The sequence below is a fragment of the Priestia sp. AB genome, from assembly GCF_028369225.1.
In the GTDB taxonomy this organism is placed as follows: domain Bacteria; phylum Bacillota; class Bacilli; order Bacillales; family Bacillaceae_H; genus Priestia; species Priestia megaterium.
This window is the reverse complement of sequence record NZ_JAQMYN010000001.1, coordinates 1-57,671: the sequence shown is the minus strand read 5'-3', so window position 1 is coordinate 57,671 and position 57,671 is coordinate 1. Positions and strand designations below refer to the sequence as shown.

The following is a 57,671-nucleotide window of genomic DNA, read 5'->3' as shown; positions in this document are numbered from 1 at the left end:
CGCTTCACTTGATGAAATTTCCCTTCAACGATCGTTAATTCAATTTCTGATTCCACACCGCTTGTTAGTATCTTTAACTCTGCTGATTTTGTTACATATCCATCATCAAGAGTGACACCTTGTCTAAATGCTTCAGCATCTTCTTCAGTCACCGGTGCATTAATTTTTGCAAAATATGTTTTAGGAACGTGTTTTTTAGGAGATAGCAGCTGATGTGCAAGCTGACCGTCATTCGTCAGCAGCAAGAGCCCTTCTGTATCTTTATCTAAACGCCCTACCGGAAATGGGTCATACACAGCATCGTCAAGTTCAAGTAAGTCCAAAACTGTTTCATGAAGAGAATCTTCTGTTGCTGATATGACGCCTTGAGGCTTATGAAGCATAAAGTAAACAAATTCTCGGTAAGAAACGGCTTCGCCATGCACAGTGATTTCTTGTTCATCTGGATTAACGTGGACCTTAGCATCTTTAACTGCTGAACCGTCTACCTTAACAGCTCCAGTCTTTAAAAGACCTTTAACTTCTTTTCGGCTTCCGTACCCAATGGTAGAAAGCAATTTATCCAAACGCATGTAATATCCTCCTCTTTTTTGAAAAGAAGATGACTCTAACGAGTCATCTTCTTACTTAGGCACTGCGCTGTTTATTTCGGCGCAGTATCTTTCTTTCAATTGCACCAGTTACCCTCGCTCCCATTACTTTTTCAAGCAGGCTTGAACGATAAGTAATAATAAAGTAAATAAGGCCGCCTACTGCTGCTCCTATAATTGTAATAACAGTGGCAGAGAATCGTCCTGGCGTTGTAAACAGACCAATCACTGCTGCGACAAATTTTACGCTGATTCCCATAATCGCAACAAAGATGAGAATAAGCACAGAGCGTTTTATAAACTCACTGTAGTTATATTTTGCGTGTTTTTGAATAAGCGCAAACATATAAACAAGAGATACGATATAGCCTAGTGCAGTCGCTAAAACTGAACCAATCTCGTGGAACATAAGAATAAATGGAACGTTCACGACAATTTTCACAATCAATCCAAATAATAGACTTAAAACAGCATATTTTTGTTTGTTGATGCCTTGTAAAATAGCTCCATTCACCGTAAAAAATGAGAACAATAAAGCTACCGGTGCATAGTAAAGCAAGACATTTCCACCCGCATCCGATGCATCTGTTCCAAAGAAAAACGTATAGGCTGGGCCAGCTAAAGCCATTAATCCTACAGATGCTGGCAGCACAAGAAACATAATCGTTTGATATGTTTGGTCAATTTGCTTTTGCAGTACGTTATAATCTTTATTCACAAAGGAACGTGTAATCGTTGGTACAAGAGTCAAACCGAACGCAGTAGCTAATGAAACGGGAATCATCACAAGCTTTGGAACATAAGACTGAACAATTCCGTTCATTGACTCTGCTATTTCTTTTTGTCCAGCCGCTACCATTGCACGGTTAAATGTGAATTGGTCCACATACTGATAAAGCGGAATAGCCAAGCTGACAAAGACATATGGCAATGAATACGTAAGCAGCTCTTTAAAAATGGATACGGTAGAAATACGCGTAGGCGTTACCGTCTGCTCGTTCACCATTTTATCGAGATAAGGCTTTCGTTTTTTCCAGTACCAAATTAATACAGCCAGTCCAGCAAGAGCTCCTACAAAAGCCCCCATCGTAGCAAATCCAACGGCTAATGCAAGACTTCCATGGACAACTTTGATGACGATATAGGTAGATGCCAATAAAAAGACAACCCGCACAAGCTGTTCAACTACTTGTGAAACAGCTGTTGGTCCCATAGACTGGTGACCTTGGAAAAATCCTCGCATTAAACTCATCATCGGTACTACAATTAACGCAACACTAACCATTCGCATAACCATTACTACATCTTCTAAGGAGTTATTTAAATCAGAACCTCCCAGTGTAATTCTAGACATAACAGGAGCTAACGAATATAAAAGTAAAAATGCAAGTATTCCTGTGACAAGCATTAATTTCATGCCGGCCCGGTACATTCTTCTACTCGTATAGTAATCACCGAGTGCATTATATTTTGATACAAATTTCGATACGGCCATTGGCATACCGGCTGTAGCAATACTTAAATAAATAGCATATTGGTTATATCCGTAACCAAACAGTGCTCCCCCTACGGTTCCAACAAGGATCGCAAATGGAAATAAATAAATCATTCCCAAGATTCGGGATACATAAGTGCCAAGCGTTAGCACAAAGGTCCCTCTTAACAATTTTGAATCAGACATACGTTTGCCTCCGATACTTAATGTTACATACTGATAATAATGATAGAATTGAAAAGAAGCAAGTGACAGTATACACTAAGAAAGGTCTTATACTCACTCGCACTCGTCAACAAACTAAAAAAACAAAGACTATAGCCCATTTTATCCAATGTTGAGAGATTTGTCAGTGAACAAACTAAAATTTTTTAAGAATAGACAGGTTGGTGAAAGTATGATATATGATGTAGTCGTAATCGGAGGAGGACCTTCTGGTTTGATGGCATCGATTGCAGCTGGTGAGTCAGGTGCAAACGTATTATTAATTGATAAAGGCAATAAACTTGGACGAAAGCTTGCCATTTCTGGAGGCGGACGCTGTAATGTGACAAACCGTCTTCCCATTGATGAACTTATTAAACACATTCCAGGAAACGGACGCTTTTTATACAGTGCGTTTTCTGTTTTTAATAACGAAGATATCATCTCTTATTTTGAAGGCCTTGGAATTAAATTAAAAGAAGAAGATCACGGCCGTATGTTTCCGGTCAGCAATAAAGCGCAATCTGTTGTTGACGCATTAATTAGCGAACTTCACCGTCTTCGTGTGACAATTCGCACAAACACAGCCGTTAAACGCGTACACTATGAGAACAACACCGTGAAAGAAGTTGTGCTTCAAAACGGGGAAGCAATCCAAACGAAAAGCGTTGTGATTGCAGTAGGTGGAAAATCAGTACCTCATACAGGTTCCACAGGAGACGGTTATCAATGGGCAAAAGATGCGGGGCATAAAATTACTGAACTTTACCCAACAGAAGTTCCTATTACATCTAGCGAACACTTTATTAAAACCAAAACGCTTCAAGGTCTATCGCTTCGCAATGTAGGACTAAGCGTGCTTAATAAAAAAGGGAAGCCTGTCATTACTCATCAAATGGATATGATTTTCACTCACTTTGGCATCTCTGGCCCTGCCGCTCTTCGCTGCAGCCAATATGTTGTTAAAGAGTTAAAGAAACAAAAAAGCAATACTGTTCAAATGTCTCTTGATTTATTTCCTAGCCAAAACGACGAAGATATTTTCCAAAAATTAGTTAAAACAACAAAAGAAGAGCCGAAAAAAGCAATTAAAAATGTCTTAAAAGGTTTTGTATCTGAACGCTATCTATTGTTTTTACTCGAGCAAGCAAGCATTGATAGCCAAGCGCTAACAGGACAGCTTCAGCATGAGAAACTGAGAGAATTTGCAAGACTGTGCAAACGATTTGAATTTGCTGTAAACGGCACGCTTTCTTTAGAAAAAGCATTCGTCACAGGAGGCGGCGTATCTGTTAAAGAAATTCACCCAAAAGAAATGTCTTCGAAATTTATGCAAGGCCTTTACTTCTGCGGGGAAATTCTTGATATCCATGGATACACTGGAGGATACAATATCACTTCTGCTCTTGTAACAGGCCGTTTGGCTGGAAGTAATGCAGGAGAATTTGCAACAAGCCTAGCATAATATGCTAGGCTTTATACATAACCATGGCTGAAAAACAGTACACCTGCTCATCACGATCAACATCCACTGTCACTTGGTATTTAATATCAACGACGTCTTCATCCTCTAGTTTCCGTAAAAATCGGTTCACCGCAAATTCTAAATCTTTTTCATGCTCTTTATCAAACATTTTTACTTGTATCACAGCTTCTACCACCTTGTCCTATCAAATTTGTTTCAATCAGAATGGACTGTTTCTCTTGATGATGGTTTTTGTACTGATTTTCAATCTCTTACTACCTCTATTTTTATGAGGGCTTTTATAGATTTAGTCATCATTTGTTTTCCTGCTATCATTTTAGTCGGATGGCAGAAGTGTCATTCAAAAAAGAGGTTGAGACATAACGAAATGAACTCAATCTAAAGACGAACAAATGGGATACATGAGCTGAACCGCTTGTAACACGGCAGTCGATTTCCTTGCAAGACTTCGCTTTCCGCGGGCGGCCGGTGAGCCTCCTCCTCGCTTGCGCTCCTGGGGGGTCTCACCTGTTCCGCTTTTCTCGCAGGAGTCTTCGCCTTGCCTTCCAATCAGCTGCTAGAAGAAACGAAACAAATAAAACCTATGTTCTCCCTAACAAAAAAAATGAACCACTAATCAAACATGTTGATCAATGGTTCATTTTTCAATTCAGCTAAGATACTTTTGTCCCAGCCTCTTTTTTATTTATTAACCGTTTTCCCTTCCCACTCTAACATACCGCCAACCATATTTGTTACTTTATATCCTTGTTCTTGAAGGTAGTAACATACGTTTTCACTGCGGCGGCCCGAACGGCAAATGAAAATATATTCTTTGTCTTTATCGAAATAATCCACATTACCTGGAATATCATTCATACGAATGTGTTTAGCAGTTGGAATCATTCCTTCTGCTACTTCTTCATCTTCGCGCACATCAACTAAATGAAGTTCTTCTCCATTTTCAACGCGTTTTTGAAGTTCTTCAGGCGTAATTACTTTTACTTCTTCCATCTTCGTCATTCCTCTCTATTCTTTCATTCAGCTTGCTATCGCTATTGTAGCAAATTCAAATACCTTTATGCCACTAAATAAGAAAAGCTTAAGCAGCAGCCTGCCTAAGCTTTTCCAATCGTAGTTAAAGGTTTGACTAAGCGCCTGATGTCAACCCGAAAGGCGGACATCAGGCACTTAGGTCTAGAACAGAACCCCTGACTAAAGAGCTGTCAGGGGTTCTGTTCTACATCAATACTTAATTAGCTACGATGTTTACTAATTTACCAGGCACAGCAATCACTTTGCGCACTGTCTTACCTTCAATGAACTCTTGAACATCTTCATTAGCCATTGCAATATCTTGAAGCTCTTCACGAGACGCCTCAGCAGGTACGTTTACTTTCGCACGTACTTTACCGTTAATTTGAACGACAATTTCCACTTCATCATCTACAAGTTTTGCTTCGTCAAACGCAGGCCAAGCCTCATACGAAATTGTATCTTCGTGACCTAGTTTGCTCCATAATTCCTCAGTCGTATGAGGACAAATTGGTGCTAATAGCTTCACAAATCCTTCTACGTATTGCTTTGGCAGCACGTCAACTTTGTATGCATCATTGATGAATACCATAAGCTGAGAGATACCTGTATTAAAACGGAGGCCTTCATAATCTTCCGTTACTTTTTTCACCGTTTGGTGATACACGCGTTCAAGCGTAGTGTCATTGCTTTCTTGAACCTTGCTGCTTAATTCACCGTTATCGTCAACAAGTAAGCGCCATACACGATCTAAGAAACGGCGTGCACCATCAAGCCCTTTTGTTGACCAGGCGATTGACGCATCTAAAGGCCCCATGAACATTTCATAAAGGCGAAGCGTATCTGCTCCGTGGCTTTCTACGATCTCGTCTGGGTTTACAACGTTACCTTTTGACTTACTCATTTTTTCGTTGTTTTCTCCAAGAATCATACCTTGGTTAAACAGTTTTTGGAACGGCTCTTTTGTTGGAACTACGCCGATATCATATAAAAACTTATGCCAGAAACGAGCATATAATAAGTGAAGAACAGCGTGTTCAGCTCCACCGATATAAATATCAACCGGCAACCATTCTTTTAATTTATCTGCATCTGCTAACGCTTCACTGTTTGTTGGATCAATGTAGCGTAAGTAATACCAGCAGCTGCCTGCCCATTGAGGCATTGTATTTGTTTCGCGGCGCCCTTTTTTGCCTGTTTCCGGATCTACAACGTTCACCCAGTCATCAATGTTTGCTAACGGAGATTCACCTGTGCCTGACGGTTTGATTTCAGTCGTTTTTGGTAACACAAGCGGAAGCTGATCTTCAGGAACTGCAGTCGTTGTGCCATCTTCCCAGTGAATAACAGGAATTGGTTCACCCCAGTAGCGCTGACGACTGAATAACCAGTCACGCAGACGGTATGTTACTTGTTTTTCACCTTTTTCATTTGCTTGAAGCCACTGAATCATATTTGAAATGGCTTCTTCTTTATCTAAACCATTTAAGAAGTCTGAATTAACGTGCTCGCCGTCGCCTGTATAAGCTTCTTTTGAAACGTCTCCGCCCGCTACTACTTCTTTAATCGGCAGTTCAAATTTAACAGCAAATTCATAATCACGCTCATCATGAGCCGGAACAGCCATAATTGCACCTGTGCCATAGCTCATTAGAACATAGTCAGCAATCCAAATTGGCATTCTCTCGCCGTTTACAGGGTTAATTGCATAAGCACCAGTGAATACGCCAGTTTTGTCTTTAGCTAAGTCTGTACGTTCTAAATCGCTTTTGCTTTTAATTTGATCTAAATAAGCTTCTACCGCTTCTTTTTGTTCGGCTGTTGTAATTTTTTCTACAAACGGATGTTCAGGTGCTAAAACGGCATACGTTGCCCCAAATAGCGTGTCAGGACGCGTTGTGAACACAGTAAATGTGTCCTCGTATCCATCGATTGTGAAGTGCACGTGAGCTCCTTCAGAGCGGCCAATCCAGTTGCGCTGCATTTCTTTAATACTTTCTGGCCAATCAAGCTCATCTAAATCTTCTAGTAAACGATCTGCATAAGCTGTGATTTTAAGCATCCACTGCTTCATTGGACGACGCTCAACCGGATGTCCCCCACGCTCACTTTTGCCGTCAATAACTTCTTCGTTCGCAAGTACTGTTCCTAGAGCAGGACACCAGTTAACAGCTACTTCATCCACATAAGCTAAGCCGTTTTTATATAGCTGTAAGAAAATCCACTGTGTCCATTTGTAGTAGTTTGGATCAGTTGTATTAATTTCTCGCTCCCAATCGTAAGAGAAACCTAACGATTTGATTTGACGACGGAAATTATTAATGTTAAGTTCAGTGAATTCAGCCGGGTCGTTTCCTGTATCTAATGCATACTGTTCAGCAGGTAGTCCGAATGCATCCCATCCCATCGGATGAAGTACATTGTATCCTTGCATACGCTTCATACGAGATAAAATATCCGTTGCTGTATAACCTTCTGGATGCCCGACGTGTAAACCAGCCCCAGATGGATAAGGGAACATATCTAATGCGTAAAATTTACGCTTTCCTTCATCTTCTGTTGTTCTAAATGTTTTATTTTCTTCCCAAACTTTTTGCCATTTTTGTTCGATCTTTTCATGATTAAAAGCCATACATAATCCTCCTTGTACGCTCCAGCTGTATTTAATTAAACTAAAAAACCCCTCATCCCTCAAACAAAGGGACGAGAGGTTGAATAAACTTCCCGCGGTACCACCCAAATTAGCACAATTATGTACTCACTCATTTTCCTTAACGCGGATAGACGGCAAATGTTACTTTACTTCACATTTACAACTCCAAGGTGAGTTCATGAACGCTCGTTTGCTGACTCGCACCACCCGTCAGCTCTCTTAGCTCGCTTCGTTCACTACTATTCCTTATCATAGTTTTTACATCATACTACCTTGTATTGTAAATAATATGTTCGTAAACTGCAAGTTGTTCAAGGGATTTTGTAAAAGTTTCTGCAATGCAGCACTGCTTTGTTGCTAAATCCTCTCTTTCATTCTTATATATAAACAACTTCTCCCAAAAACATACATCCACGGCCAAACAAAAAAGGATTGAGACATAATTAAATCAATCCAATTTAAAGACGAACAAATGGGATAAATGCGCTAGTATGAATTTCTTGGTTACACCGCTGTTGATTTCCGTGCAAGACTTCTCTTTCCGCTGGCGGCCGATGAGCCTCCTCGTTTCTTACACTCATGCGAAGTCTCACCTACTTCAGGAGTCTTTACCTTGCCCTCCACTCCGCAGCTAGAAGCACCTAAATAAATGAAACCTACGTTCACCATAAACATGAAAAGATCCGAACGATTCATCGTTCGGATCTTCCTTCAACTAAAATACTTTTATCCCAGTCCCTATTTTCTTTAGCTGCTATTATTAAATGCCAAATCCAAAAGAAAACAGGATGATCGCAAGTACAAGACCAACAAGCGGCACAATCACCGTCATTGCTGCAACTGATCCATACGCATCTTTATGAGTTTCTCCGCAAATAGAATTAATTGTTGTTACGACATAACCATTATGAGGCAAGGAATCTAATACTCCAGAGGAAATAGCTACTACGCGATGGAGAGCTTCTGGATTTACACCAGCATCTAGATAGTGAGGTGCTAAAATTGGCAAAGCAATCGCCTGACCTCCTGAAGCCGAACCTGTCATCCCCGCGATAACACTCACGGCAATAGCTCCTCCAATCAACGGACTTCCTGGAATATGCGTCATGGCATCTACAGCCACTCCAAACGCGGGAACAGCCTTAGCAACTCCTCCAAAACCTACGACAGCGGCTGTATTCCCAATAGCAATTAACGCACCCAGCGTTCCTTCTGAAGCTGCATTCCAAAATCCTTTAAAATGCTTTCGGTTCACAATATAAGTGACAATGATCCCGCTTAAAAGTGCGACAATCAGCGCAGATTGCTGAAGTGGCTTATGAAGTGCAAAAGAAATAATGAGCACGACCACAAGCGGAAGCAAACTTAATAAAGGATTAGGAAGAGACTGATTTTCCGTTACTACTGGATCTTTCTTGCGTGATATAAAACGCTCTCCATTTTTAACTGCTTTTGAAATCAAGCGCTTTAACCACCAGTAGCCGAATACGGCCATCACTACTGCTACAACTAAACTAACTTCCCATCCTGCATACGGACTAGTCTTTAAATATTCAATTGGAATCCAGTTTTGGATTTCAGGCGATCCAGCCGAGGTCATCGTAAACGTAACGGAACCGAATGCTAAAGCAGCAGGGATAAACCGCCTCGGCAAATCGGCCTGTTTGAATAAGCTTAAAGCCATTGGATAGACAGAGAATGCTACTACAAACAGACTGACTCCTCCGTATGTTAAGACCGCACAGGCAAGTACAATCGCCAACACTGCTCTTTTCATTCCTAGTTTACTGACAATCCAGCGAGAAACACTATCAGCAGCCCCGCTGTCTTCCATCACTTTTCCAAAGACGGCGCCCAATAGAAACATTAAATACCAAGAAGCAATAAATCCTGTGAAACCAGACATGTAATTTCCAACAAAATTCGCTTCTCCTTCTTTCACCAGCTGTGGAAATAAAGGCATTCCGCTTGTTAACGCAACAACTAAAGCACTGAGCGGACCTGCTATAAATAAATTCATGCCTCTCATCGTTAATACAATGAGCAGCAATAATCCTCCAATTAATCCAATCATACTAAGCATGTTTAGCCCCCCATGAAGTCATATAATTAGAAAACGCTTACATATTTACAGGTATATACTCCTTTCTTTGCTTGTCACAACCCTTACTATATTATTAAAGGAATACTGAAGACATTCCTACGTTTATTAAACAGTCAAAAATAAAACCATCTCTATTTATTTAGAGATGGTTAATGAACGCTGACGTTTTTCTTTTAATTTATAATCGTATATCCATGTTGTACACATGCTGAATAGCAATAGTCCAATTAATAAATAGCACAGTGTAGACATATTAAACGCATCGAAAATAACGCCTCCAAAGAGAGGACCAATCATTTTACCTGCAGTAGCCATGCTGTTAACTACACCTTGATAAAATCCTTCTTTTCCAGATGGAGCCAACTGACTTGCAACAGCCGGAATGGCTGGCCAAACGAACATTTCTCCAATTGTTAACACAACCATTGCTGTTAAGAACTGCGGAAATGTTGTAGCATTCACCACGATAACAAAAGAAGCCACAAAAATAACCGTTCCAATTAGGACCTGTACTTTTAATGTTTTTGCTACTTTTTGAATGATGGGTACAATCAAAGGCTGACCGACTACAATTAAAATCCCGTTAATTGTCCAAAGCAAACTGTAGCTAGAAAGAGGTATATTCAGCTCACGCGTATGCGTAGCAATCGTTGTTTGCCACTGAACATACGCCACCCAGCATAAGACATACCCCGTACATAAAATAAGAAGAGCAGTCAGCTTCGTTTTATGCCCAATGCTCCCTGCTTCATTAAGGACATTCGTTTGTCCAACGGTAACCGAAATATGACGATATGAAAAAATAGCAATAAGCAGAAAAATAACGTATAAAATTGTATTAGCTAAGAAAATATACGTAAATGAATAAGACGCTACAATGCCCCCTACCGCGGCGCCAATAGCTACTCCTGCATTTTGAGCAACGTACATCGCATTAAATGCTTTTCTTCCGCCTTGTGGCCAAACGGACCCTGCCATTGCATACATAGATGGAAACACAATACCAGATCCAAACCCTACAACAACCAAGAGAACAACGTATGTAGGCCAACCATGGAAAAACACGAGTCCCACTAATGCAATAAGAGTAATAATAATTCCTGATAAAATGGATTTATATCCTCCGATTTTGTCAAAAAGCGTTCCTCCAAGCAAATTTCCTACTACGCTTGCCGCAGAATTCAGCATAAGAACCACTCCTGCGACAGATAACGACTTTCCTAAATGTTCATTTATATAAATTGTATTGAGAGGCCATAAAAACGAAGCTCCCGTTACGTTTACAAGCATACCAATAATCAAAAACCAAAGTGATTTGGGCATTGATCTCCCCCCTATCTATTCGAATGCCAACGTACATTCTAGTCTTTTCTTAAAGGGTTCGCAATGCTTTTACATATAGACAATTTATTTGAAATTCGCTGACTATTTAAAAAGGTGATTCCACATGACAATATCATGCAAAATCACCTTTTTATCGCTTATTTTTGCTTCGAACGAACCGGCTGTGCACGCTTGCTGTTTCGTGCTTTTAATTCTTTTACCGGATCAAAATCTTTTCCTAGCTCAATGTCATTGCTGTTGATCCCGTTTTTTGTTTTTTGTTCCGGATTATTTTGATTTGAACGCGTTGCCATAAAATCCTCTCCTTAATGCTGAGTTGTGATCAATTTATTTTGCAGCTGCTGAACTTGCAGGCGCATGCGATATAGCTGCTCTCTTTGCTGTGCATTTGCACTGTGAGAAAACTCTTCAATTTCTTTATAAGCATTTTCTAATTTTTCCTGTGCTTTTGTATATTCAGTGTCGTTATAATGTTCTTGCTTCATGCCTTCCTGCAACTGACCTTGTCCAAAGCGAATAGCATCTTCACACTGTTGCATAAGTTGATCCACTGCTTGACGAGTTGTCATTCTCTATTCCTCCTATTCGTTCATTTCTGTCTTATTTTGCGCAACTTTACTTCCCTTTACGACAAGAAGAACCTGTTAAATATAAGCATCCTTAAATTTGTTTGGCACTTTTTCACGTTTTTGATACAATTTGTTGATGTATATTGCATGTAAAAAGGAGGTTGCTGATTTGAGTCAGACAAACCCATTTCCGTATAAATCTGAAAACAAACGTTATCACACCTGGAATTACCACTTACGTAACCACTTTGGCCATAAGGTATTTAAAGTAGCCTTAGATGGAGGATTTGATTGTCCAAACAGAGACGGCACGGTAGCTCACGGCGGCTGTACGTTTTGCAGTGCTGCCGGCTCAGGGGATTTTGCCGGAAACAGAGCGGATGACCTCGTGACACAATTTAATGAAATCAGTGAAAAAATGCATCATAAATGGAAAGACGGAAAATACGTTGCTTATTTTCAAGCATTTACTAATACTCATGCTCCTGTCGAGGAGCTTCGTGAAAAATATGAAGCCGTCTTAAAGCTTCCCGGAGTTGTTGGGCTTTCTATCGCCACGCGCCCTGACTGTCTCCCCGACGATGTGGTGGAATACTTGGCTGAATTAAATGAACGAACTTATCTATGGGTAGAACTTGGACTGCAAACTGTTCATGAACGAACTTCACTGCTTATTAACCGGGCACACGATCATCAATGCTATGTAGATGGGGTAGCAAAGCTTCGAAAACACGGTATTCGCGTATGTTCTCACATCATTAATGGCTTGCCTTTAGAAACACCTGATATGATGATGGAAACCGTACGTGAAGTAGCAAAATTAGACGTTCAAGGAATTAAGATTCATCTGCTTCATTTACTAAAAGGAACTCCTATGGTCAAACAGTATGAAAAGGGCCTTGTTGAATTTCTTTCATTTGAAGAATACGTAAAGCTTGTATGCGATCAGCTCGAAGTAATCCCTCCTGAGATGATTGTTCATCGTATTACAGGCGATGGACCGATAGACCTCATGGTTGGACCGATGTGGAGCGTAAATAAGTGGAGCGTATTAAATGCCATTGATCAAGAGCTCCAACGTCGTCAAAGCTATCAAGGAAAATATTACGAAAAAGAGTTGATGGAAAGATGAAAATAGAACGTATCCTGCCTTTTGCCCGCACATTGCTCACTAATGCTGTGGCCCAAGGAGATGTCGCGATTGATGCCACAGCAGGAAATGGACATGATACATTGTTCTTAGCTAACTTAGTCGGAGATACAGGTCATGTATATGGATTTGATATTCAACCTCAAGCCATTCAAGCAACTCAACAGCGATTGACAGAACACCATGTAGAAAACAGAGTAACACTTATCCAAGAAAGCCACAGCAATATAAACATGCTTCCTCGTTCTATTAAAGGACGAGTCACAGGCGCTGTCTTTAATTTAGGTTATTTACCAGGTGGAGATAAAGACATTGTCACCACTTCTGAAACAACAATCTCTGCAATTGAGCAGTTACTTGATTTGCTAGCACCTGAAGGAGTGATTGTGCTCGTTATTTATCATGGACACGAACAAGGGAAACAAGAAAGAGACGATTTACTAATGTATGTCCAAAATCTTGATCAAAAAGACGTTCACGTTTTACAATATCGTTTCATGAATCAGCAAAACAACCCTCCCTTCATCATTGCTATTGAAAAAAGATAAGCCGCATATGGCTTATCTTTTTAACATTCGGTACAAGCGTCCGTTGATATAGAAAAAGTAGCTGAGGGCTCCCCCCGCTTTTATTAACCTACGTGCATTCACATGAACATGTTTTTGTGCCCGCACTTTTTGATCCGACAAATAAACGCCCAAGAGTCCTTTATAGATAAAGCAGTGAAAGTGATAATCCGGCAGTTTTTTAGCATATTCGTCTGCTTTTACGACAAAATGCAAAAAGCGATCCATCATTTGCTGATAATGAGGATAATAAAAACAAAAGTTCAAATCTCCTCCTGCTTTATCTTCTTCTTGGTCAATTAAATAATCGAGTAAAATATGTAAGCCTTGAATATAAGGAAAATATCCTGCTTTTATTTTCTGCGTCATTTCTTCCGTCATCTCTTCTTGAAAGCTATAAGCAACTAAACAAAAAATTCCTAACGTTGAACCAGAGCACGCTGAAAATTCATACCACTCCATTTCAGGAACACTGTGCCGGTGAGCATCGAACCACTTCTCTAATCGTGGAACTCTTTCCTTGATTTCAACATGCTTATGTATTTGCAAATCACAATAATAATTAGCTAGTTCTAATAAATGTGAAGAGACTATATGGTAATTACAAGCTTTTCGCAAGGACTGCTGACAAGTCTGGACAAGTCCGGCTAAGTATCCTCCGTCGTCTTTATCCTCTCGAAAACGATAGTAATCCCCAAGAGGTGCATGAGGAGTCAACGCATCTGGCATCGATTCATGTAAGGCGGCAAAATCTTTAGGGTCTAGCGAATTGCTGCGGTCACATAAGTTATCTAAGTAATCGCTGATTGTTTGGTAGGCAACAATAAATTTCACGCATTCAATCATGTTTTCTTTCGCTAAAATCGATAGGATACCGCCTCCTTCACAATGAAAAGTTTTTGTATCGATACTTGCCAATGCTTGAGTACGCAATTCTTTATTAGGAATCTCTTTTGCTCGTTCGCGCCAATGATTAAGCTCATGATGAACGACAGGAAACACTTCTCGATAAATTTTTCTCATTAATGAAATAGGATGAGACGGAATCTTCATTTATTTTCACCTCAATTTCTTACCGCACTTATTAAATGTGAAGATCGACAAAACTTTTCGCATATGTAAAAACGTATTCTCTTTCAGGCTCATTAAAGATTTCGTGATACAGCTGAGACCATTCTTTGTAGATTTTTTCACTTAGCTCTATTTCATCAAACCACTGCCTAACAATCAGCTTTTCAATAATTTTATCTTCTCCTGCCTGCATCACAAGAAGCGGGACATCAGGCAAACGATCGATATCTTTAAAAGCTAAGTTGACAGCTTGGATCAATTCCCGGTACCATCTTACAGAAACTTTTGTAACATACAGTGAGTCATTTTCATCTTCATCTCGAACTTCTTGGTTTCTTGTTGCTTTTTCAACAGTGAGACCTAAATCGAAAAGTTTGTTCGGCATGACTTTATTTAACCCTTTAGATAGCATATCTAAATAAGCCGGTACTTGCTCTTTTAATCCTAGACAAGGAGAGGAAAGAATCGCACCCCATATAGGAAGGTTTTTTGTCTGGAGCGTACGAATAACCGCCAGTCCTCCCATACTGTGGCCTAACAGGAAAATAGGCAAATCATATTTTTGCGCTTCACGTACCCATTCTTCCACTTCATACACATATTCATCAAAGGATAGGATATGTCCTCTTCTTCTTGTTGTTAAGCCTTGGCCAGGAAGGTCTCCCATAATTACGTGCATTCCAACCGAACGCCACATCTCAATCAGCCAGCGATAGCGTCCGTGATGCTCCGCTGCTCCATGGACCATGACAATAACGCCTTTTGGATTTACTGCTTCCCATTTATGCATTTGAGTTACTCCTTCTTCCTTTTTTTGTTTACCTGCTTAAAAAACCTTTGTACACTTACATTAGAAGATTTACTACTTTTTTTCAACTAATAAAGGGAGATGATTTGATGATTTATCCGTATAAAGAAAAAATGCCTACCATTGCACCCAGCTGCTTCATCGCAGACTATGTCACGATTACTGGAGATGTCACCATTGGTGAAGAAAGCAGCATTTGGTTTAACACTGTTATTAGAGGAGATGTTTCACCTACGATTATTGGTAAACGAGTAAATATACAAGATCAATCAACACTCCATCAAAGCCCAAATGCTCCTTTGCTTATTGAGGATGATGTAACAGTAGGACATCAAGTTATTTTACATAGCTCCATCATCCGCAAACGCGCGCTCATTGGCATGGGTTCTATTATTTTAGACGGTGCGGAAATTGGTGAAGGTGCTTTTATCGGTGCTGGAAGCTTAGTGCCTCCCGGTAAAAAAATACCCCCTAATACTCTCGCACTCGGCCGACCTGCTAAAGTGATCCGCACTCTGACAGAAGAGGATTTAAAAGATATGCAGCGCATTCGTACAGAATATGTAGAAAAAGGGCAGTATTATAAATCTATTAAGAAATCTGATTCTTCATTATAAAGGAAACGTTCCCTCAGAAAGTCATACTGAGGGAATTTTTTTATTATCTCCACAAACTCTCCAATCATGCTCTATTCTCTCCACAATTGTAAAGAAATTTCCATATTAATTTACATCGTTTTAGTACTGCCTACACAATTAAAGATTAAACTGAATAATAAAGACGTATTTATTGAAAAGGGAGCGACTCTATGAAAGCCAAGTTAATTCAGTATGTATATGATGCCGAATGCCGATTATTCAAAAGCGTAAACCAACATTTTGATCGAAAGCACTTAAATAGATTTTTACGTTTACTAACTCACGCTGGCGGAGCCACGTTTACCATTGTGATAGCGTGCTTGCTGCTATTTCTGCATCCTTCATCCGTCGCTTACGCTTGTGCGTTTTCTCTAGCCGTTAGTCATATTCCTGTCGCCATTGCTAAAAAACTATATCCGAGAAAACGACCTTATATTCAATTAAAATATACAAAAGTATTAGAAAATCCATTAAAAGATCATTCATTTCCATCTGGGCATACAACAGCTATTTTTTCGTTGGTTACCCCTCTTATGATTGTTTATCCAGCCTTCACTACCGTTCTTTTGCCTCTTGCAGTAACGGTAGGAATTTCAAGAATTTATCTCGGTCTGCACTATCCGACGGATGTCATGGTAGGCCTGATACTGGGCATCTTTTCAGGTGCTGTGTCACTGAACATATTTTTAACTTAATTGATAGGAGGAGTACTAATGAGAATTGCTTTATTTACGGATACATTTGCTCCAGAAGTTAACGGAGCTGCTAAAACACTTTATCAGTTTACCCAGTATGTCAAATCAAAGCAAATTCCCATCCAGGTATTTGCTCCTGAATTTGCTCATGATCAGTCATTTTCAACGTATGTTCACCGTTCGCCCAGCATGCCGTTTTTCCTTTATCCAAACAGCCGCTTTTCATTGCCAAACGTTCTAAAAATTAAAAAACAGCTGCAGGAATTCAATCCTTCTATTATTCATTTGGCCACTCCTTTTACAATGGGGCTTTGCGGCTCCTATTATGGGAAAAGATTAGGTGTTCCTCTTGTCGGCTCTTATCATATCAATTTTGATGATTATTTATCTCACTATGAACTTGAAAAAATGCGTGTACCACTGCAAAAATATATGAAATGGTTTTATAAACCTGTACAAAAAATATTCGCTCCCTCTGAAGTGACCAAACAGCAGATAGAAGAACAAGGGTTTCACAACGTATCTATTTGGTCGCGAGGAGTAAATCATAAATTATTTCATCCCCACTATGACCGCTTTGATATTCGTATTAAATATAATATTAAAAAGCCCTACATTTTAACATATGTAGGAAGATTAGCTAAAGAAAAGAACGCTGATTTTTTAATAAAAATTGCACGATCTCTACCTGATCATATCCGCCATCAAATTCACTGGGTTATTGTGGGAGACGGCCCTTTAAAAGAACAAATGCAACAGCAAGCATCTGAGCATATGACATTTACAGGCTTCCTTGAAGGTAAGCAACTTGCTCATATCTATTCATCATCTGATTTGTTTGTTTTTCCTTCAGAAACAGAAACCTTCGGAAATGTTGTACTGGAGTCTCTTGCTTCTGGAACTCCTGTAGTGGCAGCAAATGCAGGAGGAGTTAAACAGATGGTTCAGCACGGGCGAAACGGCTACCTTTGCAAACCTCACTCCTTAGAAGAATTCAGTTCGGCTATTACAGGTTTACTCGATGATTTGCACCAGCGGCTTCACTTTGGCCATGCAGCGAGACACTATGCTCTTACTCAATCATGGGACGCCATTTTTCAGCATTTGCTTTCAGAATATGAAGGCGTCGTAGAAAAATCTGCTGCAGGTATTCAATGGGCATAAAAAAAATCTCCGTTTTCACGGAGATTTTTTTATTATTTAGCTAAAGCTTGAGTTTTTAATGCTTCCGCTTTGTCTGTGAACTCCCAAGGAAGCTCCACATCCGTACGACCAAAGTGGCCGTAAGCTGCTGTTTGCTTATAAATTGGGCGACGTAAATCAAGCATTTTAATGATGCCTGCTGGACGTAGGTCAAAGTTTTTGCGTACTACGTCTACTAGTACTTCTTCAGAAACTTTTCCTGTACCGAATGTATCAATTGAAATAGATACTGGTTGTGCAACACCAATCGCATATGCTAGTTGTACTTCACATTTATCAGCAAGATCAGCTGCTACAATGTTTTTCGCAACATAACGAGCTGCATAAGCTGCTGAACGGTCTACTTTTGTTGCGTCCTTACCAGAGAATGCACCGCCGCCATGACGAGCATATCCGCCGTAAGTATCAACGATAATTTTACGACCAGTTAAACCAGCATCTCCTTGAGGACCTCCGATTACGAAACGTCCTGTTGGGTTAATGAAATACTTTGTATTTTCATCAATTAACTCGTTTGGAACAACTGGATTAATAACATATTCTTTTAAGTTACGTTGAATTTGCTCTAACGTTACTTCTGGATGATGCTGAGTTGAAATAACAATTGTATCGATGCGAACAGGTTTGTTGTTTTCATCATATTCAACTGTTACTTGTGTTTTACCATCCGGGCGAAGGTAAGGAAGAATTTCTTCTTTACGTACTTCTGTTAGACGGCGAGCAAGTTTATGAGCTAATGAAATTGGAAGAGGCATTAATTCTTTTGTTTCGTTACATGCATAACCAAACATTAAGCCTTGGTCCCCAGCTCCGATTGCTTCGATTTCTTCATCTGACATTTGACCTTCACGTGCTTCTAACGCTTGGTCTACACCAGCAGCGATATCAGCTGACTGCTCGTCGATAGATGTTAATACTGCACAAGTTTCAGCATCAAATCCGTATTTTGCACGAGTATAGCCAATTCCTTTAATTGTTTCACGAACTGTTTTAGGAATATCCACGTAAGTAGAAGTTGTAATTTCACCACTTACTAAAACTAAACCAGTTGTTACGCTTGTTTCACAAGCAACACGAGCATTTGGATCCTTTGCTAGGATAGCATCAAGAATTGAGTCAGAAATTTGGTCACAAATTTTATCGGGATGTCCCTCTGTAACAGATTCTGACGTGAACAGACGACGTTGTGTTGACATCAGTTTTCCTCCTTATAAATACGATACATTGTGATACGGTACTCATTCCCTTATTTTCATTACACGTTAAAAAATATAAAAAAACCTTTCCTTGTATCGAGGAAAGGTATCAAATTCTACATAAGCCTTTCACTCTTATCGATCAAGGTTGTGCCCTTGCATCAGGTTAGCACCTTATCGTCTACACAAAAAAATGACGATGGTTGCTGGGTTTCATAGGGCCTGTCCCTCCACCAGCTCGGGATAAGAGAGTATCCGTTCAAGGACATATAATACATGAAAAAGCGCTTCACTGTCAACAACATTCAAATGGAAATCATCTCTTTATGTTTGAATCTGTTTTAATGTAACATACTCAAATTCCGAAATAGTACACCTTATTAAGAATCATCACTAAGTTTAGTTAATAAGACAGATCAAAATGAGGCTTTCACTTAAAATAGCTTCACTTTTTTCGCTCCTAGCACATATACAGGTGTCCAAAATAGGTATAACGTACATTTTTTTATAATACACAAACATTTTTAGTTAAATAGTATAGAATAATTAAATAAATGTGTTATACTAATTATAAATTTCAAACATTAATGAATAAATAATAGCTAAAAAAGGAAGGTAGTGCACATGAGTACTGTTGATATGTCTATCGAATTAAATGGTTTGCTTCAATTAAAAACAACAAAACACCAATTATCTGTTCCACAACTTGTTGAAAAAATTCTAGCTCGACGCGAAGGAACGTTGACTTCTACAGGTGCTGTGTCAGTCGAAACCGGAAAATATACAGGTCGCTCTCCTTTAGATAAATTTATTGTAAGCGATGCTGTGTCTTCAAAAACGGTTGAATGGGGACCTGTCAATCAGCCAATTTCTGCTCAGCGATTCGATGCGCTATACAAAAAAGTTTTAAACCACTTAAAGAAGCAGGATGAACTTTTTGTTTTTAATGGATATGCTGGAGCTGATAAAAAGTATCAGTTACCAATTCAAGTAGTTAATGAATTTGCATGGCACAACCTATTCGCTCAGCAGTTATTCATTCGCCCTTCAGCCGAACAAAAAACAAATGATGATGTGAAGCCGTTTACAATTGTAGCAGCTCCAACGTTCAAAGCTGATCCTGAAACAGACGGGACGAATTCTGAAACCTTCATTATTCTTTCGTTAGAGCGACGCATTGTGCTAATTGGAGGAACTGAATACGCTGGTGAAATGAAAAAATCTATTTTCTCAGTGATGAACTTCTTGCTTCCTCAAAACAATATTCTATCCATGCACTGTTCTGCCAACGTAGGAGAAGAAGGTGACGTTGCATTATTCTTTGGTTTATCTGGAACGGGTAAAACAACGCTTTCTGCTGATGCAAACCGTCGTTTAATCGGAGATGACGAGCACGGTTGGTCAAGCTCTGGTGTATTTAATATTGAAGGAGGATGCTACGCGAAGTGCATTCAGCTTTCCGAAGAAAAAGAACCGCAAATTTTCAATGCAATTCGCTTCGGCGCCGTACTGGAAAATGTAGTGTTAAATCAAAATACGAAAGTAGCAGATTACAATGATAATAGTTTAACAGAGAATACTCGTGCTGCTTATTCAATTGACTCTATTGATAATACGGTATTGCCAAGCGTTGCTGGGCACCCTACAGCTATTGTCTTTTTAACTGCTGATGCTTTCGGCGTCTTGCCTCCAATCAGCAAGCTTACAAAAGAACAAGCGATGTACCATTTTCTGAGCGGATACACTAGTAAGTTAGCTGGAACAGAGCGTGGCGTAACATCGCCACAGGCTACTTTCTCTACATGCTTTGGTGAGCCTTTCTTACCTCTTGCTCCAACAACTTATGCAGAAATGCTAGGAAAGAAAATCGATGAACATAATGTAAATGTCTACCTTGTAAATACTGGATGGACCGGTGGTGAATACGGCGTCGGCGAACGAATGAAGTTAAGTTACACTCGAGCTATGGTTCAAGCAGCCCTTGAAGGAGAACTAGCTAATACCGAAACAGTAACAGACGCTATTTTTGGTTTATCGATTCCAACTCATGTTCCGGGAGTTCCTGATGAAGTGCTTCAGCCTTCTAAAGCATGGAACGATGCAACAGCTTATAATCAAAAAGCAACTGAGCTTGCTGCTAAATTCAAAGCTAATTTCAAGCGTTTTAATGATGTGGCATCTGATATTTCAACATTAGGCGGACCTAGGGTCTAATAAAAAACCGATCGTCTTAGAGACGATCGGTTTTTTAGTTAGTCGAATGTAATTTTGTCAGTTCATATGTGACAATGGTTTTTTCCTGTTCCATTTCTACCTTACGCACAACAGCAGTTCCAATACATTCTCCAGTTTTCGTTTTGTGAATGTTTAATGGAATATCTAACGGATACAAGCGATATCCTTTTTTCTCAATTTGAAAAATGTTATCCGTTACACGTTTTTCGTTGCCTTTTGTCACAATCATTGTATTTAATTCTAGCGGCATCCCCATTTTTTCTCACTCCTCACTGTTATTCTACTTGTTTTCTCTATCGTAGCATATCTTTTATTGCGCTTTCATCCACTTCGTTAACTTCTTCACCGTTTCTCGGTTTTCTTTTGGTGGAAAAGCATGTGGAAAGTTTTCGAAGTACCAGCTGGTAACTTTTTTATTGGACTTCTTTAATTTAGATTCGAGCTGATAGGAATGATCAATCGATACGTTTTTATCTTCTAAACCATGAATAAGCAAGACCGGCGGCTCGACGAGATGAGCACGATGCAAAGGTGTCCTCCATTCATATCTTTCAGGATATTTAGAAGGAGTTCCTCCAATCACTCGCTTCATCATTCTTCTTAAATCTTCTCTTTCTTCATATGTCAGCACCATATCCGTGACACCTCCCCATAACACAAGAGAGCGGCTGTCGTTTTTTTCAATGGCTGTGAGTAAAGCCATCACTCCCCCTCTTGAAAACCCAAAAATATGAATGCGGTCACGGTGGACGTTAGGGAGCTGTTTCAATAAATCGTAAGCAGCAAAAGCATCGTAACGATCATCTCCTGCAAAATCTTCGTTTCCTTCGCCTCCTTGATTTCCCCTATAGAACGGAGCCATCACAATAAAACCTTGAGAAGCAAATTGAATGAGCCGAGCAGGACGAACCGTTCCTACGTTCTTAATACCTCCTCTTAAGTATAAAAAGCCGTCATACATTCCTTTTTCTTTTGGCTCTGCGAGCATTCCTTTAATCTTAAGCCCTTGACATGCATATGTAATCACCCACAGCGCCACGCGAGGGTTTGATGATGGGAAACGCTGTTTATGAAGAATTGTTCCATCTTTCATTTTTTTCCTCCATTCTTTATATGACTGGTATATTTTTTCCCGCCACGGTGGACTTTCAATCGTTGGCTAATACTTCTTTGATTTTCCACATAGTTATGTAGGCACTCACCTTCTTCTACTTTCTTACATACATTATCATAAAATATTTTATTCTTTTAAGGAGGTTTGCTTTATGAAACCAATCAAATGGCTCTTTTCTTTGCTTGCTATTATGATTTTACTCATCCCAATAATTAGCTGCGGCAAAACAACATCTGTACAGACGGTTCGTGTCGGCGAAGTAACTCGCTCTATCTTTTATGCTCCCCAGTACGTTGCTATTTCAAAAGGCTTTTTTGAAGAAGAAGGACTAAAGGTAGATTTAAAAACAACGTGGGGCGGAGATAAGACAATGACGTCACTTTTATCTGACGGCATCGACGTCGCCTTAGTCGGCTCGGAAACTTCAATCTACGTATATGCACAGGGGTCTAGTGATCCCGTCATCAACTTTGCACAACTAACCCAAACCGACGGAACATTTCTAGTATCGCGTAAAAAGGTCGATCAATTCTCATGGGATCAGCTTAAAGGCAAAACGTTTCTTGGTCAACGTAAAGGCGGCATGCCGCAAATGGTAGGGGAATATGTGTTGAAACAGCATAATATTGATCCTAAAAAAGATGTAAAACTCGTTCAAAACATTGATTTTGCTAACGTTGCGAATGCTTTTGCTTCTGGTACTGGAGATTATGTTCAATTATTTGAGCCAACGGCTAGTATTTTAGAGCAACAAGGAAAAGGACATATCGTTGCTTCCTTCGGAAAAGAATCAGGAACAGTTCCTTATACAACATTTATGGCCAAAGAAAGCTATTTAAAAGATAACCCTGAAGCAGCGGCTAAATTTACTCGAGCTATTTACAAAGCACAAAAATGGGTGAATACACATAGCACAGATGAAATTGCCGAAGTGGTTGCACCGTATTTCGAAGATACTCCTAAAGAAACGCTGAAAACTGTTATTGACCGCTATAAATCTCAAAAATCCTTTGCAACTAACCCTTTATTAGATCAAAAAGAGTGGGATCATTTACAAAAAATCATGGACGAATCTGGAGAACTTCCAAGACACATCGATCACAACAAGCTAGTCAACACAAAATTCGCAAAAGATGCAATGAGTGAGTAAGATGACAAAACTTCACATTCAAGATGTTCAGCATATGTATCTTACGACAAAGTCTGCTACCACTGCACTTGAACATATTAATTTGTCTATTGAAGAAGGAGAATTTGTTTCCTTTCTCGGCCCAAGCGGATGTGGAAAAACGACGCTTCTATCGATTATTGCAGGCTTGATTGAACCAACGTCCGGCTTTGTCACAATAGACGGTGAAAATATCGGAACATCAGTCCCAAACATCGGTTATATGCTTCAACAAGATTATTTGTTTCCGTGGAAAACCATTAAAGAAAATATTTTACTTGGGCTTGAAATTCGCGGACAGCTAACAGATAAAACAGAGAGTAAAGCACTGTTACTCCTAAAAGAAATTGGTTTACAGGGCGTAGGTGACCTATATCCGCATCAGTTATCCGGAGGCATGAGACAGCGTGTCGCTTTAGTCCGAACACTTGCCATTGACCCCGCTATTTTACTCTTAGATGAACCTTTTTCAGCACTTGATTTTCAAACAAAACTTAAGCTTGAAGAACTTGTCTCCAAAACGCTGATGACTTATCAAAAAACGGCCGTTTTGGTCACGCATGATATCGGCGAAGCTATTGCCATGAGCAGCCGAATCTTTTTATTCTCAGCAAAACCGGGAAAAATCGCAAAAACATTTACGGTTCCTTCTATTTTACGAACTCTCTCTCCGTTTGAAGCACGACAGCATCCTGTCTATAACGATTTATTTATGGACATATGGAAGGAGCTTGATCAACTTGAAACCCACTAGCTCCCTAGATACTCTTCACGAAAGCTACCTTCGCAAGGTTCGGGGCGAAAAACGATTAGTACTGAGCGTGCAGCTGGTCATGTTCTTAGCCTTTTTTAGCTTCTGGGAACTGGCTTCTCGTTTAAAGTGGATTGACCCTTTAATTTTCAGTTCCCCTACTAAAGTATGGCATTTATTTTTAATTAAACTTGCCGACGGCTCGCTGGCAGCACATATTGGTTTTACATTATTTGAAACGGTTCTTGGCTTCATTTTAGGCACATTACTAGGTATTTTACTTGCAACGGCCCTTTGGTATTCAACGAGGCTTGCAAACATATTAGACCCTTACCTCGTTATTTTAAACGCCATGCCAAAAGTAGCGCTGGGCCCTATTTTAATTGTAGCGATCGGTCCAGGATTTTTCTCAATCTTAACGATGGGGGCGATTATATCCGTTATTATTACATCCATCGTCGTTTACACAGCATTTAAAGAAGTTGATCCAAACTATATTAAATTACTAAAAAGCTTTGGGGCAACGAAAACCCGCTGTTTTAAAGAAGCCATTTTGCCAGCTTCCATGCCCGCCATTATTTCCACATTTAAAGTAAATGTCGGCTTATCTTGGGTAGGAGTCATCGTAGGAGAATTTTTAGTTTCTTCGAAAGGGCTTGGATATATGATTATTTATGGTTTCCAAGTCTTCAACTTTACTCTTGTTCTTCTCAGCTTATTATTAATTGCCATTTTCGCTACGATTATGTATCAAGGCGTTGCTTATTTAGAAAAGAAATTGATCCGACGCTCATAAAAAATCCCCCCGTACAAACGGGGGGATTTTCATTGATAGGATACTTTTACAAAAGTGTTCGCTTTACATATTTCATTACATATTGTAAAACATTATCTTTCATGATGAAGCTGTATGCATCATCTTGTTGAATGCCCGAAGGTAGTTCATCAATCATTACGGGACCATCCGTTTCCATGTAGTCTTCTTTTTTAATTACATTTCCAATAGTAGCAAAATAAATGTTTTTAATAATGGTCTTTCCTTTACTTACTACTTTATATTGCCCAATATAAGTTAAAGAAGAGACTTCTCCGCCTGTTTCTTCAAATACTTCTCGAACCGCTGCTTCTTCTGGTACTTCATTGCCTTCTAGTTTTCCTCCGGGAAATTCTAAACCTCGTTTTGAGTGATTCGTTAGCAACCATTGATTTTCATACCTGCATACGACCCAAACATGACGTGGAGTTTTCGAGAATGGATTTTTTTCAAATGATAAAAATACTTGATTATGATATGCATCCTTAAATGTGTACATGGTCGACTCAAACTCCATTTGATTTTTCCCTTATTTTATCATACATTACGGCCATACCTGATAAGAAAAGTATGCTCGTACTTTTTTTCTTTGCTTTTTACTCCTTATTCCATTCTATCTGAAGATAAAATATTCATCTGTTTGATATGTGATTTTGTTTCATCGTCTCCTAGCTGATAAAGCATGGCATATATTTCAACTGTCGTTTTATCGTACATATCATTTTGAGAATCATGATGATATTCTAGATACGGAATATGTGATCGCCAAAAGCTTGACCAATCGCTTGAAGCACGCTGATCTAAATACGTTCTCAGCTTCTCCACTTCTTCATCTGTTGCTTCAATCGCATAATTCCAATCTGAAGCAGCATTTGACTGATTGATTTCTCCTGAACTCAGAGATATATAATATTTTTTTGTCATGAAAGATATTCAGCTCCTTCTTTCTAGTGCCAACTTATCTTTCTTATTTGTATCTTATTCTTTTTTTATACACTCTACGATTTAAAGCGGTCTTTTAAAATCGCTATTGCTTTTTTTAGCGGCTCTGGAATTGGAATTCCTACAATTCCTGCATTTTCTGTAATTGAAATCATTTCGTTTAAAATATAGAACAAAGTAGCTCCATCTCGAATAATATGACCGTTTTCCCAGAATACGGAATCGATAAAGTTTGCTACAGCAATCATGGCAAAAATAAAAATCTTTTTGGCAATTCCTTTAAAACCTACTTTGCTAGATAAACGTTTATTTATAAAAGCTGCAATCGTGCCTGTCAAATAATCCATTGTCACTAATGCTACTAAAGCCATTAGTAAATAGTCCCACTCTCCAAATAAAAAAAAAGCCAGTGAACCTAAACTTGAGATTATCAAGACAGAAAGCTTCTGCATATCCACTTTTTTCACCCTTTCAGCAGTCATATCCCTACAGTATATGCCGGTGAAAAAAAAGTGTTCGTCCATCTTACCATAAAAAAACCTGCGATTACTCGCAGGTTAATTACTTGCCTAGGAATGATTTTAACATCCACGTATGCTTTTCTAAGCTTTGATGAATGGCTAACAGCATGTCTCCTGTTGTTTCGTCGCCCGCTTCACCCGCTGCGTCCATTCCTTCTTTTAATTCAGCAGTTAGCGTATCAAAATCGCTTACTAAAGAAGCGACCATATCTTTAGCCGTTTCGCTTCCATCCGCTTCTTTAATAGAAGAAAGTTCTAACGATTCTTTCATTGTTGCCACAGGTTTTCCTTCTAATGCTAAAAGGCGTTCTGCAAGGTCATCAATAATTGTAGCTGTTTCCGTATACAGCTCTTCAAACTTTTCATGAAGAGTGAAGAATTGTTCACCTTTTACGTACCAGTGAAAGTTATGAAGTTTTATGTACATTACACTAAAATTCGCTACTTGTTTATTAACGATTTCATTTACATTTACTGCCATTCTTTTCGCTCCTTTGTGAACTCTTTGTATAATATAGTTGTACCCTTTTTTAGTTGATTAAAACATTTTTTTCATAAAAAGAGACATTTCCCTTTCTTTAGACTTAGAGAAACTTCTTCATCTTTTTTCAAATAAAATAAGCAGCCCAGCGGACTGCTTATTTTTAGCCAAATACTTTTTCTAAATCTTCTTTGTCCTGTTCTAGCCAGAACTTCATCAAGCGTTTTGCTCCTTCTAAATCGTGAAGTTTCGCTTGACCGCACTGCTTTTCGTTTGCTGCTGGAATTTCAGTAATGTTAATTGCATCTTTTAACGTATCGTCTAACAAATCAATAATTTCACGTACAGTCGGCTCACCGCTCACTACTAAGTAGTACCCTGTTTGACATCCCATAGGCGAAATATCAATAATATCAAAGTGATCGTATTTTTCTACATGAGTACGAATATTAAAAGCTAATAAATGCTCTAGCGTATGAATAACGTCCGGCTTCATTGCTTGTTTGTTTGGCTGGCAAAAACGAATATCAAATTTATTTACAACGCCGTCGCTTCCCACTTTGTGAACACCGCAGTGTCTTACGTAAGGTGCTTTAACCGCATTATGATCTAGCTCAAAACTTTCTACTGATGGCATAATACCACTCCTTTTTTCTTCTTTCACCTATCATAACATGCAATTCCGATATATTTCATCCATTTAATAACCTTTATTTCTTTTAGTTGCTTTTTATTCTTTCTATCCCTTATAGTATGAGCAAACACGAAAGAAAGAACGTGATAATAAATGATTGCAAAGCTTTTGCTTTTACTTATAAAAGGATATCAAAAAGGAATTTCACCTTTTCTTCCGGCAAGGTGCCGGTTTTACCCTACTTGCTCCCAGTACGGAGTTGAATCCATTAAACGCTTTGGTGCCGTAAAGGGATCTTATTTGACTGTAAAACGCATTTTAAAATGCCACCCGTTCCATCCGGGTGGCATCGATGAAGTACCTGAGAAAAAATCACACTAAGCTTTAGTTGTTTTCGATTGCTTCATACCCATTTACAACAACATCTAGCTTTCCTGTATTTGGATCAATAACTAGTCCATGTACAGGAGTATCTTTTGAAAATAGAGGATGATTACGGATTGTCTCTACACTATGCTGAACAGTCTCTTCTACTGAATCAAAACCCGTTAACCATTGTTTCAAGTCCATAGAATATTCAATGGTATTAATCACTTCATCTGAGATGCCTTTTGCTCTTACTTTCTCTAAAAAAGGTTCCGCTTGAAGTTTACCTGCTCCACAGTCGTGGTGACCAATTACACATACCTCATCTGCTTGAAGCTCGTACACAGCTACTAAAATGCTTCGCATAATACTTCCAAATGGATGTGAAACAAGCGCTCCTGCGTTTTTAACAATTTTCACGTCTCCGTTGCGCAAATTCAAAGCGTGTGGAAGTAATTCTACCAATCTTGTGTCCATACACGATAAAATAACCATTTTTTTATCAGGGAATTTGCTTGTTTCGTAAAGTTCATACTTCTTTTCTTCTACAAATTTTTGGTTGAATTCTAAAACATCTTGTAATAAGCTCATCTGCTGTCTTCTCCTTCATAAAAAAAATTCTTTCTTGTATTATAATACTTTTTCCTATAAGATGAAAAGCGTTAAATCGTAATAATTATTATTTACAAACAAGAAAGTAGGTTATAACAGTGAAAAAAATTCCCGTTACCGTGTTAAGCGGATACCTTGGTTCAGGTAAAACAACTCTTTTGAACCATATTTTAAAAAATAAACAAGGTTTAAAGGTCGCGGTCATTGTCAATGACATGAGCGAAGTAAATATTGATGCAGACTTAGTTAAACAAGGCGGATTCTCTCGAACGGAAGAAAAACTTGTTAAAATGCAAAATGGCTGTATTTGCTGTACGCTTCGAGACGACCTAATGAAAGAGGTAGAACGCCTAGCAGACAATGGTGATATTGATTATATTGTCATTGAATCTTCCGGAATCAGCGAACCTATCCCTGTTGCTCAAACATTTACTTATATTGATGAAGAGCTTGGCATTGATTTAACTCAGAAATGTTCGTTAGATACGATGGTCACTGTAGTAGATGCCAATCGCTTTTGGGAAGACTTTTCATCCGGCGAAAGCTTATTAGACCGCAAAGAAGGAACAGATGAAAACGATACAAGAGAAGTGATTGATTTATTAATCGATCAAATTGAATTTGCAAACGTCATTTTGTTAAACAAAGTTGATTTGTTAACAAAAGATGATGCAGATGAGCTGCAGGCTGTTCTTCACAAATTAAACTCAGAAGCCACTGTTATCCAAACAATTAATAGTGAAGTAAGCCTTGAAGCCATACTTCATACCGACTTATTCGACTTTGAAAAAGCTAGTCAAGGAGCCGGATGGATTAAAGAATTAAATGAGGAGCACCATACGCCTGAAACGGAAGAGTTCGGTATTTCTTCTTTTGTATACAGAAGGAATCGTCCCCTTCATCCTGAACGCTTTATGAAATGGTTAGAGAACTGGCCGGTTGATATTATACGTGCAAAGGGATTTTTCTGGCTTGCTTCGCGTAATAATATGGCAGGACTTCTTTCTCAAGCCGGTACGTCCATTATGATTCAAGCAGCGGGTGAATGGATAGCAACTTACGAACCGGAAGAAAGAGAACAAACCTTAAAAGAAGAGCCTGAATTACGAGCAAAATGGGATGAACAATTTGGAGATCGTATTAACGAGCTTGTGTTCATTGGTATTGATATGAACAAAGCTGAAATAATTGAAACTTTAGACCGCTGTTTGCTGACAAATGAGGAAATGAATCAAGATTGGGCTACTCTCAAAGATCCCCTTCCTAAATTTACAGTAAGTGCGTAAATTTTTAGTTTTCAAATCGTAATAATTACGATATAATAACATAGGTCATAAATGGTTACGATACAAACGGAAGGAGCAACATAATGAAATTCAAACCACTTTTAATGGTGCTTGCATTAGGAATTGGAACAGCTCTTGCAGGGTGCAGTTCAAGCAGTGCAAATAACTCATCTGATAATAAAAACAAAAAATTAGAAATTTATACAACAATCTACCCTTTACAGGACTTTACTGAAAAAATCGGCGGAAAATATGTAGAAGCTAAAAGCATTTTACCAACCGGTGTAGACGCGCACTCATTTGAGCCTACAACAAAAACAATGGTCAAAATCGCCAACGCGGACGCATTTGTTTACTCAGGAATTGGACTTGAAGGTTTTGCAGATAAAGCACAGTCTACACTTAAAAATGAAGATGTAGCTTTAGTAGAAGCTGCAAAAGGAATTAAATTAGCAAAGAGTTCTGAAGATGAGCATGCCCACGAAGACGAACATGCCCATGAAGAAGAGCATAACCACGGAGATACAGACCCTCACGTTTGGCTTGATCCTGTTTTAGCTATTCAATTAGCAGAAAATATTAAAGACGAACTTATTGAATTAAAACCAGATAAAAAAGCAGAGTTTGAAAAGAACTTCCAATCGTTAAAGACTCAGCTTGAAGATGTGGACCAAGAGTTAAAAACAACGATTGGCGACGCACCTCATAAAGAAATTTTAGTATCACATGCAGCCTATGGCTACTGGGAAAAACGATACGGCTTAAAGCAAATTAGCGTAGCGGGTTTATCTCCTACAAATGAGCCGTCTCAGAAACAATTAGAAAACATCGTAAAACAAGCAAAAAAAGACCATATCAAATACTTTATCTTTGACCAAAATTTAAAGCCTAAAGTGTCTACGCTTGTAAAAAATGAAGTAGGAGCTCAAGCTTTAACACTTCATAACTTAGAGTCATTAACAAAAAACGATGTTAAAAATAAAGAAGACTATTTCTCCATTATGCAACACAACATTGATACGTTGAAAAAAGCATTATATTAATAAAAAAACTAGCCTCCCGGCTAGTTTTTTTATTGTAATTTATATTTTTGCTTAAAGCGTTCTACACGGCCGCCTTTATCAGCAAATTTTTGTTTTCCTGTATAAAATGGATGTGTATCCGAACTGATTTCAACTTTTAAAAGCGGATATGTGTTGCCATCTTCCCATTGAACGGTCTCATTTGATTGTTTTGTAGATCCTGATAAAAATGATGTTCCGCTATTTGTATCCATAAATACAACTTTACGATAGTCTGGATGAATATTTGTTTTCATTAAATATCTCTCCTTTAAAACAATATATACTTATTATAATCGTAATGATTACTATTTTCAAGTTATATGTTTTACCAATTCTGATGCATAAAGCGTGGTAAAAAGTGGACAATAAGGTTTATCAATACTTTACTGGAAAGGTTGAAAAATGAATGGATCATTTAGTTACTGCACGTTCAATGTTTGGTCTGAACATGGGAGTACATATCATTTTTGCCACTCTTGGCGTCGGCATTCCTCTCATGATTTTATTGGCTGAAATTCTTTACTACAAAACAAAAGATAAAGATTATGAACTTATGGCACAGCGTTGGACAAAAGGAGCTGCTGTCCTGCTTGGAGTCGCCATTCCTACGGGAACGATTGCTGGTGTACAACTAGCGTTGCTTTGGCCGGGTTTTATGGAAATTGTAGGAAAAGTAATGGCTCTTCCCTTTCAAATTGAAATTTATGCTTTCTTTATTGAGGCTCTGTTTCTCTCTATTTACGTATACGCAGCGGACCGTATTTCTCGAAAAATGAGGATTATCAGTCTAATTTTAGTAGCAATAGGAGCACTTGCCTCTGCCGTTTTAATTACCAACGTGCATGCATTTGAAGGGACACCTGCTGGCTTTCGAATTTTAAATGGAGACATTGTAAGCGTAGATCCTTGGGCAGCTTTCTTTAATCCGAGCTTCTTTGTAACGTCCGGTCACGTAGCGGTTTCTGCTTATACAACCGGAGGCTTCGTCATTGCTTCAGTCGCTGCCTTTAAAATGCTTCGTGCGCGAAAACATAATCCAAGAGAATATAAGTTTCATCATAAAGCGTTGATGATGGGATTAGTAATCGGCGGGATTTTCTCTTTTGTAACGGCTTTGAATGGACATGAATCTATGCAAAAAGTATACGAATATCAACCCGAAAAACTTGCAGCAGCTGAAGGTCTATTTGAAACGCAAGATCATGCGCCATTAGCTTTAGGCGGATTCACAGATGAAAAAGAACAGCGAGTCAAGTATGGAATTGAGTTCCCATGGATGCTCAGCTTCTTGTCAGGTAATAGCTTTAATACAGTGATTACTGGACTCAATGACTTCCCTAGGGATTATTGGCCGCCGCTTTTTGTGCATACCTTGTTTAACGGTATGGTCATTATCGGATCGATTTTAATTTTAGTGGCGCTAGTGGGCGTTGTTTGGTACAAGTTTTTAAAGAAGAAAAGCTTCCCTAAAATTTTCATATGGGCATTTGTCGCAACGGGCCCTCTCGCGATCATGGGCATTGAATTCGGATGGATTTTCGCATGTACCGGAAGACAGCCCTGGGTCATTTACCGCATCATGCGTACATCAGAAGCAGTTACCACTTCTGCTAATTTGCATATTTTATTTTTTTTATTTTTGCTTGTTTATATCGTACTCGTGGCCGCAGTCGCCCTTGTACTGGTGTTTTATTTTAGAAGAAATCCGCTTTCTAAAGAGCTTGCTGCGCAAGCAGATTAAAAAGGATGTGAGAATATGGGTGATTCATTACTAGCAATTACTGTAATATGGGGCTTCATTTTTATCTATGCCGTAATGGGAACGATGGACTTTGGAGCTGGCTTTTGGTCGATGGTATATATTAATCGTACGAAAACAAATGCTACAGATGTAGCAAACAGATATCTATCGCCTACTTGGGAAGTAACCAATGTATTTATCGTTGCGATTGTTGTTGCGCTGTTTAGTTTTTTTCCTCGAGCTACATTTACGCTTGGCACAGTGTTACTAATACCCGGAAGTATCATTTTACTTCTCTTATCTATTCGAAGCGGATTTTTAGTGTTTTCACACTATGCTAGCAGCTTCAAATATCGGAGAGCGTTGGTTTATATATCCGGTATATCCGGCGTGTTAATTCCTGCTTTTTTAATCGCTGTACTGCCAGTAAGTCAAGGTGGATTTATTGATATAATTGATGGCACGCAGCGATTAAATTTAGCAAAAGTATTTTCAAGTCCGCACGTCTATTCATTTATCGGATTTGCCATAAGCTCTTCGCTGTTTCTATCGTCTCTGTTATTAGCAGATTACTCGAAGTCATCTGACGAAATGGAAGCTTATGCGGTCTATCGGCGTGATGCGCTCATTACAGGACCTCTTTCCCTGCTAATGGCTATCTTTATTATGATTACAATGCAATCAGAAGCAAGCTGGTTATATGATAAAATGATGCAGTTTAAGCCCCTTCTTTACGGATCTGTAGGTCTATTTGTAATAGCTGGTATTGCTCTGCTGCTACCTTCTCAAAAAGGAAAAGGCATGCCTCGTTTAGCCGTGGTAGCCATTATCCTTCAATATTTCTTAGCAAGTTACGTATACGGACGAAGTCATTTACCTTATGTTGTCTATCCAAACGTAACGATTGAGAATGGATTTACACATCCCGATGCGTTTCATTCTTTATTTATTGTGTATATTGTTGGTTTTGCTATTTTATTTCCTGGATTCTTTTATTTCTGGCGTCTATTTATGAAAGATAATAAAGAATACAGCAAAAAGAAGCCATATTAAAAAACCCGGTCAGCACTTGACCGGGTTTTCTTATGAAGCAGCAGATTTTGCTACTACTTCAGCAAAACCTTTAGCAAATACCTTACATTTTTCTATATCTTCTCCAAAGGGAGAGAGCTCGATTTTCAAACCGGGAACGGCTATATTTCCATTACGTCTCTTTATTTTTTCTTCAATTAAATCAACTGCTCCGCAAAAAACATCATATGATGAATCACCTGAGCCAAATACAGCCATCTGCTTTTGACTGAGATCTATATCATCCATTTCATCATAAAGATCTAAAAAATCATCTGGCAGCTCTCCATCTCCCCACGTATAAGCTCCAAAGATAATAGATTCTGCGGATACAAGGTCAGAAGCATCAATGTCATATACTTCTGCTCGTTTCACATGCAATCCATGCTTGACTAATTCTTCTTCAATCAAATCGGCTATTGCTTCTGTGTTACCTGACATACTCGCATAAGCTAGTAAGATTTCCTTCATGTAAATGACGCTCCTTTACACCAGCAGTGTCGGCCGCATATCCACTTCTTCAGCACATTCTCGTTGAAGAGGACAGTTTTCACACTCACTGGATGCATAATTCTTTTGAAAATGTTTTGGTTCCATTAACACACTTTTGACAATATGTAGTTGAAGTATGGATTTTTGATAATCGTCTGGTGCAATATGATAAGTTGTTGTTTCTCCAGTTAATAATGAATAAAAACGAATTTGTTCAGGAACCTTTTTAAAAGCTTGTTTCGAAAAAACGATAATAAAGTCTTTCATGGCGTTTTTCACTTTTTCATGGTCATCTAGAATGAATTTTGTTACCGTATAAGACTTCTCTGTCCATGCAGCAAAATCAATGGTTAGAGAAAGGTTGCTTTGAATTTCTTCTACATAAACGCTGTATTTCTCAAACACAAAAAGCGGTAATTCCACATGTACTTTCTTTCCTAAAAACCTTAGTAAATAATCGCTTACTTTAGCTAACACATCGTAATAGTGAACGGGTGATGAAAACATATTTGGCTTTAGGCGCCAATATTTTTCAATAAGCTGTAAAACATAGAGGTTTGAGCGATACTCAACTGGCTTGCTATAGTATGTTTTAATGATTTGATGGACAGTTACTTGAACGAGCTGTTTCCAATCTATAGATGTTTTTTTCAAAAGAAGCTGCTGCTGATAAAATTTGTACGGACATCGAATAAATTGTTCGATGTGGTCGTTAGAGAGTGTTTTTATATGCACTTTTATCGGTTCCACCTATGTCTCACCACCCTAATTGAAATTCATTCTCAATAATAAATAAAAATTAAATCATGAAATTTGCTCAATCACTTTACGAATAGCACTCCATGAATGTTTGACGAAATAAATCGGTTTTTTTTGTTTTTTTGCTTTCTCTTTAATGACTTTTGCCATATTGTGATTAATAAAATCCGTAATAACTAATACAAACCCAATATGTTCGGGTATTTCTCGCTTCACCATATTGCTTTTACGGCCATCTAAATGAATTACTTCATTAAATCCTTCTCCCGCTAAACGATCTGTAATATGCTTTAACCTGTCTCCTCCTACAACCATAACTGATGACATGTTTGTTCCCTCCCAATTAATTATTCATTTAATGATTTGCCAACAACTTGTATTCTTTACTATATACACAGTTTAATTGAGAATGATTCTCTTTGTCAATGTTTAATTGATAAAAATTCTCAATTAAAATGAAAGTCTACCACCTTTCTTATAAGTTAGTTGAATTTTGACCATACTATAGCTATCACATACAAAGGAGGGTTAACGTTGGAACAAAACATTCTTTGTGAAGTAAATAACTGTCACTTTTGGAAAAATGGAAATCACTGCAGCGCAGAAGAAATTTACGTGGTAAGTCATAGCGGAAAACATGCAGCAAGCAGTTATGAAACAGACTGTAAAACGTTCAAGCCAACTGAAGCGTAACCCGCAAAAGGACAGCCTCTGGGTTGTCTTTTTTCTCTCTTCAAGATCATAAAAAAGGAGACTAATATGAAAACTGAACAACTGATTCATTTTTTTAAAGAAGAAGCAATAAAAGCAAATGAACAAACCTTTCCAATCTATGTACAATCTTTTACTCATTTATGGACATATAAATGGGGAACACTTGAAAACATTCCAGAAGAAATTGATGACTTAATTACCACACGTGCGTTAGAACTTGGCCTTATTCACTTAAAAAAAGCTGACTAATCAATAAGGAAATTAGTCAGCTCTTGTATTTATAGATCATCAAATCCATTCGCATCTGATGCTTTTGTATATTGTCTTGATTTCTGTTCAAAGAAATCCGTTTTCCCTAAATCTACCTCTTGATAAGCAATAATCCAACGAAGAGGATTTTCAATCGGTGCTTCTGGGAAAGCAGCTCGGCCAAAGCCTAATTGATTACAGCGTTTATTAGCCATGTATTCAATATACTGCTGCAGTTCTTTCATCGTGATCCCGTCGAATTTTTCTCCGATAACAGATTCCGCCCATTCAATTTCAAGACGAGCTGCCTCTTGGAACGTTTCAACTACAAACGTTTCTAGCTCCTCCGTACGATAAGCTGGATTTTCATTTAGTACTTCCTTGAAAATCTTTTCAAATAACCCAACGTGAAGCTGTTCATCACGATTGATATAGTTAATCATCGTAGATGTCGCCACCATCTTTTGATTTCTCGCAAGATTATAGAAGAAAGCAAATCCGCTATAGAAGAAAAGGCCTTCTAAAATAACATCATATACCATAGACTTCAAAAAGTTTTCAACCGTTGCTTCTTCGCTAAATGCTTTATATCCGTTTGTAATAAAGTCATTTCGAGCGCGAAGCTTTTCGTCTGTGCGCCAGTATTCAAATACTTCATCTTGTTTTCCTTTTGGTACAAGACTTGATAAAACATATGAATACGAATGATTATGAACCACTTCTTGCTGCGCTAAAATAATCATTAGAGCATTAATCGAAGAGTCGGTTACATAATCAGCTACTTTGCTAGCATAATCTGATTGAATACTGTCCAGTAGCGCCAGCAGGCCAATAATTTTTAAAAAGCTCTCTTGTTCGTCAGCCGTTAACTGAGGGAACTGCTTAATATCTTGACCCATATTAATTTCAAACGGCGTCCAGAAGTTAGCTAGCATACGCTTGTATTTAGGGAACGCCCATGAAAATCGGACGTCATCCCAGTTTAGAATATTTGAGCTCTTGCCGTTGATGATTCCTGTCGAACGGTTCGGAGCTGTTTCGTTCATTAATTCTCGTTTTAACATGCTTGTCATTAATTATTCACTCCTTTTAACTATGACAGCTTTCACATTCTTCAATCACTTCACTTGATGTTGAACGTACGTAGTAGGTCGTTTTTAACTTTTCTTTCCATGCCGTCATATGAAGATCCAGCAGCTCTTTTGCTCGGATATCATTTTGTACATATAAGTTGAATGAAATGGATTGATCAATATGGCGCTGGCGCTTGGCGTTTTGCTTAATACTCCAGTGCTGATCAATTAAATAAACGGACTTATAATACCAGTTTGTTGCTGGCGATAAATCTGGTGCCGTCACTGGGATTTTATAGTTTTTCTTTTCCTCTGAATAAAACTTACGGAAAATCGGATCAATACTTGCAGTAGAACCCGCGATAATAGATGTTGATGAATTAGGTGCTACAGCCATTAAGTAGCCATTTCTTATCCCATTGCTTTGAACTTCGTTACGCAGTTCACTCCACGCTTCGCTTGTGTATTTACGTGTTTCAAAATAAGCGCCTGACTCAAAATCTGAGCCTTTAAATAATGGATATGCACCTTTTTCTTTAGCTAAGTTCATGCTTGCCTGTACGGTTAAGTAAGCAATTTGCTCGTACAATTCATCGCAATATGCTACCGCTTCATCTGTTTCCCATGCTATTTTCTTTAAGGCAAGCAAATGGTTCCAACCAAATGTGCCAAGTCCTACTGCGCGGTACTTTTGGTTTGTTAGTTTTGCTTGAAGTACTGGCAAATCATTTAACTCAATAACGTTATCAAGCATGCGTACTTGAATTGGAATTAAACGTTCAAGCACATCCTCAGTTACGGCTCTCGCTAAGTTGATAGAAGAAAGATTACATACAACAAAATCGCCCGGATTCTTTGTAATAATAATTTTTCCGTCTTCCGTAATTTCCTCTGTTACGACCGTTGTACTTTGGTTTTGCGTAATTTCTGTACATAAGTTGCTGCAGTAGATCATGCCCTCGTGGCGGTTTTGATTAGCTCGGTTAACCGTATCACGATAAAACATATAAGGCGTTCCGGTTTCAAGCTGGGAAAGCATAATGCGCTTGAAGATTTCAATAGCAGGTACTGTTTCTCTTGAAAGCTGTTCATTATTTACACACTCAGCGTAACGAGTGCGGAACGAACCGCTGCCTTCTTCTTCATCATAAAAATCTTCTAACGAGTAGCCCATCAGCGTACGAACTTCGTGAGGATCGAATAAGTGCCAGTCTTCACGAGCCTCTACTTTTTCCATAAACAAATCTGGCAAACATACACCAGTGAATAAATCATGCGTGCGCTGACGTTCGTCACCATTGTTCAAACGCGCGTCTAAGAATGAAAAGATGTCTTTGTGCCATACGTCTAAATATACGGCAATAGCTCCTTGTCGTTGACCTAGCTGATCGACACTTACAGCCGTATTATTTAGCTGTTTCATCCATGGAATTGTTCCTGATGATACGCCTTTAAAACCTTTTATATCACTTCCTCGGCTTCTAATATGACCGAGGTAGACACCAATTCCGCCTCCATTTTTACTAAGCGTGGCCAAATCTGTATTGCTATCATAAATACCGCGTAAGCTGTCATCAATCGTATCAATAAAGCAGCTAGATAGCTGTCCGTAGCTCTTTCCTGCGTTTGAAAGTGTTGGTGTGGCAACCGTCATATATAGACTAGAAAGCGCCCAATACGCTTCTTTTACTAATGCTGTTCGATTTTCTTTCTTTTCTTGAGACATCAGCGTCATAGCAATGATAAGAAAACGTTCTTGCGGTAATTCGTATACGCGCTTATCATGTGATGTCGCTAAATAGCGATCTGCTAATGTCAACAATCCAATGTATGTAAATAAACGATCACGTTCAGGAATAATGACTGAAGCAATTTCATTAATTTCTTCTTCTGTATATGTTTTTAATAGCTGCTTATTATAAATGCCGATTTTTGTTAATTCTTGAATAAGCTGATAAAACGAACCGTACTTCTCTTTTTTATCGTAACCTCGGTTGTCCGCTGCTTTTCGATATAGTTCGTTTAAGTAGACGTCTGCCGCTACGTACGTCCAATCGGGTTCTTCCATTGAAATACGCTCTAAGGCTGCCAAAATTAGGACGTTTGCAACCTTTTCGTCCGTCATATTTTCCTTTACTGTAACAGTTTGAATAACCTTTTCCTCATACAAAGAAAAATCAAGCTGCGTAAATTCTTTTTTTAAACGTTCAATATATGCAGTTAATTCATGTAGAATTGTAGGCTTTAATGTATTCACCATAAATATGGCTCCTCTCTTCACTTCAAAATAAAAAATCGCTCACCGTACCTCGGTGAGCGAATAGAACGAAGATAGAAGAAGACACTAAGTCTTTTCTCAATCCTCGCTCTACCCTCTCACCTCCCGAAGAAGATAAAACGACATAAAAAAGGCAGGTCTCCTGACTTATGCTTCTTTTTACTTTAAGGCCTTCCCATGATGTTTACTCACAGTGGATCTCCTTATTTCATCAGCATTCACAGTTGCGGGAACAGCTTTGGATTTTCACCAAATTCCCTTTTAAGTCTTTTTATCAGACACCTTTTTCACTGGAAAACACAAAATATAGTATTTTATTATAGATTTCAAAACAACATATTGTGTTATGTTATAAACACATTATATAGGACAACTTAGAAAACTATCAACCTATTTTCAAAAATAATTTTGTTTTTTACGATAAAACTCTTCGACTTTTTTCATCAAACTATTCCATCATAACATGTTTTGACACGCTTGATGGAACAATGTGCTCTTTTAAAAAAATTTGTCCTATTTTTCTACTAAACATTGACAACCTCAATAAAAAAACCGTTTTTCATCAAAAAACGGTTTTTAATTATTTATATTTTTTTTCAAATGCTGTGATTGTTTTGATAAACTTTTTATCAATATCGTATCCTATCCCCGGTTTTCCCTTCACCTTTATTACTCCAGCTTCTACCTCTACTTCGGGCTTAATAATATCTTTTTCCCAATAGCGAGACGACGCAGAAATATCACCTGGTATCGTGAAAGAAGGCAGTGTGGCAAGGGCGATGTTATGAGCTCGTGAAATCCCTGCTTCTAACATTCCTCCAACCCAAAGTCTTACACCATGCTGGGCGCATAAATCATGAATTTGCTTTGCTACGGATATTCCGCCAACTCGACCGATTTTCACATTGATAATCTTACAGCTTCTTTGTTCAACTGCATGACGTGCATCTTCATAGCTCACAATACTTTCATCTAAGCAAATTGGCGTCTTCATTTGCTTTTGTAACAATCGATGATCAAGGATATCATCAGAACTTAACGGCTGTTCGATCATCATTAAATTCAATTCATCTAGTTTCTTCAATGAATCACTATCGCTTAAAGTATAGGCTGAATTGGCATCAGCCATAAGAGGAATGCTTGGAAATTCATCTCGAATTTGTTTCAGTAGCTCATAGTCAGCACCCGGCTTAATTTTCACTTTAAAGCGCTTATAGCCATCTTTCATGTAAGTCTTTATTTGTTCTTTCATTATGGAAATATCATTTAAGCCAACTACCACTCCAGCTTCTACAGCAGACCTTACTCCGCCAATTACTTCAGATAACGGCTTATTTTGCCGCTTTGCATACAAATCCCATACAGCACAGTCTAAAGCTGCTTTAGCCATGTTATTTCGCTTTAGAGGTTTGAATAACTTTTGAACATCCTCTGGTTTTTGAAGCTGATGATGAAGAAGCGAGGGAATTAAAAAATCGTCTAACATATGAAAACATGTCTGAATCGTTTCTTCCGTATACCAAGGAGATGAAAAAGCAACGACTTCTCCCCACCCTGTAAATCCTTGTTCATCTTCTACTTCAAGCAAAATCAATTCTCGATCCTGCACTGTACCATAGCTTGTTGAAAAAGGAGAAAGAAGCTTCATGTCAATTTTATAAAGATGTACTTTTTTTATAATCATCGATTAGCTCCTTTTCTGTATGAACGATGATAGCTTCCGGCGTATGATTTTATTAGAAGCTGTTCGCGGCAGCTCCTCTACTCGAACGAAATACTTTGGAAGTTTGTACTTTGCTAAAAATTGTTGAATGTGTAAAGATAATTCTTCATCTGAAACGTCTTCGTTTACAACAATACATGCAGCTGGCACTTGTCCCCATTTTTCATCAGCTACTCCCGTTACACCGGCCTCTTTAACAGCGGGATGCTTCAACAAAACATTTTCAATTTCAGCTGGGTATACATTTTCTCCACCTGAAATAATAAGGTCTGAACGTCTGTCTAACACATATAGAAAGCCTTCTTCATCCACTTTCCCGATATCTCCTGTATAGAACCAGCCTTGTTGAAGGGCTTTTTCAGTAGCTTCAGGTTTATTTAAATATCCTTTTGTAACATTTGGACCTTTAACAATGATTTCTCCTGCTTCGCTGGTCTCATTTCCTTTTTCATCTACAATTTTCATTGCACATGGAAATAATGGTTTACCTGCTGATCCCAGTTTTCGCAAACTATCTTCAGGTGAAAGCGTAACGAACTGTGAAGATGTTTCTGTCATTCCATACGTTTGATAAACAGGAATTTCTTTATTCACACAAGCCTCTAAAATAGTAAGCGGTGCAGGTCCTCCTCCTAAAAGCATGCATCGAAACGTATGCGGATATTTCCGTTCTCCTAACTCATCGAGCATGTTGGACAGCATGGAAGTGACAACCGACATAATCGTTACCTCTTTGTTTTCAATTGCTTCATTTACTGCTCTTGCTTCAAACCGTTCTTCTAAAATGATTTTCATTCCGTAAAAGACGCTCCGCATTAAAATAGATAAGCCGCTAATATGAAACAAAGGAACCGCTATAAGCCAGCAGTCTTTTTCGTTTAATCCTAAATTAAGCGCTGAGCCAACGGAACTCCACCAGTGATTTCCATACGTCTGCAGCACTCCTTTTGGATGACCTGTTGTTCCGGACGTATACATAATGGTAAATGTCTCCTCGAGATTCCACGTTTTTTGAAAATCCGTTTCTGCTTCTGGAGAACTTTTTAAAGCAGGTAAAGTAAGCTGAGTAATGGAACTTTGGAATTCTCTCATTAAAAATGTTTCATCCGCAATAAGCAACGACACGTTTGCATCTGTTAGCTGATAATTAATTTCTTCGTTTGTCAAACGCGTGTTGACGAGCAGCAACCTTGCACCAATATAAGAAACCGCATGTAAAATCTCAATAAGCTCCACTCTATTTTTCATGTATAAAGCAATGGTATCATCTTGCTTTACACCGTTAAACGAAAGCTGCTGTGCTACTTTTTGAACACGTTTATGAAGCTCTTGAAACGTAAGATACGTTTGGGATGTTTCTACCGCCACTCGATTTGGCGTCAAATATGCTCTTTGCATAAGCCCATTGGGAATCGTTTGGCTACTCATGAATTTCTCTCCTTTTTATACTGATTAACTAAATTAAATTGAAAAAACAGCCTGATGATAATCACCAAGCTGTTTCAGCTGTTTAAGGGAAACGTGGGAACTGTTGGAAGTCTGGATTGCGTTTTTCCTTAAATGCATCGCGACCTTCTTTTGCCTCATCGGTTGTGTAATAAAGAAGCGTTGCGTCACCCGCAAATTGCTGGATACCAGCTAAGCCATCCGTATCAGCATTAAATGCTGCTTTTAAGAAACGAAGAGCGGTTGGACTTTTTTCTAACATCTCTTCACACCATTGAATTGTTTCAGCTTCAAGCTGTTCTAATGGAACGACCGTGTTTACTAATCCCATGTCTAGTGCTTCTTGAGCGTTGTACTGACGGCATAAGAACCAGATCTCACGCGCTTTCTTATGACCTACGATGCGAGCTAAGTAACCAGAGCCATATCCTGCATCGAAGCTTCCAACTTTAGGACCTGTTTGTCCAAATACTGCGTTATCCGCTGCAATTGTTAAGTCACATACAACGTGAAGAACGTGGCCACCACCAATTGCATAGCCTGATACCATTGCAACAACCGGCTTTGGAATTACGCGAATTAAACGCTGTAAATCTAGAACGTTTAGACGTGGAATTTCATCTTCTCCTACATAGCCGCCGTGGCCGCGAACTCTTTGGTCTCCGCCTGAGCAAAATGCTTTATCTCCAGCACCTGCTAATACAATTACTCCAACGCTTGCATCGTCACGAGCATAAGCAAATGCATCGATCAATTCCATTACTGTTTTTGGACGGAATGCATTGTGCACTTCTGGACGGTTAATCGTAATTTTAGCGATTCCGTTATATGTTTCGTATAAAATGTCTTCATACTGACGTACTGATGTCCATTCAACTGTCATCTTTATTTCCTCCTAATTATGTAGTAGCTAAGAACTCACTTACTATTCTACCAAAAATCTCGGGTTGTTCCACGTGAATTGCATGGCCTGTCCCTAAAATAATTCTAGAAGTAGCATTTGGTATTAATGTTTGCATTTCTTTGGAAATTAAACAAAACTTTTGATCTACTTCTCCTGTAATAAGCAAAACCGGCATCAACAGATCGTCCAGCTTCTCCCAAAGGGACGGCTGGACTCCTGTTCCCATTCCTTTCAAACTGTTGGAAAGGCCGATTTCTGTATGCGAAAGTCTTTCTTTACGCACCGCTTCTTGAACATGGCTAGGCAATTGCTTTTGAGAACGAAAAAGAGGAATCTCCTCCCAAAAGTTCACAAATTCTTCAATTCCATTTTTCATAATGCGGCTCGCCAGCTGTTCATCTTTTTCTTTTCTTAGCTTTTGTTCTTCTCGCGTTTTTAAACCAGGCGATGCGCTTTCTAATACCAACTTTTTCACATGGTGTGGATATCGCTGGGCAAATGAAAGAGCAAGCCTTCCTCCCATCGAATATCCAATTACATTCACCTGTGATAAAGATAGCTGTTGAAGAAGCTCATGCAGTGCTTCCACAACTGCTTCCATTAAATATGGTTTGATTTCTTTGGGAGCTGCTGATTGGCCATGACCAATAATATCAACAGCAATTACCTGATAGTCTTTAACGAATTCCTTCATAAAGGTACGCCAAGTTTGAGAAGAGCCGGTAAAGCCGTGAAGCAGAAGCAGCGGCTCTCCTTTTCCCTCGGTGTGCACATGGTAAGATACACCTTTTAATTGATACATCATTGCCTATTCCTCACCGTTTGACAAATTTATTTCCTCGGAAACAAGTTTCCACAAACTGCGATGAGTCTCTACATTTTCTGTACGAGTTGTACGAATCTCTACAACATGCAACCCGCCCTTTGTGAAAGCATGGTTCATTGCATGTCGAAATTCTTCCCAGCTGCTTGCTGAAGAAAATTTGCCATCATACAGACGAGTGGCATGCTCAAAGTTTAATCCAGTTGGCGTACCGAATAAAAATTCAAAGTGCTTTTCTTGTTTTGACTGCGGTAAAAATGAAAAAATTCCTCCGCCGTCATTGTTAACTAGCACAACGGTTAAATTTAAATTATGCATTTTAGCTGCCAGCAGACCATTTAAATCGTGATAAAACGATAAGTCACCAATAAATAAAACGGTGTGATCGTAAGCCGTGCTTACGCCTAGAGCAGAAGAAACTACACCATCAATTCCATTTGCGCCCCGATTTACAAAGAGTGGAATATCTTTTTCCGTATTTAAAAAGAAAGAATCAATATCTCGAACAGGCATTGAATTTCCAGCAAACAAAGCCGTGCCTTCAGGTACTACATCAACAATTTCTTGAACTACTTGTCCTTCGAACCATTCCTGGCCAGAAGTTAGTGTTCTCAGAGCCTGTGCAGTTTGAGCATTAATCTTTTTCCACAGACTCAGCCATGAAGTAGATTCCTCTTGATTCGCTGAAAGACGCTTGATCAGTTCTTCACAAAATAATGTCTCATCGGCTTCAATCATCACTGTCGAACGTAAAGTAGGGTCTCTCCAGCCTTTACCTTGGTCAACTACAAACATTTCTGTCGGCTCGTGTGCTTTCAAAAATTGCAATAGCGGTTTCGATACCGGCATCGCGCCAAAACGAATGACAACTTCCGGGTAAAAACGCTCATCAACCTTATCACTTTTTAAAAATGTATCATATGTCTCTATTACATTTTCTTTTAAATGCTTGCCGCTTCTTAATTGCGATAACGGATCTGCGAGCACTGGAAAGCTTAAAGATTCAGCTAAACGGCATACGCTGTCTACTGCTTTTAAAGACATTTGATCTCCGCATATAATAAGTCCTTTTGTTGTTCCCTCTAAGCGCTTCGCAATTTCTTCGAAACCTTTTTCAGATAGAGATGCTTCTCCATGAATAGCAGACACATATGATTTACCGCGTTTCCCTTGACTCCATAAATCTTCAATAGATAAATCTGGTACAATCGGTTCACGTAAAGGTACGTTAATGTGTACAGGACCGCTCGGTATAGCTTGAGCTGTATGAACAGCCCTTGAAGCTACTGTTCGAATATAACGATTCATATCTGCACTTTCTTCTGGTAAAGCTGTATCTACAAACCACTTCGCATATTGACCGAAAAGATGATTCTGATTAATGGCCTGCGGGGCACCTATATCCCTTAACTCATGGGGACGATCCGCTGTGATAACTACTAAAGGAATGCGTGAGTAGTGAGCTTCAATTACTGCAGGATAATAATTCGCTGCAGCTGTTCCAGATGTACATACAAGCGCCACTGGTTTTTTCTTTGCTTTTGCTATTCCTAGAGCAAAAAAGCCGGCGGAACGTTCATCAATATTTAAGTGTACATGAATATCAGGGTGCTCAGCCATAAGCATCGCAATAGGCGTTGAACGTGACCCTGGACTGACCACTACTTCTTCAACATTTGCTTCTACTAATTCATCCACGAATGACGCAATATACGTTGTTAATGATTTAATGTGTTCCACGCATAATCCCTCCTAAAGCTGAAAGCATCGGGTTGAATTTAATTCTTGTTTCTTCATATTCACTTTCAGGCGTAGAATCTGCTACAATTCCACAGCCCGCAAATAAAACGGCTTCTTTTTGCTGAATAACAGCGGAGCGGATTCCTACTATAAATTCACCGTTTCCGTTGATATCCATCCATCCTAAAGGAGCTGCATACCAACCTCGGTCAAAGGATTCTAGCTGTCGAATAATAGGCAAGGCCTCCTGTTGAGGATATCCTCCTAGCGCTGGTGTTGGATGGAGCTTTTGAATAAATGAAAATAGCGTTACATCTTCCTTTATACGCCCTTTAACAGGTGTATACAAATGTTGAATATGCTTTGTTTTATATAAACTTGGCGTACTTGGAATTTCTACTTCATAACAATAAGAATTCATCGCTTCTTTAATCATATGAACAACAACATCGTGTTCAATTAAGTTCTTGGGATCTTGAAGCAATTCCTCACCTAGTTCGTGATCTTCCTGCCTTGTCTTTCCTCTTGGAATCGAACCCGCTAAACATGTGGAAAACACATAATCTCCTTGTTTTTGCACTAGCCTTTCTGGGGAAGCGCCGATAAAATGCTGATGCTCTCCCTCTAAAATATATGTGTAGCTAGTTGGCTGTTCCTTTAACAGACGCTGAAGCACGTATTCAGTAGAAATATCTTCATTAAATTTCACTTTTAATTGACGAGCAAGAACTACTTTCTCTATAGCCTGTTGCTTAATTAAAGTAGTAGCTCTTTCAATATTTCCTTTAAATTTCTCTACCCCAATTTCCTCTTTTTCCAACAGCAAAGGTGAAATATGGGATTCCCCGTCGTACTCTTCACAAAGAACAAGTTTTTGGACCTCTTCGAAATAATTGATGTGCTTTTTAACAGAATCTTGTCCTTTAACCATCATATTAACGGTAAGGTATCCTTCTTTGTTTACCTGGGTATATAACACAGTTGGAATCATAAATTTTGAAGTCGGGAAATCACTCCAATAGTTTTCTCGATACTGATTTGGGTCAAATGAAAATCCTCCAAATAAAAGAGGACCTGTCCCATCAGGGAAAATTTGGTTATTTTTATAAAAGTCTTCTTTTATAAAGCGCTTCCATTCATTTTCAATGTGGAAATAACGTTCTTTTGCCGCATTGGTGCAAATAGTATGCGCATATCCTAATCCAACAAATGTATAATAACTGTTGGGATCTTTCCAAAAAAAGCGTTCTTTATAAAACTGGTCATGTCCGTTCGCATAAAAAATAAGGGGGTCAATAGGTCTTACTTTTTTCACTAAACTGACCAATTTTGGCTGATTTTCATTTTTTGCACACTCAATCGCATCTTTAATGTATTCTTGTACTAACTGTTCGGTCGTTGCAATCACACTACGTCCCCCCGTTCATCTTTTTTTCTTAAGTCTGTAACTAACTTATTATAAACTTTCAGTTCAAAAAAATCTAGCATCGCGATTCACGAGAAAAAATTAATTTCGCTTGTCTAAATTATGCCTTTTCATTAAATAAATCAAAAATCTTTATGATCTATTCAGTACTCTTTAGACCTCGAGAGCATTATTTTTATCATACCCTTTTCTATAACCTTTAACTTTCTTTAATTTTCCACTCCTTTTCTCTCTTAGCTTCATGAATACCCCAAATACTCCTAATATGAATCGTGTTTTTTTGAATTTTTAACACATACTACAAAAGCACAATAAATTTTTAAGGGGGAGCTTCATGACACTTTCAAAACAAGAAATCAGTCAGTTAAAACAAAATTTACAGCAGCAGCAGGCTGATATTCAATCGCACTTTGATCAAAATGATCATTTTGGTCTAACTCGAAGCGACGCTCACGATGCTGTAGGAGAACTTTCAAGCTACGATAACCACCCTGGTGACACAGCCACGGAAACATACGAGCGTGAAAAAGACCTTGCATTAAATGAACATGCAAAACAAGAGCTACATGAAATAGAAGAAGCACTTCAGGCAATCGCTCACAGCACGTATGGAACGTGCAAAGTATGTGGAGCAGATATCTCGTTTGAAAGACTTCAGGCTGTACCAACTACTTTATACTGTAGAGAACATAGCCCATCGCAGGATATTCCAAAGCACAGACCTGTAGAAGAAAATGTTCTCCATCACCCATTTGGTCAATACGACTATGACGATACCGAAACAACAGGATATGACGCAGAAGATTCTTGGCAAGACGTTGCGCGTTACGGGACGTCTGAATCTCCTTCTGATTTTATAGAAGATACGTCTAGCTATAGTGAAACCTATATTGAGGCAGATGAAGCTATTGGATACGTTGAAGATTATGAAAACTTTGCCGCTACCGATTTATATGGACAGCCTTTTCCTATTTACCCTTCAAAAGAGCATGAGCGATATGAAAATGCACTGGATGAAGAAGGTACGATGACCATATTTGGAGATTTGCCGGCCTATGAGAAAGATCCATACACTGAAAAGGAGTAGTTCTTCATACTACTCTTTTTTCTATTTTTTGTAGGAGCTATAGGAGATGATATCGAATAAATAGGAGATTAGAATTAATAATGAGGTGAAAATGATGAATGCACATGAAATTGATTATAAATTGTATGGAGATGACATGCAGTTTGTTGAAATTGAATTAGATCCTTCAGAAAGTGTTATAGCAGAAGCTGGAGGAATGATGATGATGGAAGATGATATTGAGATGGAAACTATTTTTGGTGACGGTTCTTCTTCCACCAGCAGCGGGCTGTTTAATAAACTAAAAGGAGCTGGGAAACGCGTATTAACTGGTGAAAGTTTATTTATGACGGTATATACAAATAACGGATATCACAAACGAAAAGTATCCTTCGCTTCACCTTTTCCAGGCAAGATTATTCCTGTCGATTTAGAGCAGCTCGATCATAAAATCATTTGTCAAAAGAGCTCCTTTTTATGCGCTGCCAAAGGCGTATCCGTTGGCATTGATTTTCAAAAAAAACTAGGAACGGGCTTCTTTGGCGGTGAAGGTTTTATTATGCAAAAATTAGAAGGTAATGGCTTGGCATTTTTGCATGCAGGCGGAACCATTCATAAAAGACAGCTGCAGCCGGGTGAACGCCTTCGTGTGGATACTGGATGTTTAGTGGCCATGACCCGTGATGTAAACTACAACATCGAATATGTAGGGAAAATTAAAACAGCTCTGTTTGGAGGGGAAGGCATGTTTTTTGCTACTCTGTCAGGACCGGGAACAGTTTGGATTCAATCTCTTCCTTTTAGCCGACTAGCCGATCGCGTTTTATCAAGTGCAGTTTCGCCAACGGGAGGTAAAGGTGAAGGCAGTATCCTTGGTTCTTTAGGTGATTTCTTAAACGGTGACAACAGATAAAATAAAAAAGGTGTAGTCTTTGACTACACCTTTTCTATTTATTGATTTAATAAATTTTTAGTGGAATGAATTCCCCAAATATCAGATGCATATTCCTCAATCGTTCGATCACTAGAAAAAAAGCCGGAGTGTGCAATGTTCGTCGCACTCATTTGAAGCCATTTATTTTCATTTCTATAAGCTTCGTTTACTTTTTGCTGTGCCGTAACGTATGAGTCAAAGTCACGGAGTACATAGTATTCATCATTTTGCATTAATAATGAATCATATATAGGCTCGAATAAGTCATATGTGTCAGGCAGGAAGCCGTTTGTAAGCTGCTCGAGCACTTGTCGAATCCGCTTATCATGATGGTAATAATCATAGGCACGGTATCCTCCATTTTGCTGATAGCTCAACACTTCTTCGGCTTTTAATCCAAAAATAAAGACATTATCTTTTCCTACTGCCTCGCTAATTTCGACGTTCGCTCCGTCCATCGTGCCAAGAGTTAACGCTCCGTTCATCATGAATTTCATATTTCCTGTTCCCGAAGCTTCTTTGCTGGCGGTTGAAATCTGTTCACTGACATCCGCTGCAGGAAAGATATACTCAGCAAGTGACACACGATAGTTTTCTAAAAAAACGACTTTTAAAAACGGTGATGTTTGTGGATCATTATTGACAACATCAGCTACAGAGTTAATTAGCTTGATGACTTTTTTTGCATAATAATAGCCGGGAGAAGCTTTCGCACCAAAAATAAATGTACGAGGAACGATTTGAAAATTAGGGTCTTCTTTTAATCGATTGTACAAATACATAATGTGCAGCACATTTAAAAGCTGCCTTTTGTAAGCATGAAGCCTTTTAACCTGTACATCAAAAATAGAATTAGAATCTATTTTAATTCCCGTTTGCTCTTGAATAATATCCGCAAGCAGCTTTTTACGCTGTTGTTTTACTGTTTTGAGTCCTTGTAAAAAACTTGGATCTTCCACGTACTCTTGGAGCTTTATAAGAGAATGCGGCTGTTTAATCCATTTATCTCCTATCACCTCGGTAATAAGGGAGGAAAGCTGCGGGTTAGCTTTTAACAACCAGCGCCGGTGGGTAATTCCGTTCGTTTTATTGTTAAATTTAGCAGGATAAAACTGATAAAAATCTTTCATTTCTCGTTCTTTTAAAATATCAGTATGAATCTTTGCCACACCGTTTACTTTATAACTTCCCACAATTGCTAAATGAGCCATCTTTACTAACCCGTGCGCTAAAATAGCCATATTTTCAATCCGCTGCCAGTCCCCTGGATATGATTCCCATAATTCTTTACAAAAGCGCTCATTAATTTCTTCAATAATCATATACACGCGTGGAAGCAAGGGTTGAAATAAATCAATTGGCCATTTCTCAAGGGCTTCAGAAAGAGTTGTATGATTTGTGTATGATATGGTATTGGACGTAATATGCCATGCATCTTCCCATTCCATTTTTTCTTCATCCAGTAAAATTCTCATTAGCTCAGGAATCGCAAGTACAGGATGCGTATCGTTAATATGAATGGCTACTTTTTCGTGAAAGTTTGTAAGTGTTTGATAGGTATTTCGATGTGCTCTGATAATACTTTGTAAGCTAGCTGACACAAGAAAATATTGCTGTTTCAATCTTAATATTTTACCATCTTCATGTGTATCATCTGGATATAAAAATTCTGATACAGCCTCTGTTTGACGCTTATACTCCATCACATCTTTATGTACTGGAAATGATGAAGGCTCCGCATTCCAAAGGCGAAGTGTATTAACTGTATCTGTTTTATACCCGATAACCGGGATGTCATAAGGAACAGCAGAGACGGGTTCTCCTTTCACATGACGAAAAGAGAATTTTTCGTCTTCCTGTACCATTTCAACTTCGCCCCAAAAGTTCACTTCTATGGCTTGATCTAATTTGCGTACTTCCCATGAATTCCCATGCCTTAACCACTGTTCTGGGAGCTCAATTTGAAAGCCGTTTACAATCTTTTGATCAAACAAACCGTGTTTATAGCGAATCCCATAACCGTGGCCAGGAAGATTAAGTGAAGCAAGAGAATCTAAAAAACAAGCAGCAAGCCTGCCTAATCCGCCGTTCCCTAATCCTGCGTCTACTTCTATCTCTTCAATATTTTCAAGTGAAATATTCAGATCACTTAATCCTTCTTTTACAACTTCCCGAATTCCTAAGTTCAACAGATTTTGACCCAATAGTCTGCCTAGTAAAAATTCGATAGAAAGATAATACACTTGCTTTGTATGTGAAGACCTATGAATTTCATTGGTTGAAATCCAATCGCTGCTAATATACTCTCGCACCATATTTCCTAATGTATGATAGTGATCTTGAACAGTAGATTCTTTAAAGCTCTTTCCATATGTCATTTCCAGCTTTTTTAAAAAAGCCTCTTGAAAGCTTTTTTTATCAGAGAACAATCTGCTCACCCTTTCACGATGGAGTAGATGTCAAATTTGAATACAATTGATTATATTTAAATGCCGATTGCCCCCAGCTATAATCCTGACTCATAGCATCCATCATTAATTTTTTCCATACATCTTTCTGGTGATAAAATGAAACAGCTCTTTCTAACGTATGAAGCATGTCATGAGCATTATAATTCTTAAAAGAGAAGCCATTTCCCTCTCCGCTATATTCATTATAAGCTTTGACCGTGTCATTCAGGCCGCCCGTTTCACGCACGACTGGAATGGTTCCATATTTTAAGGCTATTAATTGTCCGAGTCCGCAAGGCTCAAAACGGGAAGGCATTAAAAATAAATCCGTACCAGCATAAACTTTATGAGCAAGTTCTTCATTAAAACCAATAATAGCTTTTACTTGTTGCGGGTACGTATCTTCCATCTCACGGAAAAACTGCTCAAACTCGTGTTCTCCAGTTCCTAAAATAACAATTTGGGCTCCTAAGTTAACCGTCTCATGGAAAACGTGCTTAACTAAATCCAATCCCTTCTGCTGAGTTAACCTTGTAACCATCGAAATAATTGGAACATCCTTATTTTCTTCTAATTCAAGATAGCGCTGGAGCTCTTTTTTATTTTTATATTTCCCTTCAATCTTTTCTACCGAATAAGGATAAGATATAAGCTGATCTGCGTCTGGGCTATAAGCTTCTTCATCGATTCCATTTACAATCCCAATTAAATCTTGATTTCGCTGACGCAATAATCCATCTAAACTTTCTCCGTAATATGGCATTTGAATTTCATCTCGATATGTAGGACTTACCGTGGTAATTTTATCAGCTGATACAAGCGCAGCTTTCATAAAATTAATATTCCCATAAAACTCGAGCTGGCTTGTAGTAAAATAATATTCATTTAAATTTAATAACTCATATAAATTGCTCTTAGGGAAGATTCCTTGGAATTGCAAGTTATGAATCGTAAAGACCGTCTGAATATGATCATACATATCATAATTAGCACGAAGTAAAAATGGAATCATAGCCGTATGCCAGTCGTGACAATGAATAATATCAGGCTCATTCTCTAAAAACGGGATAGCTTCAAGCACGGCTCTGCTGAAAAAAGCAAATCGTTCAGCGTCATCGTAGTGCCCATATAAGCTATCTCTTTTAAAATAATATTCATTATCAATGAAAATATATTTAACGCCATCCATCGTTAACGATTCAATTCCGCAGTACTGTCTTCTCCACCCAACCTGTACATGAATAACTTTTTCAAGCACCATTTCATCTTGATAATGTTGAGGAATCGTTCCGTACTTTGGCATGACTACACATACGTTCGTTCCTAACTTTTTTAATTCTTTAGGCAGGGCACCAGCTACGTCTGCTAATCCTCCTGTTTTAATAAAAGGTACACATTCTGATACAGCAAATAATACATTCACGACTTCATCAACGCTCCTTGAGTTGTTCCTTTAGCAATGACTCTAGGTAATCCTGACTCACCTAGCAACGTTTCATTACTTCCTATTTTCACATCTTTGTCTAAAACAACATTTTCTAATACACTATTTTCTAAAATAACGCCTTTTTGCATCACAATGCTATTCTTAACGACCGTACCTTTTCCAATTTTAACGCCTCGGAAGATAATACTATTTTCCACATGCCCTTCAATCACGCACCCGTTTGCAATCATTGAGTTTTTCACAACCGCTTTTTTTGCGTAACGAGTAGGCGGTTCATCTTTTACTTTAGTGAAAACAGGACGTTCGTTGATAAATAACTGCTTCCAGACATCTGGAGATAAAATTTCCATACTTGTTTTATAGTAGGCATCTAAGCTAGAAATCTCAGCCGTATATCCATGGTGCTCATACTTTTCTACACGGTGAGATTGTGCCATATATCGAACCATTTCTTTAATCGTATAAAAATCATGGGATTCATTTTGCAAAATATTAACTAGAATAGATTTATTAATAATATACATATTAAGCGATTTATCACCCTGCTTCATTTCAGTAATATCTGCATTTGAAGCAATATGACGTTGCAACACGTGCTCAAAGTCAACTGTACATATCGTATAACTATTCGCAATTAATACGTATTCCTGCTTACTTCTTAAGAAATAATCAATATGATAACGGAACTGCGTGAATAGTGATGGACTTTCTAAGTGTAAATCACTTGTCATAGGAGGGAAGATAAACAATCCATCTCGCTTCCGATCCAAATCCCACTCTTTTCCTGAACCTATATGATCCATCAATGCGCGATAGCGATCACGAGGAAAAATGGCAACGCTCGAAATTCCAGAGTTCACCATATTAGAAAGCGTAAAATCGATTAATCGATAGCGTCCTGCAAAAGGAATGGCAGCAATCGATCTATAAAAAGTTAAAGGCTGCAGCGCTGTTGTGTTTGTACAAGCATCAATAATACCAAGCATTTGATTATTCAATGTCGTTCATCCTCTCTGTTCGTTAAATGCATTTAGCAACTGATTCAATCAATTCTTGAGTAACAAGAATTACTTCTTCGCTTCCTTTGGTCGGTCGAATAATAGTACCGTCTGGAACTTCAATGTCCGATGGAACAATTGCGTTTTCAATATATACGTTAGAGCCTATCTTTGCAGTAGGCATGACAACCGTTTTCTTAACCTCAGAACCTGAGCCGATTTGTACACCTGGAAATAACACGGACTGCTCTACGTTTCCTTCGACAACGCACCCTTCATTTACTAATGACTCCACCACGCAGGCGTTTGGCGCGATATATTGAGGAGGCTGATTAGGGTTAACAGAGTATACTTTCCATGAAGAGTCAAATAAATTAAGCTCGTCTTTATCACATAACAAATCCATATTCGCTTCCCACAAACTTTTTACAGTTCCTACATCTTTCCAATAACCTTGAAATGGGTATGCAATTAGCTTTTTCTTTTCATCTAGTAAAAGCGGAATAACATCTTTACCAAAATCATGGCTTGAATATGGATTGCGTGCATCCATTTCTAAATATTCTTTTAAAATACTCCATTTAAAAATATAAATTCCCATGGAAGCTAGATTATTTTTAGGACGCTGTGGTTTTTCATCGAACTCCATTACGTCTAGGTCACTATTGGTATTTAAAATACCAAAACGGCTCGCTTCTTCCCAAGGTACTTCAATAACAGAAATCGTTACGTCTGCTTCTTTGTTTATATGATAATCAAGCATATTTTCATAGTTCATTTTATAAATGTGATCACCTGATAGAATCAGTACGTACTCAGGATCATATTGTGTCAAATAGTTTAAATTTTCATAAATAGCACTAGCCGTGCCTTTATACCACTTTACTCCATCTGACTCCGCGTATGGAGGTAATACCGTGACGCCACCATTCCGTCGGTCCAAATCCCAAGCGCTTCCAATTCCAATGTATGAATTGAGAACTAGCGGTTGATATTGGGTTAATACACCTACTGTCTCAATACCTGAATTTGTACAATTACTTAAAGCAAAATCAATAATTCGATACTTACCACCAAATGGTACAGCTGGCTTTGCTAGATTTTTTGTAAGCGAACTGAGCCGACTACCTTTTCCTCCTGCCAATAACATCGCTACGCATTTCTTTTTTAACATGTTGTTTTCTCTCCCCTCGTTTTCTCTTTGCTCGTAGTATACTAATGCCAAACGGCGGAATATTCATTTCAATGCAAAAAGGTTGACCGTGAAACGATTCATCCACTGATTTTAATGCCTTTTTATTTACAATGCCTGAACCGCCGTACACTTCGTCATCACTGTTAATAACTTCAATGTACTCTGTCTCAACTGGAACTCCAACTTTGTAAGAATGATATGGATGCTCAGAAAAATTGCTAACAACTATAAAAATCTCCTGATTTTCTTTCGACTTACGAATAAAAGAGAAGATTTGTTGATGATGGTTGTTAACATCAATCCATTCGAATCCATCTGGATTATGATCTAATTCATATAAAGGCTTGCTTCTCTTATAAATCTTGATGAGATCCTTCATATATCCGTTAAGATTGCGATGCATATCAAAGTCATAAAGCATCCAATCCAACTCCTCTAAATCTTTCCACTCATCGAATTGGCCAAACTCTCCGCCCATAAATAAAAGCTTTTTTCCCGGGTGTGCAAAGAAGTATCCATATAGCAGTCGAAGCTGTGCAAACTTGCGCCAGTAATCACCTGGCATCTTATTAAGTAATGATTTTTTCCCATGTACGACTTCATCATGGGAAAGCGGCAAAATAAAATTTTCGTTAAACGCATACATTAGTGAAAAGGTCATTTTATCGTGAAGATAGGGACGTCTTTCCACGCCAGCTTCCATGTATGTTAAAACGTCATTCATCCATCCCATATTCCATTTATAATTAAAGCCTAAACCGCCCTCATACGTAGGTGCTGTAACAAGCGGCCAGTCCGTTGAATCTTCTGCCATCATTAATACCGTTTCATCAGATTCAAAAACAGCTTCATTCAACTTTTTCAAGAAGCTGACAGCTCCATCATTCACTGCTTTTCCAGAAGAATTTTGCCAATAAAGCATATTAGCTACAGCATCTACTCGAAATCCATCTATATGGAAGTACTCCAACCAAAACAAAGCATTCGAAATCAGAAAACTTTGTACTTCAGGCTTTCCTAAATCGAAATTAGCTGTTCCCCAAACGTAGTTTTCACGATCGGGTTCTTGTTTGTATTCATAAGTAGGTTCTCCATCGAACATATACAGACCGTGTTCATCCTTACAAAAGTGCCCGGGTACCCAATCTAAAAGAACTCCTATATTGTTTTGATGACACTCATCTATAAAGTTCATCAACTCTTTAGGTGTACCGTATCGACTGGTGGCGGAATAGTATCCAGTTCCTTGATATCCCCAGGATCGGTCGAGCGGATGCTCAATGACTGGTAATAACTCAATATGTGTAAAACCTTGTTCAGCAATATAAGGAATAAGCTCCTGTGCTAATTCACTGTATGTATAAAGGCTGCCATCTTCATGAGTCCTCCAAGACCCTGCATGCAGCTCGTAAATACACAGCGGTCTTTCATATATATTTTGCTGTTTTTTCTTTCTACGCCAATATTGGTCGTTCCATTTGTACCCATCCAATGAGTAAACAATAGACGCAGTGTTTGGGCGCACTTCGCTGAAGAAAGCGTATGGATCTGCTTTTAATTTTTTTTGATTGCTTTGTGTGATGATTTCATATTTATAAATAGTCCCTTGTTCTAATTCAGGGATAAATGTCATCCAAATACCTTCTTCATTAACTTTGACCATGGAATGTTGAAAACCGTTCCATTTATTAAAATCACCTACAACGCTTACACCCTTTGCATGAGGTGCCCACACGCAAAATCGTACGCCTTCAATCCCTTCTACCGTTACCTGATGCGCACCGAAAATAGAGTAACTGCGAAATAAGTTTCCTTCGTGATACAAATGAACATCAAATTCAGTAGGCTGAACCGCTAGATTCACTTTTGCCACCCCTTTAACTTCAAACATAATATACGCACATAATATACGCTTCTTACCACTCATTCCCTTTTACAGTAAAAACATAAACCTTTTCTACAAATATAATAGAATAAAAGTTCTTTTAAATTACTCTTTATCCCATACTCTTCATACTTTATTACTTTATGAATAATTCCATATGGCATAGGAAAAATCCTGCTTAAAACTTACTTTTTATTCTGAAAATTCATGGTAATTATTCCTAACTATTATTTCTGTTTACTTAATCTTTAAAAAAGCGCAAATAAAAAAGGTTTGCATATATGCAAACCTTTTTGAGATGACCCGTACGGGATTCGAACCCGTGTTACCGCCGTGAAAGGGCGGTGTCTTAACCGCTTGACCAACGGGCCATATTTAAATTTAAAACGACTGGCGGAGAAGGAGGGATTTGAACCCTCGCGCCGCTTACACGACCTACACCCTTAGCAGGGGCGCCTCTTCAGCCACTTGAGTACTTCTCCG

The 57,671-nt window shown here is 38.6% G+C and carries 58 protein-coding genes, 2 tRNA genes, 2 riboswitches and 1 other annotated feature (1 of these 63 running past the window's edge); of the genes, 19 read left to right on the top strand and 41 right to left on the bottom strand.

Features of this window, described 5'->3' with window-relative positions; translation table 11 throughout:
- On the bottom strand, positions 1 to 572 hold the 5' portion of the coding sequence (locus POF52_RS00295; RefSeq protein WP_013085247.1) for a pseudouridine synthase. 145 nt of this gene lie to the left of the window's left edge; 572 of the gene's 717 nt are visible here — the first part of the coding sequence; the start codon lies at positions 570 to 572; the stop codon falls past the left edge of the window.
- 55 nt (positions 573 to 627) lie between these two features.
- Positions 628 to 2,271, bottom strand: coding sequence for a putative polysaccharide biosynthesis protein (locus POF52_RS00290; RefSeq protein ID WP_271989033.1), 1,644 nt, complete (start codon positions 2,269 to 2,271; stop codon positions 628 to 630).
- Positions 2,272 to 2,482: 211 nt separating this feature from the next.
- On the opposite strand from POF52_RS00290, the gene POF52_RS00285 reads away from it, so the two are divergent.
- A complete protein-coding gene (locus POF52_RS00285) occupies positions 2,483 to 3,754 on the top strand; it encodes an NAD(P)/FAD-dependent oxidoreductase (protein WP_271989031.1) in 1,272 nt (423 codons plus the stop codon).
- 4 nt (positions 3,755 to 3,758) lie between these two features.
- Here POF52_RS00285 and POF52_RS00280 read toward each other — a convergent pair whose 3' ends face one another.
- From POF52_RS00280 to POF52_RS00245, 9 genes are all read right to left on the bottom strand, one after another.
- Positions 3,759 to 3,938: a sporulation protein Cse60 gene (locus tag POF52_RS00280; RefSeq protein WP_013059521.1), complete on the bottom strand. Its 180-nt coding sequence runs from the start codon at positions 3,936 to 3,938 to the stop codon at positions 3,759 to 3,761.
- A 210-nt stretch (positions 3,939 to 4,148) separates the two neighbouring features.
- Positions 4,149 to 4,328 (bottom strand): hypothetical protein, encoded by a 180-nt coding sequence (locus POF52_RS31100; protein ID WP_081715124.1) that lies wholly within the window; start codon positions 4,326 to 4,328, stop codon positions 4,149 to 4,151.
- A 128-nt stretch (positions 4,329 to 4,456) separates the two neighbouring features.
- Positions 4,457 to 4,768: a rhodanese-like domain-containing protein gene (locus POF52_RS00275; RefSeq protein WP_013085250.1), complete on the bottom strand. Its 312-nt coding sequence runs from the start codon at positions 4,766 to 4,768 to the stop codon at positions 4,457 to 4,459.
- Between the two features lie 238 nt (positions 4,769 to 5,006).
- Positions 5,007 to 7,421 (bottom strand): leucine--tRNA ligase, encoded by a 2,415-nt coding sequence (gene leuS / locus POF52_RS00270; RefSeq protein WP_013085251.1) that lies wholly within the window; start codon positions 7,419 to 7,421, stop codon positions 5,007 to 5,009.
- A gap of 64 nt (positions 7,422 to 7,485) precedes the next feature.
- Positions 7,486 to 7,704: a binding site (T-box leader), on the bottom strand.
- 242 nt (positions 7,705 to 7,946) lie between these two features.
- Positions 7,947 to 8,138, bottom strand: a complete 192-nt coding sequence (locus POF52_RS00265) for a hypothetical protein (protein ID WP_271989029.1) — start codon at positions 8,136 to 8,138, stop codon at positions 7,947 to 7,949.
- A 64-nt stretch (positions 8,139 to 8,202) separates the two neighbouring features.
- Positions 8,203 to 9,525, bottom strand: coding sequence for a GntP family permease (locus POF52_RS00260; protein ID WP_013085253.1), 1,323 nt, complete (start codon positions 9,523 to 9,525; stop codon positions 8,203 to 8,205).
- A 156-nt stretch (positions 9,526 to 9,681) separates the two neighbouring features.
- The gene (locus POF52_RS00255; RefSeq protein WP_029319939.1) at positions 9,682 to 10,869 is read right to left on the bottom strand and encodes an MDR family MFS transporter; all 1,188 of its coding nucleotides are present in this window, start codon (positions 10,867 to 10,869) and stop codon (positions 9,682 to 9,684) included.
- Positions 10,870 to 11,027: 158 nt separating this feature from the next.
- Positions 11,028 to 11,183: a hypothetical protein gene (locus POF52_RS00250; protein WP_013059527.1), complete on the bottom strand. Its 156-nt coding sequence runs from the start codon at positions 11,181 to 11,183 to the stop codon at positions 11,028 to 11,030.
- Between the two features lie 12 nt (positions 11,184 to 11,195).
- Positions 11,196 to 11,459 carry a YtzC family protein gene (locus tag POF52_RS00245; protein WP_013059528.1) on the bottom strand — a complete coding sequence of 88 codons (264 nt, stop codon included), beginning with the start codon at positions 11,457 to 11,459 and terminating at the stop codon, positions 11,196 to 11,198.
- A 169-nt stretch (positions 11,460 to 11,628) separates the two neighbouring features.
- Here POF52_RS00245 and POF52_RS00240 point away from each other — a divergent pair, with 169 nt between their 5' ends.
- Together POF52_RS00240 and POF52_RS00235 are read left to right on the top strand one after the other, a co-directional pair.
- Complete coding sequence (locus POF52_RS00240; RefSeq protein WP_013085255.1) at positions 11,629 to 12,591, top strand: TIGR01212 family radical SAM protein; 963 nt, start codon at positions 11,629 to 11,631, stop codon at positions 12,589 to 12,591.
- Entirely contained in the window at positions 12,588 to 13,157 is a 570-nt protein-coding gene (locus POF52_RS00235) for a class I SAM-dependent methyltransferase (RefSeq protein ID WP_271989023.1), read from the top strand. The genes POF52_RS00240 and POF52_RS00235 overlap by 4 nt, the downstream gene beginning before the upstream one ends.
- 12 nt (positions 13,158 to 13,169) lie before the next feature.
- Here the strand turns inward: POF52_RS00235 and POF52_RS00230 are convergent, their stop codons facing one another.
- Together POF52_RS00230 and POF52_RS00225 are read right to left on the bottom strand one after the other, a co-directional pair.
- On the bottom strand, positions 13,170 to 14,228 hold the full coding sequence (locus POF52_RS00230) for a tetraprenyl-beta-curcumene synthase family protein (protein ID WP_271989021.1): 1,059 nt from the start codon (positions 14,226 to 14,228) through the stop codon (positions 13,170 to 13,172).
- Positions 14,229 to 14,259: 31 nt separating this feature from the next.
- Positions 14,260 to 15,036: an alpha/beta fold hydrolase gene (locus POF52_RS00225; RefSeq protein WP_013059532.1), complete on the bottom strand. Its 777-nt coding sequence runs from the start codon at positions 15,034 to 15,036 to the stop codon at positions 14,260 to 14,262.
- A 107-nt stretch (positions 15,037 to 15,143) separates the two neighbouring features.
- On the opposite strand from POF52_RS00225, the gene POF52_RS00220 reads away from it, so the two are divergent.
- From POF52_RS00220 to POF52_RS00210, 3 genes are all read left to right on the top strand, one after another.
- A complete protein-coding gene (locus POF52_RS00220) occupies positions 15,144 to 15,671 on the top strand; it encodes a gamma carbonic anhydrase (RefSeq protein WP_014457969.1) in 528 nt (175 codons plus the stop codon).
- Between the two features lie 191 nt (positions 15,672 to 15,862).
- On the top strand, positions 15,863 to 16,387 hold the full coding sequence (locus tag POF52_RS00215) for a phosphatase PAP2 family protein (RefSeq protein WP_016765763.1): 525 nt from the start codon (positions 15,863 to 15,865) through the stop codon (positions 16,385 to 16,387).
- Between the two features lie 18 nt (positions 16,388 to 16,405).
- On the top strand, positions 16,406 to 17,551 hold the full coding sequence (locus POF52_RS00210) for a glycosyltransferase family 4 protein (RefSeq protein ID WP_271989015.1): 1,146 nt from the start codon (positions 16,406 to 16,408) through the stop codon (positions 17,549 to 17,551).
- Between the two features lie 32 nt (positions 17,552 to 17,583).
- On the opposite strand, the gene metK is transcribed toward POF52_RS00210, so the two are convergent.
- Positions 17,584 to 18,786, bottom strand: coding sequence for a methionine adenosyltransferase (metK, locus tag POF52_RS00205; RefSeq protein ID WP_013059536.1), 1,203 nt, complete (start codon positions 18,784 to 18,786; stop codon positions 17,584 to 17,586).
- Between the two features lie 132 nt (positions 18,787 to 18,918).
- Positions 18,919 to 19,036, bottom strand: a riboswitch (SAM riboswitch).
- 374 nt (positions 19,037 to 19,410) lie between these two features.
- On the opposite strand from metK, the gene pckA reads away from it, so the two are divergent.
- Positions 19,411 to 21,000, top strand: coding sequence for a phosphoenolpyruvate carboxykinase (ATP) (gene pckA, locus POF52_RS00200; RefSeq protein ID WP_074893784.1), 1,590 nt, complete (start codon positions 19,411 to 19,413; stop codon positions 20,998 to 21,000).
- Positions 21,001 to 21,034: 34 nt separating this feature from the next.
- On the opposite strand, the gene POF52_RS00195 is transcribed toward pckA, so the two are convergent.
- Both POF52_RS00195 and POF52_RS00190 read right to left on the bottom strand, forming a co-directional pair.
- Entirely contained in the window at positions 21,035 to 21,277 is a 243-nt protein-coding gene (locus POF52_RS00195; RefSeq protein WP_013085261.1) for a DUF2584 domain-containing protein, read from the bottom strand.
- A 54-nt stretch (positions 21,278 to 21,331) separates the two neighbouring features.
- A complete protein-coding gene (locus POF52_RS00190) occupies positions 21,332 to 22,114 on the bottom strand; it encodes an alpha/beta hydrolase family protein (protein WP_013085262.1) in 783 nt (260 codons plus the stop codon).
- 172 nt (positions 22,115 to 22,286) lie between these two features.
- Between POF52_RS00190 and POF52_RS00185 the strand changes: the two genes are divergently transcribed.
- The 3 genes from POF52_RS00185 to POF52_RS00175 are packed head-to-tail and all read left to right on the top strand — an operon-like array spanning position 22,287 to position 24,850.
- Complete coding sequence (locus tag POF52_RS00185; protein WP_013085263.1) at positions 22,287 to 23,285, top strand: ABC transporter substrate-binding protein; 999 nt, start codon at positions 22,287 to 22,289, stop codon at positions 23,283 to 23,285.
- A 1-nt stretch (position 23,286) separates the two neighbouring features.
- Positions 23,287 to 24,057, top strand: coding sequence for an ABC transporter ATP-binding protein (locus tag POF52_RS00180; protein WP_034648587.1), 771 nt, complete (start codon positions 23,287 to 23,289; stop codon positions 24,055 to 24,057).
- Positions 24,044 to 24,850: an ABC transporter permease gene (locus POF52_RS00175; protein ID WP_042452786.1), complete on the top strand. Its 807-nt coding sequence runs from the start codon at positions 24,044 to 24,046 to the stop codon at positions 24,848 to 24,850. Before POF52_RS00180 ends, POF52_RS00175 begins: the two co-directional genes overlap by 14 nt.
- Positions 24,851 to 24,896: 46 nt before the next feature.
- On the opposite strand, the gene ytkD is transcribed toward POF52_RS00175, so the two are convergent.
- The 5 genes from ytkD to POF52_RS00150 form a co-directional block, all read right to left on the bottom strand.
- Entirely contained in the window at positions 24,897 to 25,367 is a 471-nt protein-coding gene (gene ytkD, locus POF52_RS00170; protein WP_271990827.1) for an RNA deprotection pyrophosphohydrolase, read from the bottom strand.
- A gap of 104 nt (positions 25,368 to 25,471) precedes the next feature.
- On the bottom strand, positions 25,472 to 25,792 hold the full coding sequence (locus tag POF52_RS00165; protein ID WP_176583595.1) for a hydrolase: 321 nt from the start codon (positions 25,790 to 25,792) through the stop codon (positions 25,472 to 25,474).
- Between the two features lie 74 nt (positions 25,793 to 25,866).
- On the bottom strand, positions 25,867 to 26,292 hold the full coding sequence (locus POF52_RS00160; protein ID WP_013085267.1) for a phage holin family protein: 426 nt from the start codon (positions 26,290 to 26,292) through the stop codon (positions 25,867 to 25,869).
- A gap of 79 nt (positions 26,293 to 26,371) precedes the next feature.
- The gene (locus POF52_RS00155; RefSeq protein ID WP_013085268.1) at positions 26,372 to 26,812 is read right to left on the bottom strand and encodes a Dps family protein; all 441 of its coding nucleotides are present in this window, start codon (positions 26,810 to 26,812) and stop codon (positions 26,372 to 26,374) included.
- Positions 26,813 to 26,975: 163 nt separating this feature from the next.
- Positions 26,976 to 27,449, bottom strand: a complete 474-nt coding sequence (locus POF52_RS00150; RefSeq protein ID WP_013059547.1) for an S-ribosylhomocysteine lyase — start codon at positions 27,447 to 27,449, stop codon at positions 26,976 to 26,978.
- A 150-nt stretch (positions 27,450 to 27,599) separates the two neighbouring features.
- Between POF52_RS00150 and yidD the strand changes: the two genes are divergently transcribed.
- On the top strand, positions 27,600 to 27,827 hold the full coding sequence (yidD, locus tag POF52_RS00145) for a membrane protein insertion efficiency factor YidD (RefSeq protein ID WP_013059548.1): 228 nt from the start codon (positions 27,600 to 27,602) through the stop codon (positions 27,825 to 27,827).
- A 3-nt stretch (positions 27,828 to 27,830) separates the two neighbouring features.
- Here yidD and POF52_RS00140 read toward each other — a convergent pair whose 3' ends face one another.
- A complete protein-coding gene (locus POF52_RS00140) occupies positions 27,831 to 28,403 on the bottom strand; it encodes a beta-class carbonic anhydrase (RefSeq protein WP_013085269.1) in 573 nt (190 codons plus the stop codon).
- A 119-nt stretch (positions 28,404 to 28,522) separates the two neighbouring features.
- Between POF52_RS00140 and POF52_RS00135 the strand changes: the two genes are divergently transcribed.
- Together POF52_RS00135 and POF52_RS00130 are read left to right on the top strand one after the other, a co-directional pair.
- Positions 28,523 to 29,710 (top strand): GTP-binding protein, encoded by a 1,188-nt coding sequence (locus tag POF52_RS00135; protein WP_271989001.1) that lies wholly within the window; start codon positions 28,523 to 28,525, stop codon positions 29,708 to 29,710.
- Positions 29,711 to 29,793: 83 nt separating this feature from the next.
- A complete protein-coding gene (locus POF52_RS00130; protein WP_271989000.1) occupies positions 29,794 to 30,753 on the top strand; it encodes a metal ABC transporter substrate-binding protein in 960 nt (319 codons plus the stop codon).
- 29 nt (positions 30,754 to 30,782) lie between these two features.
- Here POF52_RS00130 and POF52_RS00125 read toward each other — a convergent pair whose 3' ends face one another.
- Entirely contained in the window at positions 30,783 to 31,028 is a 246-nt protein-coding gene (locus POF52_RS00125) for a type B 50S ribosomal protein L31 (protein WP_013059552.1), read from the bottom strand.
- A gap of 152 nt (positions 31,029 to 31,180) precedes the next feature.
- Between POF52_RS00125 and POF52_RS00120 the strand changes: the two genes are divergently transcribed.
- Both POF52_RS00120 and POF52_RS00115 read left to right on the top strand, forming a co-directional pair.
- On the top strand, positions 31,181 to 32,515 hold the full coding sequence (locus tag POF52_RS00120) for a cytochrome ubiquinol oxidase subunit I (RefSeq protein ID WP_271988997.1): 1,335 nt from the start codon (positions 31,181 to 31,183) through the stop codon (positions 32,513 to 32,515).
- A gap of 15 nt (positions 32,516 to 32,530) precedes the next feature.
- Positions 32,531 to 33,568 (top strand): cytochrome d ubiquinol oxidase subunit II, encoded by a 1,038-nt coding sequence (locus POF52_RS00115; protein WP_271988995.1) that lies wholly within the window; start codon positions 32,531 to 32,533, stop codon positions 33,566 to 33,568.
- 30 nt (positions 33,569 to 33,598) lie between these two features.
- Here the strand turns inward: POF52_RS00115 and POF52_RS00110 are convergent, their stop codons facing one another.
- The 3 genes from POF52_RS00110 to POF52_RS00100 are packed head-to-tail and all read right to left on the bottom strand — an operon-like array spanning position 33,599 to position 35,164.
- Positions 33,599 to 34,057 carry a flavodoxin gene (locus POF52_RS00110; protein ID WP_251530628.1) on the bottom strand — a complete coding sequence of 153 codons (459 nt, stop codon included), beginning with the start codon at positions 34,055 to 34,057 and terminating at the stop codon, positions 33,599 to 33,601.
- Between the two features lie 15 nt (positions 34,058 to 34,072).
- Positions 34,073 to 34,828, bottom strand: coding sequence for a hypothetical protein (locus POF52_RS00105; protein WP_255323337.1), 756 nt, complete (start codon positions 34,826 to 34,828; stop codon positions 34,073 to 34,075).
- Between the two features lie 54 nt (positions 34,829 to 34,882).
- Entirely contained in the window at positions 34,883 to 35,164 is a 282-nt protein-coding gene (locus POF52_RS00100; RefSeq protein WP_013059557.1) for a DUF2325 domain-containing protein, read from the bottom strand.
- A gap of 207 nt (positions 35,165 to 35,371) precedes the next feature.
- Here POF52_RS00100 and POF52_RS00095 point away from each other — a divergent pair, with 207 nt between their 5' ends.
- Both POF52_RS00095 and POF52_RS00090 read left to right on the top strand, forming a co-directional pair.
- Entirely contained in the window at positions 35,372 to 35,530 is a 159-nt protein-coding gene (locus tag POF52_RS00095) for a DUF1540 domain-containing protein (RefSeq protein WP_013059558.1), read from the top strand.
- A 66-nt stretch (positions 35,531 to 35,596) separates the two neighbouring features.
- Complete coding sequence (locus tag POF52_RS00090) at positions 35,597 to 35,800, top strand: hypothetical protein (RefSeq protein WP_013059559.1); 204 nt, start codon at positions 35,597 to 35,599, stop codon at positions 35,798 to 35,800.
- 29 nt (positions 35,801 to 35,829) lie between these two features.
- Here POF52_RS00090 and POF52_RS00085 read toward each other — a convergent pair whose 3' ends face one another.
- The 8 genes from POF52_RS00085 to POF52_RS00050 form a co-directional block, all read right to left on the bottom strand.
- Positions 35,830 to 36,873 (bottom strand): ribonucleotide-diphosphate reductase subunit beta, encoded by a 1,044-nt coding sequence (locus tag POF52_RS00085; RefSeq protein WP_013059560.1) that lies wholly within the window; start codon positions 36,871 to 36,873, stop codon positions 35,830 to 35,832.
- Positions 36,874 to 36,889: 16 nt separating this feature from the next.
- Entirely contained in the window at positions 36,890 to 39,133 is a 2,244-nt protein-coding gene (locus POF52_RS00080; RefSeq protein WP_016765778.1) for a ribonucleoside-diphosphate reductase subunit alpha, read from the bottom strand.
- 133 nt (positions 39,134 to 39,266) lie between these two features.
- Positions 39,267 to 39,452, bottom strand: a riboswitch (cobalamin riboswitch).
- 279 nt (positions 39,453 to 39,731) lie between these two features.
- Positions 39,732 to 40,835, bottom strand: a complete 1,104-nt coding sequence (gene menC, locus POF52_RS00075; protein WP_271988977.1) for an o-succinylbenzoate synthase — start codon at positions 40,833 to 40,835, stop codon at positions 39,732 to 39,734.
- A gap of 3 nt (positions 40,836 to 40,838) precedes the next feature.
- Positions 40,839 to 42,302: an o-succinylbenzoate--CoA ligase gene (locus POF52_RS00070; protein WP_271988975.1), complete on the bottom strand. Its 1,464-nt coding sequence runs from the start codon at positions 42,300 to 42,302 to the stop codon at positions 40,839 to 40,841.
- A gap of 82 nt (positions 42,303 to 42,384) precedes the next feature.
- Complete coding sequence (menB, locus tag POF52_RS00065) at positions 42,385 to 43,203, bottom strand: 1,4-dihydroxy-2-naphthoyl-CoA synthase (protein ID WP_013085280.1); 819 nt, start codon at positions 43,201 to 43,203, stop codon at positions 42,385 to 42,387.
- Positions 43,204 to 43,219: 16 nt separating this feature from the next.
- Positions 43,220 to 44,029: a 2-succinyl-6-hydroxy-2,4-cyclohexadiene-1-carboxylate synthase gene (gene menH, locus POF52_RS00060; protein ID WP_271988972.1), complete on the bottom strand. Its 810-nt coding sequence runs from the start codon at positions 44,027 to 44,029 to the stop codon at positions 43,220 to 43,222.
- A gap of 3 nt (positions 44,030 to 44,032) precedes the next feature.
- The gene (gene menD, locus POF52_RS00055; protein WP_271988971.1) at positions 44,033 to 45,787 is read right to left on the bottom strand and encodes a 2-succinyl-5-enolpyruvyl-6-hydroxy-3-cyclohexene-1-carboxylic-acid synthase; all 1,755 of its coding nucleotides are present in this window, start codon (positions 45,785 to 45,787) and stop codon (positions 44,033 to 44,035) included.
- A complete protein-coding gene (locus tag POF52_RS00050; protein WP_176583605.1) occupies positions 45,774 to 47,195 on the bottom strand; it encodes an isochorismate synthase in 1,422 nt (473 codons plus the stop codon). The genes menD and POF52_RS00050 overlap by 14 nt, the downstream gene beginning before the upstream one ends.
- Positions 47,196 to 47,547: 352 nt before the next feature.
- Here POF52_RS00050 and POF52_RS00045 point away from each other — a divergent pair, with 352 nt between their 5' ends.
- Positions 47,548 to 48,300, top strand: coding sequence for a TraR/DksA C4-type zinc finger protein (locus POF52_RS00045; RefSeq protein WP_271988968.1), 753 nt, complete (start codon positions 47,548 to 47,550; stop codon positions 48,298 to 48,300).
- A 94-nt stretch (positions 48,301 to 48,394) separates the two neighbouring features.
- Positions 48,395 to 49,192, top strand: a complete 798-nt coding sequence (locus POF52_RS00040) for a TIGR00266 family protein (protein ID WP_013085284.1) — start codon at positions 48,395 to 48,397, stop codon at positions 49,190 to 49,192.
- Between the two features lie 38 nt (positions 49,193 to 49,230).
- Here POF52_RS00040 and POF52_RS00035 read toward each other — a convergent pair whose 3' ends face one another.
- The 7 genes from POF52_RS00035 to POF52_RS00005 all read right to left on the bottom strand — a co-directional run bounded on the left by POF52_RS00035 (position 49,231) and on the right by POF52_RS00005 (position 57,670).
- A complete protein-coding gene (locus POF52_RS00035) occupies positions 49,231 to 51,642 on the bottom strand; it encodes a glycogen/starch/alpha-glucan phosphorylase (protein WP_016765785.1) in 2,412 nt (803 codons plus the stop codon).
- 13 nt (positions 51,643 to 51,655) lie between these two features.
- Positions 51,656 to 53,086: a glycogen synthase GlgA gene (gene glgA / locus POF52_RS00030; protein WP_013085286.1), complete on the bottom strand. Its 1,431-nt coding sequence runs from the start codon at positions 53,084 to 53,086 to the stop codon at positions 51,656 to 51,658.
- Positions 53,083 to 54,108: a glucose-1-phosphate adenylyltransferase family protein gene (locus tag POF52_RS00025; protein WP_025750736.1), complete on the bottom strand. Its 1,026-nt coding sequence runs from the start codon at positions 54,106 to 54,108 to the stop codon at positions 53,083 to 53,085. Before POF52_RS00025 ends, glgA begins: the two co-directional genes overlap by 4 nt.
- 22 nt (positions 54,109 to 54,130) lie before the next feature.
- Positions 54,131 to 55,282, bottom strand: coding sequence for a glucose-1-phosphate adenylyltransferase (locus tag POF52_RS00020; RefSeq protein ID WP_016765788.1), 1,152 nt, complete (start codon positions 55,280 to 55,282; stop codon positions 54,131 to 54,133).
- Positions 55,233 to 57,194 carry a 1,4-alpha-glucan branching enzyme gene (gene glgB / locus POF52_RS00015; RefSeq protein WP_176583609.1) on the bottom strand — a complete coding sequence of 654 codons (1,962 nt, stop codon included), beginning with the start codon at positions 57,192 to 57,194 and terminating at the stop codon, positions 55,233 to 55,235. Before glgB ends, POF52_RS00020 begins: the two co-directional genes overlap by 50 nt.
- 293 nt (positions 57,195 to 57,487) lie before the next feature.
- Positions 57,488 to 57,559 (bottom strand) — tRNA-Glu (locus POF52_RS00010).
- A 20-nt stretch (positions 57,560 to 57,579) separates the two neighbouring features.
- Positions 57,580 to 57,670: transfer RNA gene (locus POF52_RS00005), tRNA-Ser, on the bottom strand.
- Position 57,671: the final 1 nt, after the last annotated feature.

Coding starts and splice junctions, on each gene's coding strand:
- POF52_RS00275 (WP_013085250.1), bottom strand. CDS start 4,768: ATGGAAGAAGTAAAAGTAATTACGCCTGAAGAACTTCAAAAACGCGTT.
- pckA (WP_074893784.1), top strand. CDS start 19,411: ATGAGTACTGTTGATATGTCTATCGAATTAAATGGTTTGCTTCAATTA.
- POF52_RS00150 (WP_013059547.1), bottom strand. CDS start 27,449: ATGCCATCAGTAGAAAGTTTTGAGCTAGATCATAATGCGGTTAAAGCA.
- POF52_RS00260 (WP_013085253.1), bottom strand. CDS start 9,525: ATGCTTAGTATGATTGGATTAATTGGAGGATTATTGCTGCTCATTGTA.
- POF52_RS00225 (WP_013059532.1), bottom strand. CDS start 15,036: ATGCATAAATGGGAAGCAGTAAATCCAAAAGGCGTTATTGTCATGGTC.
- menB (WP_013085280.1), bottom strand. CDS start 43,203: ATGACAGTTGAATGGACATCAGTACGTCAGTATGAAGACATTTTATAC.
- menH (WP_271988972.1), bottom strand. CDS start 44,029: ATGATGTATCAATTAAAAGGTGTATCTTACCATGTGCACACCGAGGGA.
- POF52_RS00020 (WP_016765788.1), bottom strand. CDS start 55,282: ATGTTAAAAAAGAAATGCGTAGCGATGTTATTGGCAGGAGGAAAAGGT.
- POF52_RS00180 (WP_034648587.1), top strand. CDS start 23,287: ATGACAAAACTTCACATTCAAGATGTTCAGCATATGTATCTTACGACA.
- POF52_RS00130 (WP_271989000.1), top strand. CDS start 29,794: ATGAAATTCAAACCACTTTTAATGGTGCTTGCATTAGGAATTGGAACA.
- POF52_RS00115 (WP_271988995.1), top strand. CDS start 32,531: ATGGGTGATTCATTACTAGCAATTACTGTAATATGGGGCTTCATTTTT.
- POF52_RS00230 (WP_271989021.1), bottom strand. CDS start 14,228: ATGAAGATTCCGTCTCATCCTATTTCATTAATGAGAAAAATTTATCGA.
- POF52_RS00285 (WP_271989031.1), top strand. CDS start 2,483: ATGATATATGATGTAGTCGTAATCGGAGGAGGACCTTCTGGTTTGATG.
- POF52_RS00235 (WP_271989023.1), top strand. CDS start 12,588: ATGAAAATAGAACGTATCCTGCCTTTTGCCCGCACATTGCTCACTAAT.
- glgB (WP_176583609.1), bottom strand. CDS start 57,194: ATGTTTGAAGTTAAAGGGGTGGCAAAAGTGAATCTAGCGGTTCAGCCT.
- POF52_RS00210 (WP_271989015.1), top strand. CDS start 16,406: ATGAGAATTGCTTTATTTACGGATACATTTGCTCCAGAAGTTAACGGA.
- POF52_RS00120 (WP_271988997.1), top strand. CDS start 31,181: ATGGATCATTTAGTTACTGCACGTTCAATGTTTGGTCTGAACATGGGA.
- ytkD (WP_271990827.1), bottom strand. CDS start 25,367: ATGTACACATTTAAGGATGCATATCATAATCAAGTATTTTTATCATTT.
- POF52_RS00125 (WP_013059552.1), bottom strand. CDS start 31,028: ATGAAAACAAATATTCATCCAGACTATCGTAAAGTTGTATTTATGGAT.
- POF52_RS00245 (WP_013059528.1), bottom strand. CDS start 11,459: ATGACAACTCGTCAAGCAGTGGATCAACTTATGCAACAGTGTGAAGAT.
- POF52_RS00100 (WP_013059557.1), bottom strand. CDS start 35,164: ATGTCATCAGTTATGGTTGTAGGAGGAGACAGGTTAAAGCATATTACA.
- POF52_RS00215 (WP_016765763.1), top strand. CDS start 15,863: ATGAAAGCCAAGTTAATTCAGTATGTATATGATGCCGAATGCCGATTA.
- POF52_RS00250 (WP_013059527.1), bottom strand. CDS start 11,183: ATGGCAACGCGTTCAAATCAAAATAATCCGGAACAAAAAACAAAAAAC.
- POF52_RS00265 (WP_271989029.1), bottom strand. CDS start 8,138: ATGAATCGTTCGGATCTTTTCATGTTTATGGTGAACGTAGGTTTCATT.
- POF52_RS00195 (WP_013085261.1), bottom strand. CDS start 21,277: ATGGGGATGCCGCTAGAATTAAATACAATGATTGTGACAAAAGGCAAC.
- menC (WP_271988977.1), bottom strand. CDS start 40,835: ATGATTATAAAAAAAGTACATCTTTATAAAATTGACATGAAGCTTCTT.
- POF52_RS00160 (WP_013085267.1), bottom strand. CDS start 26,292: ATGACTGCTGAAAGGGTGAAAAAAGTGGATATGCAGAAGCTTTCTGTC.
- POF52_RS00290 (WP_271989033.1), bottom strand. CDS start 2,271: ATGTCTGATTCAAAATTGTTAAGAGGGACCTTTGTGCTAACGCTTGGC.
- metK (WP_013059536.1), bottom strand. CDS start 18,786: ATGTCAACACAACGTCGTCTGTTCACGTCAGAATCTGTTACAGAGGGA.
- POF52_RS00190 (WP_013085262.1), bottom strand. CDS start 22,114: ATGAAAGATGGAACAATTCTTCATAAACAGCGTTTCCCATCATCAAAC.
- POF52_RS00185 (WP_013085263.1), top strand. CDS start 22,287: ATGAAACCAATCAAATGGCTCTTTTCTTTGCTTGCTATTATGATTTTA.
- POF52_RS00155 (WP_013085268.1), bottom strand. CDS start 26,812: ATGGCAGTAAATGTAAATGAAATCGTTAATAAACAAGTAGCGAATTTT.
- POF52_RS00085 (WP_013059560.1), bottom strand. CDS start 36,873: ATGACAAGCATGTTAAAACGAGAATTAATGAACGAAACAGCTCCGAAC.
- yidD (WP_013059548.1), top strand. CDS start 27,600: ATGATTGCAAAGCTTTTGCTTTTACTTATAAAAGGATATCAAAAAGGA.
- POF52_RS00165 (WP_176583595.1), bottom strand. CDS start 25,792: ATGACAAAAAAATATTATATATCTCTGAGTTCAGGAGAAATCAATCAG.
- POF52_RS00040 (WP_013085284.1), top strand. CDS start 48,395: ATGAATGCACATGAAATTGATTATAAATTGTATGGAGATGACATGCAG.
- POF52_RS00255 (WP_029319939.1), bottom strand. CDS start 10,869: ATGCCCAAATCACTTTGGTTTTTGATTATTGGTATGCTTGTAAACGTA.
- POF52_RS00110 (WP_251530628.1), bottom strand. CDS start 34,057: ATGAAGGAAATCTTACTAGCTTATGCGAGTATGTCAGGTAACACAGAA.
- POF52_RS00220 (WP_014457969.1), top strand. CDS start 15,144: ATGATTTATCCGTATAAAGAAAAAATGCCTACCATTGCACCCAGCTGC.
- POF52_RS00090 (WP_013059559.1), top strand. CDS start 35,597: ATGAAAACTGAACAACTGATTCATTTTTTTAAAGAAGAAGCAATAAAA.
- POF52_RS00070 (WP_271988975.1), bottom strand. CDS start 42,302: ATGAGTAGCCAAACGATTCCCAATGGGCTTATGCAAAGAGCATATTTG.
- leuS (WP_013085251.1), bottom strand. CDS start 7,421: ATGGCTTTTAATCATGAAAAGATCGAACAAAAATGGCAAAAAGTTTGG.
- POF52_RS00140 (WP_013085269.1), bottom strand. CDS start 28,403: ATGAGCTTATTACAAGATGTTTTAGAATTCAACCAAAAATTTGTAGAA.
- POF52_RS00080 (WP_016765778.1), bottom strand. CDS start 39,133: ATGGTGAATACATTAAAGCCTACAATTCTACATGAATTAACTGCATAT.
- POF52_RS00045 (WP_271988968.1), top strand. CDS start 47,548: ATGACACTTTCAAAACAAGAAATCAGTCAGTTAAAACAAAATTTACAG.